The organism is Pseudomonas gregormendelii (assembly GCF_017114825.1).
Classification (GTDB): Bacteria; Pseudomonadota; Gammaproteobacteria; order Pseudomonadales; family Pseudomonadaceae; genus Aquipseudomonas; species Aquipseudomonas gregormendelii.
In genome coordinates this window covers 1-56,289 of sequence record NZ_JADEVO010000007.1, presented here as the reverse complement: position 1 = coordinate 56,289, position 56,289 = coordinate 1, and the positions used below count along the sequence as shown (strand labels likewise).

The following is a 56,289-nucleotide window of genomic DNA, read 5'->3' as shown; positions in this document are numbered from 1 at the left end:
CTTGCAGGCCCACCAGTTGAAAGCCCGCCATGTCCAGCGCGTTGAACCAGCTGGACAAGGTGCGCAGGTACCAGGGCATGGGTTGCCAGTGCCCGGTAAACCCGGCGAAGGTCTCTGATCGCCAGCCATCCTGATAGTCGCCTGCCGCCGCAGTCCAGGGATGCAGCGTCTGGATCACCAGCGCGCCGCCGGGGGCGAGCAGGGCGTTCATGGCGCTGAGCAGCGGGATGATGTCCTGGTGCAGCAGGGCAAAGTTGGCGCAGATCAGGTCGTAGTCGCGGCCGATGTCGACCTTCGCATCGACCAGGGTTTCATAGCTCGCCAGGTAGACCTGTGGGCTGCCTGCCGTCCGCGCGGCCTCGACCAGTGTCGTATCGCCGTCCACTCCAACTGCAGTGATCCCGCGTTCAGCCAGCACCCGCAGTAACCAGCCTTCGCCACAGCCCAGGTCCAGCACTCGCTCAGGCTGGCGGCCCATGATTGCCAATAAAATGGCCTGGTCGGTGACCTGGCGGCGGCTTTCGATCGAGCCACTGCGGACAGCGTCGATCCAGGCGCGGGCGTTGTGATGCCAGCTTTGCAGCAGGGCGGACTCAGGGGTGGTCATGACGCTACTCGCAGTGATCAATTGAGTGGAAGGATAGGCCATGACCCCGCGCTGCTAGACTCAATCGGCTAATCCTTTGTTGGAGAACCTTCTTCCAAATTCTGCAACTCCCACAGTAATCCCTGCCAGCCACAATGGATTCCAGTTGCCAGTCTCCCTGCGCATGACACAGATCCGCCGCGTCAACCATCCACACCACCGCGCAGCAGCTGTAGACTATGCCCGCTCAAGGCGTACCCCAGCCGATCACTTTATGAAAGAGACCCCCATGGCCAACCAAGACATCACCTTCGTCCCTGATCCCGACGCCGATTCCATCTCCTCCGACGTGGTCGGGTTCGGCGGTCTGCTGGTTTCCACGCAGATCCCGACCCACGCCGATGGCAGCCTGGAGCTGGGCGATATCACCCTGCAAAGCGAATGCACCCTGCAGGCACTCAAGGTTGCGCTGGAGCGCGCCGGCAGTTCCATGGATCGCGTCCTGCATCTGACCATCTACCTCACCGACATGGCCGATCGCGCCGCCTTCAACGAAGTCTACAAGCGCTTTTTCGCCAAGCCATGGCCCGTTCGCGCCGCTGTCGGCGTGGCCTCGCTGGCGGTGGAAGGGATGCGCGTGGAAGTCACGGCAATGGCGGCCAAGGGCTGAATTCGATCTGTCCGGCGCCCTGGTCAAATGAGCCAAGTCGCCGGTGCAGCACTGCGAATACGATAAGCAGCTGTTTTAAAACAAAATTATTTCCACTTTTTGCTTCCAACATGGCGCAGAAGTTGGTAAATTTGCGCCCATTCCTGCACAGGGCCTCTCCGGACTGGCAGCGAACGTAGCAACGCCCGCCGTTGCTCACCCGCTTCACCATCAAAAAAGACAGTGCACAGCACTCGTCGCGATCGATACAGGGGCGTCGCCAAGCGGTAAGGCAGCAGGTTTTGATCCTGCCATGCGTTGGTTCGAATCCAGCCGCCCCTGCCATTTTTCTGATTCATGTTTCCACTGCGCAGACGCACCCATCGACTGTAAGAGCTAGCTTGCTCGCGATGGGCGTTAACGCTGACGCTGCTTACCTGAATTTCCACATCGCTCTTGCTCACATCGCGAGCAGGCTCGCTTCTATATTGGGGTGTCGATCCTCTGCAACGCCTGAGCCAAATCCGCACGCAGATCCTCCACATCCTCAACCCCCACCGACAAGCGCACCAGTCCATCGCCGATGCCCAGTTGTGCCCGGGTTTCGGGCGGGATGGTGGCGTGGGTCATGATGGCCGGGTGTTCGATCAGGCTTTCTACACCGCCCAGGCTCTCGGCCAGGGCGAAGATGTGAACGTTCTCCAGGAAGCGCCTGGCGCCGGCCAGGTCGGTGTTGAGGTCGATGGAGATCATGCCGCCGAAGCCGCGCATTTGGCGTTTGGCCAGCTCGTGCTGGGGATGTGAAGGCAGGCCGGGGTAGTAGACGCGGGCGACTTGCGGTTGGCGTTCCAGCCACTGCGCCAGGTCCAGTGCGTTGCTGCAGTGGCGCTCCATGCGCAGGGCCAGGGTTTTTATGCCGCGCAGGGTGAGGAACGCGTCGAATGGGCCGGCAATGGCGCCGACGGCGTTTTGCAGGAAGCCCAGGCGCTCGGCAAGTTCAGGGTTCTGGCCGACCACGGCGATACCGCCGATGACGTCCGAGTGGCCGTTGAGGTATTTGGTGGTCGAGTGCAGCACGATGTCGAAGCCCAGCTCCAGCGGTCGCTGGATCCACGGACTGGCGAAAGTGTTGTCGGCCACGCAGATGATGCCTCGCGCGCGGCAGATGCTGGCAATCGCGGCGAGGTCGGTCAGGCTCAGCAGCGGGTTGGTCGGCGTCTCGACCATGACCATCCGCGTGTCTTCCTCCAGGGCTGCTTCGAAGGCGGCCAGGTCGGTCAGGTCGACGAAGCTGAAACGGTGCCCGGCGCTGCGTTTGCGAACTTTGTCGAACAGGCGGAAGGTGCCGCCGTACAGGTCATTGCCGGAGACGATGTGGGCGTTGGCGTCGAGCAATTCGAGCACCGTGGAGATGGTCGCCAGCCCCGAGGCGAAGGCAAATGCCTGGGTCCCGCCTTCGAGGTCTGCGACGCAGCGCTCCAGGGCAAAGCGCGTCGGATTGTGGGAGCGGCCGTAATCCAGGCCCTTGTGCACGCCGGGGCTCTGTTGCAGGTAAGTGGAGTTGGCATAGATCGGCGGCATCAACGCCCCGGTGGATGGGTCCGGCGTCTGCCCCGCGTGAATCACGCGAGTGGCGAAGGCGTGGGCCGGGGCGTTTTCGTCATGCTGGCTCATGCAAGGGATCTCCGTAGGTGGTTGAGCAGGTCGAAGCGGGTGATCAGGCCGTGGAAGCCCGAGGCGTCGGCGATGATCGCCACCAGCCCGCGGTCGAGCTCGGCTTGCAGTTCCGCCAGGCAGGCAGCGGGTGCGAGGATCTGGACTTTGTCGGTCATGGCGCTGGCGACGCTGAGGCGAAAGTGCGAGGGGTCCTCCTGCATGCCGAACAGGATGTCGGATTCGTCGATGACGCCCACCAGTTGCTTGCCGTTCACCAGCACCGGCAGTTGTGAGACATCGGCCAGGCGCATGCGCTGGAAGGCGGTGAGCAAGGTATCGTCCGGGCCCACGCTGATCACCCGGCCGTCTTCGAAACGCCGCGCGATCAGGTCGCGCAGGTCGCCGTAGCGTTTGTACTGAAGCAGGCCCTGATCATTCATCCACTGGTCGTTGTAGACCTTGGACAGGTAGCGGGTGCCGGTGTCGCAGACGAAACTGACCACGCGCTTGGGCTGGGTTTGTTCGCGGCAGTAACGCAGTGCGGTAGCGAGCAGGGTGCCGGTGGACGATCCGCCGAGAATGCCTTCGACCCGCAGCAGTTGGCGCGCGTGATCGAAGCTTTCCTCGTCGCTGATCGAGTAGGCCTTGCGCACGCTGGACAGGTCGCAAATGGACGGGATGAAGTCTTCGCCGATGCCTTCCACGGCCCACGACCCGGGCGTGCCGAGCGTGCCGCTGCGGCTGTATTCGGCCATGACCGAGCCGACTGGGTCGGCCAGGACCATTTCCAGGTCCGGTTGCACCCGTTTGAAGAAGCGGGTCAGGCCGGTCAGGGTGCCGGCAGAACCGACGCCGACGACGATGGCGTCCAGGTCGTGCTGGGTTTGCGCCCAGATTTCCGGCGCGGTGCTGCATTCATGGGCCAGGGGGTTGGCCGGATTGTTGAATTGATCGGCGAAGAACGCGTCGGGAATGTCCTGGGCCAGGCGTGCGGCCACGTCCTGGTAGTACTCCGGATGGCCCTTGCCGACATCGGAACGGGTGATGTGCACCTCGGCGCCCATGGCCTTGAGGTGCAGGACCTTCTCGGTGGACATCTTGTCCGGCACCACCAGTACCACCCGGTAACCCTTGGCGCGACCCACCAGTGCCAGGCCGAGCCCGGTGTTGCCGGCAGTCGCTTCGACGATGGTGCCGCCGGGTCTGAGGCGCCCGTCACGCTCGGCCGCGTCGATCATGGCCAGGCCGATGCGGTCCTTGATCGAGCCGCCGGGGTTCTGGGATTCGAGTTTGAGAAACAGGGTGCAGGGGCCGGTGTCGAATCGGCTGACACGCACCAGGGGCGTGTTACCGATCAGTTCGAGCACGGCAGGGCGGGAGTCGCTTGGCATGTCATCACCTCGCTTGTTTATCGGCAATGGAGGGTCAGTGATTGGATCGCGATAGGTATGGAAAGGACCATAGGTCGGGAGGGCGTGGTTGGCAACCACGGGGCGCACGGACGGGTTGTGGCAATAGCCGCGCTGGCATGCAGGGATACCGGCGGTCAGGCCGGTTGAATCTTGCACGATGCCCGCACTCGATGTTTCACAGGGCTTGGCTCTGCAATGGCGGTGCTATCCGCCCGGGGTTCACTCAATGACATCGGTCGAAGACTTCAGAATACAATCGCACTCGCTCCTGATCGAACTGGACGCCGCAACAATGGGCATGATGCTGCTGGTATCTGCCCGATGCGTTTCCGGGCCTGCGTGGGATGACGCGACCCAAAGGCACCACGATGCGTATGCGCTGTGGAATGCCTTTCTCAATGTTCCGGAGTCGGGTCTCGACGCGGCGAATCAGTGAAAAAGCGGACCGCTGTCGGCGGTCCGCCGTGGCAGTGTCAGTCCTGGCAAAACCGGATGCGGTTGCCAAACGGGTCATGGACTTCAAGGATCTTGCCCCAGCCTTGCTCGACGATATCGGGCCGGCCATAGCCGTAGCGCTTGGCCTGGAGTTCGTCACGGAACATTTCAATATTGTCCATCGGGACAAAGGTTGTCGCGCCCGGGCTCGCATCGCCGTGATGCTCCGAGAGATGCAGTTGCAGGCTACCGCGCTGGATCCCCAGATACAGGGGCAGATCCGCTTCAAAACGATGCTCGAACTCCACGCTGAAGCCGAGGAAGTCGAGGTAGAACTCCCGCGCCTTGGTTTCGTCAAACATTCGCAGGATCGGAATGGCTTTAGTGAAGGTGACCGCCGTTTGCCGGACTTGCGCAGGCAGCAGCGCCGCAGCGGTGTTCCAGTTCTTGTAACCCAACTGGTGGGCGACCAGTTCCAGCGCCATGGAATGAGACGCTTGCTGGTCGTGCGCTTGCAGTGAGGCGCGCAGGCGCTTGGCCATTTGCTTGGCTTGTTCGATAGAAATCATCACCGCTCCTTTGATCAAGGCATGTTGGTGCTCGCGTTGCCAAACCTCGACCGTCAAGAGTTGCGACTGGATTTGGGTATTGAATACATGCTTTCACCCTTCCTTGCGGAAGCGAGCGGCGGGCAGCATCGGCCCGCGCTGATGGTACACAGCCGCTGGCGTGTGGGGAAGAACCTGCCCACTTACGAAAGCTGGACCTCGCGTCTTGAGTCGTGGTTGCCCGCCTTTGCGCTGGACAGGCACTATGAACAGGATCGGGAGTCTTCTGGACGCTTTGAGCAATAGCAACTGCGGCGCCTCAGGGGAGCGGTAGTCTGGCGTAATCAGGAGGACGGTAATGCTGTTTGTGGTGATGCTGGGAGGCAAACATCCCAGGGCGCGGATTGAGGTTCATGATGTTGTGTTTGCCGTTGCGGATGACCTTCAGGGTACCTATGGGCAATTGCGAGAAGGCTGGTTTGGCCATCCAGCCGGCGTGCACATCGACTCGTGGATGCGCGTCGATGGTGTGGAAGGATGGAAAGTCGAGTTGAGTCCGATGGCACCGGCAGCGGATTCACCGCGCCTGTACTTCATCAACCTGGGTGGTTATGAAACATCGGTGTTTGGTGAAGCTCACCATTACCTGTTGGTGGTCGCCCGGAACAGGAAAGAAGCCGCTGCCAAGGGCAAGCGCCAAATGCCGGCACACTGGAGTCAGTCGCATACTGATGCGCTGATGGACGTGGATGATTGCCTGCCGATCGACCTGGTGGGGGGGCGGTATATCCATCTGGTCGAGGGTGAGCACAGCGGGATCATCCAGGGGAACGACTACATCGTTCTCCCACAGGGGCATGCGTAACCTTGTGTGGCGCATAACCCTGTGGGAGCGAGGCTTGCCCGCGATGAGGCCGCCTCGGTCACCTGATTCCAGCGTTGTGAATACTCAGGATTTGCCCTTTGCGCGCTCGGGATAGTTCAGGACGAACTGCACGTGCGCCTTCACCCCGGTCGCGAAGGTGGCTTCATCGACGGTGAAGTACGGGCTGTGGTTGTTGGGCGCTTTGGACATGTCCTGGCCTTCAGGGGTGGCGCCCAGGAATACGAACAGGCCGGGTACCTTCTGGGCGTAGTAGGAAAAGTCTTCGCTGGGCGACAACGACGACTCAAGCCGCTGGACCTTGCCCGGCGCGGCCAGCTCCAGTGCCGGCACCATGGCTTCGGTCAGGGTCGGGTCGTTGATGGTCACCGGGGCATTGTTCACCAGCAGCAACTTGGCTTCGGTTCCATAAGCGCTGGCGATGCCACTGACCAGCGGCGGCATTTTCTGCAGGATGCTGTCGCGTATGTCGGCGTTGTTGGTGCGGATAGTCCCGGTCATTTCCAGGGTTTCGGGAATGATGTTCGCCGCCGAACCGGCATTGATCGTGCCGACACTGATGACCCCCATTCCCTTGGTCAGATCGATGCGTCGGCTGACCAGCGTCTGCATCGCGGCAATGATGCCCTGGCTGGTGACAATTGGATCGTTGCCGCTCCAGGGAGCTGAGCCATGGGTCTGCTGCCCCTTGAGCTGGATGCGGAATGAATCGCTGCTGTTGAGCACCGTACCGGCCTTGTAGAAGAGGTGCCCGCTCGGGTAGCCCGCCATTACGTGCAGGGCAAATATCGCCTCGACTTTGGGCGAGTCCATGGCGCCATCGCGAATCATTGCCTGGGCGCCGATCAAGGTATCGGTCTGGAACTCGTCCACATCGGCCGCACCTTCTTCGGCTGGCTGGAACAGGAAAACGACAGTGCCGCGCAGTTGATCGCGATGCTCGGCCAATACCTTGGCCGCACCCAACAGCATGGCGGTGTGTGTGTCATGGCCACAAGCGTGCATCACCGGCACGGTCTTGCCCAGCCGAACACCGGTTGCCTGGCTGGCGAAGGGCAGGTTGGTCGCCTCCTTGACCGGCAGCGCATCCATGTCGGCGCGCAGGGCCACCACGGGCCCAGGCAGTGCGCCTTTGAGCACGCCGACCACGCCCGTCTTGCCGACCTGGGTGCGCACTTCGATGTTCGAGGCCTTGAGCTGAGCGGCGACCAGGGCAGCCGTCTGGACCTCCTGGTTGCCCAGCTCTGGATGCTGGTGAATGGTGCGGCGCAGATCGATGACTTGCTGGTTGACCGAGCTGACTGCGGAATCCACCCAGTCCAGGTCAGTCGCCTGGCTCGAAGGGGCGCCAAGTGCAGTCAACAATGCCAGGTACAGGGGAGCTAGGATCGGACGCTTCAAGGTGAGGTTCTCGCTGTGTTTTTATTATCCGGCAGACATTGCCGCACCCAAGGGTATGGGCTCGCACGCGCAGCGGCAAAGGCCAATGACCGGTAATCGCACGGCTTTTGCTGTTTTTTCCCGAGGTTCGCTTGGGGTGAGAAAAGTGTGCAGATTGTGGACAGTGCTCAGCATTTTCCGGATAGCGTCGACCGGCTTTTTAACGAGCGGGATGCAAGTATCGACCTGTCAGTGATCAGGCCTCGTGTATCTGGTTGACCCCGGTGATCTGCCCGTTCCAGATCATCTCGTAATGGGCGCTCTGGATGATCGACAACACGGGCCTCGGGGTCATCAGTGCCCAGCAGTGGTTGCCCTGCAAGCGCACCGACCGGTAGCGCAAGCCGGGGCAACCTGCCAGCTTCAAGGCCTTGCCCAGGCGCTGGGATGACGCGTAATCGTCGGGCGCGTAAATCGCATCGTTCATCGCCACGGTGGTGGCATCTTTCATCGCCGCATCGACGAACGAACAGGACAACCCACGGAACACAAAACGTTCATAGTTCAAACCACGGACGTTCGACCAGTACAGGCTCTGGTGATGTTGCACTTCCGCCAGGGCAGTTTCCATCGAGGCTGCCAGGTACAACACGCCAAAGCTGCCATCGCTGAAGCGCGAGCCGCCCGGGTTGACGTGGGTGAAGGGCGCGGTGGCGTAGGAACAGCCGGGAATGCCGAAGGGGATTTCGCTACGCGCAATCATCTCCAGCTGACCGAGTTCGTTCCTGAGCCTGGGGTTGGTCAGTGCCTGGATCTGATAGAGCGCTTCGAACTCCCGGGCGTCGGCCACGTCATCGAACAAGTCGATGGGCGGGAACTTCGAATTGACCAGGCGATAAGCCTGTACCGGCTCCCCAGCGAGGGTCGGCAACTGCTCCAGGGTCACCATTGTGCACCCCGCAGGACGTCGATCCGGCGGAAGGTCTCATAGAGCGAGACCATGTCCCCCTGGGACATGATCTCCAGGGGCGAGCGGCCGTTGAAGAACTCGTTGTGATTGGCCATGGCGGGGAAGCCATAAACATTGTCCGGGTTATCAAACACCAGGCGTAGCGCGGCGTGGATGTTGAGGACAAAACTGATACGTTGCATCTGATCGGCATCCAGCGCCACCGACCAGTCAGGGTCACGTTGTTTGGCGCGGGTGTGGGTGCTGCGGGAAATACGCAGGATCCGGCAGGCCTGCTCGCTGGACGCTGCCCATTTCTCAATGATCCCGACCGCCGCCCGCAGGCCGGCCACGCATTGATCCTTGGAAAATGCCTGTGCAGGAAGGGCGTTGGCCATGAAATATACCTCACTTGATAATCTATGGATCAAGTTATAGGCTTTTTGCGTCTACAGATCAAGGCGCTGCTCGACTGGGCAGTGATCATCGCCAATGGCTGCGGCGTCCCCCGCCAGCCTCGTGGTTAATTGACTCCCGACGCGTCCATAGGGTGTACCATCAAGGTCTGTTCACCAGATATCAGTTTGCCATGACCACGCAAAGCCAAGAGAGCCGCCGGATCGTAGCTTCTCTGGCGCACCGTGTTGGCCCCAACGCCGACTCCGCAAGGATTGCCCAGGCGCTGGCCACCACTTTGCAGGATATGGACGCAGCCCTCGCGCCGATCATCGGCAATCAGGGGGTTGTCGCGCTTTACCGCCGCAGCCTGCATCTTTGCACCGCCCGGCACCCGCAATTCGCCGCCACGTGTGCCAGTGTTCCGGCGTCGATGGATGTGCTTGCCCTCGGGTCGGTGCTCGTCGAGCAGAGCGATGCCGATGCGTTGCTCTTCAGCGAAGTCATGCTGACCATCTTCTACGAGCTGTTGACCACGCTGATCGGGCCCTCGCTCACCGCACGTTTGCTTCGTGACGTGTGGGGACCTTCCCTGAGCGACACCCCTTCGCAGGAAATTTCGCCATGAGCACCAAAGTAACTATCAACCGTCTGGCCACGGGCGTGCCAGGACTGGACGAGGTGCTGGGCGGAGGATTACCGGAATTTTCGTTCAACCTGATCGCCGGCCCTCCGGGCTGCGGCAAGACCACCCTGGCGCATCAGATGATGTTTGCCCTGGCAACCCCTGAACGCCCGGCGCTGTTCTTCACCGTGCTTGGCGAACCACCGCTGAAGATGCTGCGCTATCAACAGCAGTTCGACTTCTTCGACAGTGAAGCCATCAACCACTCGGTGCGCTATATCAACCTGGCCGACGATACCCTGGCCGGTGATCTGGACGAAGTGCTGCGGCGCATCGTCAGCGAGGTGCAAACCCACTCGCCGGCCCTGGTCTTTGTAGACTCGTTCCGCTCGGTGGTACTGGCCAGCCAGACCCAGGACAACCCGAACAACAATCTGCCGCAGTTCGTCCAGCAACTGGGCATGTTGATGACCACCTGGCAGGCGACGACCTTCCTGATTGGTGAGTATTTCACCGAAACCGACACCAACCCCATCTTTACCGTGGCCGACGGCCTGATCTGGCTGCGCCAGAGCGTGCAGCGCAACTCCATGGTGCGCAAGATGGAAATCATGAAGATGCGTGGCCAGCCGACGATGCCTGGACTGCACACCTTCCGCATCGCCACATCGGGAATAAAGGTCTTCGCACCGGTTGCAACCGAACACTTCGAAGTACCTCGGGCACCTGTCGGCGAGCGCCTGAAAATGGGTGTGCCGCAACTTGATGAGATGCTCGGCGGTGGCCTGCCGCGGGGCTATTCGCTGCTGGTGGCCGGGCCTTCGGGTTCGGGCAAGAGCATCCTCGCCGCGACCTTCCTGGCCGAAGGTGCGCGCAATGGCGAAACCGGCGTGATTGCCGTCTTTGAACAGCGTCCCAATCATTCGCAGAACGCCACCCTGGCGAGCCTGATCGAGGCCGGCAAGGTCGGCCTGGTGGATAGCCGCGCGCCCGACCTGTCCATCGATGAGATCGTGCATTTGCTGCTTAGCGAAATCCGTCGCCTGAAGGCGACCCGGGTGGTTATCGATTCATTGTCAGGTTTCGAGCTGGCGCTGGCGCCGACCTTTCGCGAGGATTTCCGCGAGTCGCTGTCGCGGATGGTCACTGCGTTGACCGGTGCCGGGGTGAGCGTGCTGATGACTTCCGAGCTGGAAGACCGCTACACCGACCTGCGATTCAGCCCTTACGGCACGGCATTTCTCACCGACGCGATCATCGTGCAACGCTACATCGAAGTGCAGAGCCGCCTGTTGCGCATCATGGCGGTGGTCAAGGTGCGCTCAAGCGCGCACTCTGACGAGCTGCGCCTGTACCGCATAGACAAAAACGGACTGCAGATTGGCGACCGCTTGCCGGATCAGGAAGGTTTGCTCGGCGGCCGCCCAACCCAGCGCCACACCGACCTCGACAATGGATGAGGAATATCATGGACGAGGCTGATGGCCGGAACGAAAAAGCGCTGGCGACTGCCGCTCGTGAATTGTTCCTGCTGGGGCAGAAAACCGTTGAAGCACGGGCAGTGCTGGTGGCCCTGCAAAAGGAACTGAGCGAGGCCAACGCCCAGCGCCTGGACAATCAGCAGGTCGAGCAATTGATCGAGGCCAATCAACAGCTGGTGCTGGCGATCCTGTCGGCGCAGTCCGATGCCGACAAAAACCGGCGTACCGATAGCGAGCAGCAGCTGTTCCTGGAAATGCGCGAAGCCAACGAGCAGTTGGTCATTGCAGCCCTCAGTGCGCAACAACTGCAAGCCTCGGCCGAACACACGCTTTTGTTGCAACGCAACACCCTGGCGGTGGTGGCCCACGAGTTGCGCAATCCGCTGACGCCGATCAGCATGATCGCCGGTCGCCTGGTACGCGTGCCCAGCGCAGAGCTGCCGCGCATGCAGCTACTGATTGAGGGGCAGGTCAGGCATATGTCGCGTCTGGTGGAGGACTTGCTCGATGTGTCCCGTGTCAGTACCGGCAAGTTGCGACTGGATTGCTGCCTGGTCGATATGGTCTCGATCATCGACGACGCCGTCGAAGTGTGCCGGCCGGTGATGCGCGCTCACCGGCTGCAGTTCACGGCCGATGTGCCGCAGCAACCCCTCAGCGTCAATGGCGATGCCGTGCGCCTGACGCAAATTCTCGGCAACCTGCTGGGCAACGCCGTCAAATACACCCCGGCGGGCGGCGTCGTCACGTTAAGGGTCACAGTCCAGGGCCGCGAGCTGCGGATGTGTGTTGGTGATAACGGCATCGGTATTTCCGCCCAGGCGCTGCCCCATATTTTCGAGCCGTTCGTGCAGGACATTACTGCCGTCGGCTTCAACGGCGCCGGGCTGGGCATCGGCCTGACCGTGGTGCGTGAGCTGGTCGAAGCGCACGGTGGCCGCGTGACCGGGCACAGCACAGGCGATGGCCAGGGCAGCGAGTTCGTGGTGACCTTGCCACTGGTTTAAGACCTCACTGATGAAAAACTCGCTTGTTTTGCGGTATCGTCCTGCTTCCAGGGATCTGATTGCTGACAAGGAGTTCGCCATGGTACTGACACCCGATCGTCTGATGGAAATCGCCCGGACCAACCCGGCCAACGTCGAGATCCTCGACCGTCTGCCGGCCCTTGGCCTGAAGCAGTGCATGCTCACTGCCGGCTGCCTGTTCCAGGCCGTATGGAACCATCACGACGCAAAACCCGCCGCGTGGGGCATCAAGGATTACGACGTTTTCTACTTTGACCAGGACTTGTCCTGGGAGGCGGAGAACGACGTCATCCTGGCGGCCAAGGCGCTGTTTCAAGACCTCGACCTCAACATTGAAATCAAGAACCAGGCCCGCGTCCACCTGTGGTACGGCGAGCGCTTCGGCGGGGCGTACCCACAGCTCAATTCGGCGAAGGAGGGCATTGATCGCTACCTGATCGAGGGCACCTGCACTGGCGTGGATGTGCTGAGCGGCGAGGTGTATGCGCCTTATGGCCTGGATGATATCGAGAAGGGACTGTTGCGGATCAATCCGGTGAACCACCAATTTGATCTGTTCGAAAAGAAAGCGCTCAGCTATCAGGCGCGCTGGCCTTGGCTGGAAATTGTCTATCCGGGTGTTTGAGGCCCTCATAGGCTGCGCCGGCGGCGTTTCTCCTTGGGCAATACCTTGACCTTGCGATCGTTGCTGGCTCAACCGGGGAGCCAAACGCTCGTTTGCAAATAGCCTTCAATTAGCGCTTCACGCAGTCGATAACCTGATCAGAACAGCCATCTGCAGCATGGCTGCACCCAACTGATCGGGGATGCACAGAGTGTCGATAAAAATACGTTTGATACTGCTGATTGGTACCGGTTTGCTGACGGCATTGATCATGAGCCTGGTCAGTTATGTGGGAAACACGCAGATGGCGGAGGCGGTGAGCGATAGCGAAGTCAGCATGGCCGCGCTGCGCAATCACCTCGAAGCCGACATGATGCATGACGCCCTGCGCGCCGACGTGTTGTCGGCGATGCTGGTTGGCCTGGGAAAGAGCAACAGCAGCCAGGCCGAGGTGCGCAACTCCATCGATGAGCACGCGGGCCATTTCCGTGAAGTGCTGGGCAACAACCTCAAGCTGCCGGTCAACCCCACCATCCAGGCTGGCCTCAATCAGATCAAGCCGAGCCTCGATACCTACATCAGCGCCGCGGAGCGGATTGTCGGGCTGGCGCTGGAAAATCCTTTGGCTGCGCAACAGGAACTCGGCACTTTTAATGCCGCGTTCAGCCAGCTCGAAGACCAGATGGCTGCGCTCAGCGAACTGATCGAAACCGATACCCAGCAAACCAGCGTCGGTACGCAACAGGCCATCAGCAACGCCAATATTGCCCTCGGTGGTGTGCTGATCGCCAGCCTGTTGTTGCTGCTGTTGCAGGGGCGCTGGGTGCTGCGCAGTATCATGGGCCCGCTGCAAACCGCCAGTCGCATCGCCGACAGCATCGCCCACGGCCACCTGAGCGAGGCAATTGCCGAACCTGCCGGCAAAGATGAAGCCAGCGCCCTGATTCGCAGCCTGGCGACCATGCAGCGCGACTTGCGCGGCATGATCGAGGTCGTGCGCAGCAACGCCCACGGCGTGAGCGGCATGAGCGAACGGTTAAGCAATGGCTGCCATGAGGTAGCTGACAGCAGTCAACAGCAAAGCAGTGCCGCCAGCACCATGGCCGCAGCCGCGAGCCAAATGACCGCCAGCATCGAAGAGATCACCCGGCATGCCGAGCGTGCGCTGAACATGGCGAACCAGGCGGAAAACCTGGCCAAGGAAGGCGGCCGGGTGATCCATCAAGTGGTCAGCGACATGGATGGCATCGCTCGCTCGGCGCAGCAGTCGGCGCAGGTCATCCGCACCCTGGACAAAGAGTCCGAAGGGATTTTCAGCATCATCCAGGTCATCAAGGGCATTGCCGACCAGACCAACCTGCTGGCACTGAACGCCGCGATTGAAGCCGCCCGCGCCGGAGAGCAGGGCCGTGGTTTTGCGGTGGTAGCTGACGAAGTGCGCAGCCTGGCGGGGCGTACCAGTGCGTCGACCCAGGAAATCGCCGGCATGGTTGCGCGCATCCAGCAAAGCACCCGGGAAGCGGTCAGCAGCATGGAAGCGGGGGTGGCTCAGGTCGACAAGGGGATGGCGGTGACCGCCGAGGTCGAGCGGGCGATCCGGGAAATTCTCGATGCCACGCTCGATACCACCCAACTGGTCAACGACATCACTCGCACCATTGGCGAGCAAAGCCTGGCCAGCAACGAAATCGCCCATCAGGTGCAAATGATTGCCGGGATGTCAGAGGGCAACAGCCGTGTGATTGGCGAGACGGCCAACACTACTGATGAGCTGGCGAGCCTGGCAGGGCAGTTGTCGCAGTCGGTTAACAGGTTCCGGCTTTGAAGCCGTGGCCGGCGCTGGCACAGCCTGCGATCCTTTGATACTGCTGTGTCCTCTGCCCAAAAATGCATCGGAGGTTTTTTCACGCCTGCAACGAACTCGCTGGAGGCGCAAAACCCTTGTCCGCTGCGACTTCCTGTGGGAGCGAGCCTGCTCGCGATTGCGATCATGCAACCAGTCGGGAATCGGCTCAGAGATATTTATCCGTCACAGCGCCTTCCGAGGCGCTCGACACGGTCTTCGCATATTTGGCCAACACCCCGCGTTTGTAGTTGGCCTCCGGGCGCACCCAAGTCGTCTTGCGCCTGGCCAATTCAGCCGCCGCAACTTCCACGGTGATCTGCCGGGTTTCGGCATCGATAACGATTCGGTCGCCATCCTCGATCAACGCAATCGGCCCGCCCTCGAATGCCTCCGGGGTGATATGGCCCACCACGAATCCATGGGAGCCGCCAGAGAAGCGGCCATCGGTGATCAGCGCTACTTCCTTGCCCAGCCCCTTGCCCATGACCGCCGAAGTCGGCGAGAGCATTTCGCGCATGCCGGGTCCGCCCTTGGGTCCTTCGTAGCGAATCACGATCACATCGCCTGCCTGCACCTCGCCGTTGAGAATGCCCGCCAGCGCGCCTTCTTCACCGTGATAGACCCGGGCAGTGCCTTCAAATCGCAGGCCCTCCTTGCCGGTGATTTTGGCCACCGCGCCATCGGGGGCCAGGTTGCCGCGCAGCACGACCAGGTGGGAGTCCTTCTTGATCGGCTGGTCGAAGGGCAGGATCACGTCCTGGCCGGCCACGTAATCGGCAACATCGCGCAGGTTCTCGGCCAGTGTCTTGCCGGTCACGGTCATGACATCGCCATGCAGCATGCCGGCGTCCAGCATACGTTTCATCAGCGGCTGGATGCCGCCGATGGCTACCAGTTCGCTCATCATGTACTGGCCGCTGGGCCGCAGGTCGGCCACCACCGGCGACACTTTGCCCAGCTCGACGAAATCATCCAGCGTCAGCTCGACGTCCACGGCGTGGGCCATGGCCAGCAGGTGCAACACGGCGTTGGTCGAGCCGGCGAGGGCGATCACCACGCGAATCGCGTTTTCAAAGGCCTTGCGGGTCATGATGTCCCGCGGCTTGAGGTCGAGCTTGAGCAACTCCATGACCTGTTTCCCGGCGCGGAAGCTGTCTGACGTCTTGTCGGTACCCACCGCATCCTGAGAGCTGGAACCGGGAAGGCTCATGCCCAGGGCCTCAATGGCCGCAGCCATGGTGTTGGCCGTGTACATCCCGCCGCAGGAGCCAGGGCCAGGAATGGCCACTGCCTCGATCTGCTTGACCTGGATCTCGTTGATATCGCCACGCGCATGCTGGCCCACGGCTTCGAACACGGAAATGATGTCGGTATGGCCCGCACCCGGGCGAATGGTGCCGCCATACACAAAGATCGAGGGGCGGTTCAGGCGTGCCATGCCGATCAGGCAGCCGGGCATGTTTTTGTCACAGCCACCCACCGTGACCAGTCCGTCGAAGCCTTCGCAACCGGCCACCGTTTCGATCGAGTCAGCGATGACCTCCCGCGACACCAGTGAGTACTTCATGCCTTCGGTGCCGTTGGCGATGCCGTCGGAGATGGTGATGGTGTTGAAGATCACCCCTTTGGCACCCGCCGCATTCGCTCCGCGTTCGGCCTCCCGCGCGAGCTTGTCGATGTGCATGTTGCAAGGCGTGACCATGGCCCAGGTCGAGGCAATGCCGATCTGCGGCTTGGCGAAATCCTCGTCGGTAAAACCCACGGCCCGCAGCATGGCGCGCCCCGGCGAGCGCTCCACGCCGTCGACTACCTGAGAGGAGTATTTGCGCAAATCGGGTTTGTCGCTCATTTAGATGCCTCGCCGGCTTGGGTGAAAAAACACCTTGAGTATAGTGGCCCGGACGTCTGCAGCCGGACCAGCGAGTCGGGAACAGACGCGCGGGTTTGTCCTGACGTGATATTCTTTGCAGTAACTTGGTTCGATCCATTCAGTTTGCGTGTCCATGCGACGCGCCAACGGAATCACTGTCGCTCAAGCAGCTGAAGCCAATAAAGATAAAAAGTCAGTTCAGTAGGGACATATAAATTGAGGTCGATGCACTCAATCGGCCTTGTGTGCCCACCCTCCAATCCAGCGGCGCGAGCACCCACGACATCCTGCCTGAATGTCGTGAAATACGGGGCCCGAGACTGCGGATGGCAGGGCGGATGGCGTTTTATCATAGGTGCTACAGATGTTTAAGAAAATGAACACGGCCCTGCTTGGGCTGGCTTTGTCGATGGGGATCACGTCCGCTCAAGCGGAAGAGGCAAAGAAAGTCGATGTGCTGCTGATCGGCGGCGGCATCATGAGCGCGACCCTGGGTGTCTGGCTCAACGAGCTGGAACCCGGCACCTCGATGGAAATGATCGAGCGTCTGGACGGCGTGGCCCTGGAAAGCTCCAACGGCTGGAACAACGCCGGTACCGGTCACTCCGCCCTGGCCGAGTTGAACTACACCCCGGAAGACGACAAGGGCAATGTGTCGATTCCCAAGGCCGTTGAAATCAACGAGGCGTTTCAGATCTCCCGTCAGTTCTGGGCCTGGCAGGTTCAGCAAGGCGTGCTGAAGAACCCGCGTTCGTTCATCAATTCCACGCCACACATGAGCTTTGTGTGGGGCGACGACAACATCAGTTTCCTCAAAAAGCGTTACGAAGCCCTGCAGGCGAGCCCGCTGTTTGCCGGCATGCAGTATTCCGAAGACCCGGCTGTGATCAGCAAGTGGGTGCCGCTGATGATGGAAGGGCGTGACCCGAAACAGAAAGTTGCCGCCACCTGGTCGCCAATCGGTACCGACGTCAACTTCGGCGAAATCACTCGCCAGTTCGTCGCGCACCTGCAGACCACCCCGAAGTTCGACTTGAAACTGTCCAGCGAAGTGCAGGACATCACCAGGAACGAAGACGGTACTTGGCGCGTCAGCTACAAAAACCTGAAAGACGGCAGCAAGTTCGAGACCGACGCCAAGTTCGTCTTCATCGGCGCTGGCGGCGGTGCCCTGCACCTGCTGCAGAAGTCCGGTATTCCTGAAGCCAAGGAGTATGCAGGCTTCCCGGTTGGCGGCTCGTTCCTGGTGACCGAGAACCCGACCATCGCCGAGCAACACCTGGCCAAGGCCTACGGCAAAGCCTCCGTTGGCGCACCACCGATGTCGGTTCCGCACCTGGACACCCGTGTCCTGGACGGCAAGCGTGTCATCCTGTTTGGCCCATTCGCGACCTTCAGCACCAAGTTCCTGAAAGAAGGTTCGTACCTGGACCTGCTGACCACCACGACCACGCATAACGTGTGGCCAATGACCAAGGTCGGCATCAAGGAATACCCGCTGGTCGAGTACCTCGCCGGCCAGCTGATGCTGTCGGACGAAGACCGCCTCAACGCCCTGAAGGAATACTTCCCGAACGCCAAGGCTGAAGACTGGCGCCTGTGGCAAGCCGGCCAGCGCGTGCAAATCATCAAGCGTGACGAAGCCGCCGGTGGCGTGCTGAAGCTGGGCACCGAGATCGTGGCTTCGCAAGACGGCTCCATCGCCGGCCTGCTGGGCGCCTCCCCAGGTGCATCGACCGCCGCGCCGATCATGCTGACTGTGCTGCAGAAGGTGTTCAAGGACAAGGTCGCTTCCCCGGCCTGGCAGGAAAAACTGCACCAGATCGTGCCGAGCTACGGCACCCAGTTGAACGGCAACCCTGAGAAAGTGGCTGAAGAGTGGGCCTATACCGCCAAGGTACTGCAACTGACTCCGCCGCCGGCGATGGGTCAGGTAGCGGCTCCGGTGGCTGCTCCGGCTGATGCCGAGAAGGCTGCTCCGAAGGCTAACGCTGCAAGTGACATGGCTTTGTAAGTAGAAGCGCTGTTGAAGAGCCCGCTGAACCGGTGACGGTCAGCGGGCTTTTTTGTGGGTGTTGTTATGGGAGGATCGCCAGCATGGAGGGATGAAGCGCGGGTTCAGGCTGTGCTCTGATCCGTATTTTTCATCGCCATCTGCATCTGTAATGCAAACAGACTGCGGCTCACAATAACTGCATATTGAACAGGCAGGAGCACCCTCATGGGCAAGATGGCGATTTTCCTCGGTGGTTTTCTCGTACTGACGGTGCTGATCGGCGCTCTGGCCACGATCTCGCCGGTGTAGCCTTCGCGCCTCAAAGCAAAACGCCTCCAGCGGGAGGCGTTTGCGTTTCAGGGCTCAGGCTTATTTCACATCGAACCGATCCAGATTCATCACCTTGGTCCACGCCGCAACGAAGTCCTTGACGAATTTTTCCTGGCTGTCGCTGCTCGCATAGACTTCGGCAAGCGCCCGCAACTGCGCATTCGATCCAAACACCAGGTCCACACGTGTCCCGGTCCATTTTACCTGGCCCGTCTTGCGGTCACGTCCCTCAAACTCCTGCGCGTCGTCCGAGGTGGGTTTCCATTCCACGCCCATGTCCAGCAGGTTGGTGAAGAAGTCGTTGGTCAAGGCTTCCGGCCGTTGGGTGAACACGCCGTGCCGGGTCTGGCCGGCGTTGGTGTTCAGCACCCGCAGGCCGCCAATCAGCGCGGTCATTTCCGGGGCCGTGAGGGTCAGCAGTTGGGCCTTGTCGATCAGCAGTGCTTCGGCCGGTACGGTGTAGCGGGTCTTGAGGAAGTTGCGAAAGCCATCGGCGACAGGTTCGAGGAAGGCGAAGGACTCAACGTCTGTCTGTTCCTGGGTTGCATCGGTCCTGCCCGGAGTGAAGGGCACGGTGAGGGTGACCCCGGCATTTTTGCCCGCCTGTTCGACGCCGGCGTTTCCTGCCAAGACGATCAGGTCCGCCAGCGAGACTTTCTTGCCCCCATTGCTGAACTCGTTCCGGATGCTTTCAAGTTTGGCCAGCACGCTGCCCAGTTGCTCCGGCTGGTTGGCCTGCCAGGATTTCTGCGGCTCCAGGCGCAGGCGTGCGCCGTTGGCACCGCCGCGTTTATCGGAGCCGCGGAAAGTCGAAGCCGCCGCCCACGCGGTTGAAACCAGTTGCGAGACGGACAGGCCGCTGGCCAGGAGCTTGCCCTTGAGTGCGGTGACATCGCTGTCATTGATCAGCTCGTGGTCGACTTCGGGGATCGGGTCCTGCCACAGCAGTTCTTCGCTGGGCATCTCCGGCCCGAGGTAGCGCGATAGCGGGCCCATGTCGCGATGGATCAACTTGAACCAGGCGCGAGCGAAGGCGTCGGCGAGTTGGTCGGGGTTCTCCAGGAACCGCCGGGAGATGGGTTCGTAGATCGGATCGAAACGCAGCGCCAGGTCCGAGGTGAGCATGGTTGGGTTACGGCGTTTGTTCGGGTCGTGGGCATCAGGAATGATGCCGGCGCCGGCGCCGTTTTTTGGCGTCCATTGGTGCGCGCCGGCCGGGCTTTTGGTCAGTTCCCAGTCGAAGCCGAAGAGGTTTTCCAGGTAGTTGTTGCTCCATTGGGTGGGCGTGGTGGTCCAGGTCACTTCCAGGCCGCTGGTGATGGTGTCCGGGCCTTTGCCGGTACCGAAGCTGTTTTTCCAGCCGAAACCTTGTTCCTCAAGGCCCGCCGCTTCCGGCTCCGCGCCAACATTGTCCGCAGGGCCGGCGCCGTGGGTTTTGCCGAAGGCGTGGCCACCGGCGATCAGCGCGACGGTCTCTTCGTCGTTCATGGCCATGCGGCCGAAGGTTTCGCGAATATCCAGGGCCGACTTGACCGGGTCTGGCTCGCCTTCCGGGCCTTCGGGGTTGACGTAGATGAGGCCCATTTGTACGGCGGCCAGGGGTGTTTCCAGGTGCCGACCGGGTTCGACCCGGCTGTCTTCATTTTCTCCGGGCTCGGCAACCAGTGGGCCTTCGCCGGGCTTTTGCATGGGTTCCTTGTGACCTTGATCGTAGCGACTGTCACCCGCCAGCCACTTGTTCTCCGAGCCCCAGTAGACGTCTTCATCCGGCTCCCAGACATCCGGACGGCCGCCGGAGAAACCAAAGGTCTTGAAGCCCATGGATTCCAGCGCAACGTTGCCGGTGAGGACGATCAGGTCAGCCCAGGAAATGTTGCGCCCGTACTTTTGCTTGATCGGCCACAGCAGGCGGCGGGCCTTGTCCAGGCTGACGTTGTCCGGCCAGCTGTTGAGCGGGGCAAAACGTTGCTGCCCGGAGCCCGCTCCGCCACGACCATCAGCGGTGCGATAGGTGCCCGCGCTGTGCCAGGCCATGCGGATGAACAGCGGCCCGTAGTGCCCGAAGTCCGCCGGCCACCAGTCTTGCGAGTCGGTCATTAACGCGCGCAGGTCTTGCTTGAGCGCCTGGAAGTCCAGGCTCTTGAATGCCTGGGCATAGTCAAAGCCTTCGTCCAGCGGATCGGACAGGGACGAATGCTGGTGCAGGATCTTCAGGTTCAGTTGGTTAGGCCACCAGTCGCGGTTCGTCGTGCCACCGCCAGCGGCGTGATTGAACGGGCATTTCGATTCATTTGCCATGTGTGAGCTACCTTTGGGTGATCATCCGGGCTATTCGCGCCTTGTGGGAACGGCCAGCTTGTGGCGCCAGAGCAGCCCTAAGGGTAGACCCGAGTTGGGCACTCAGCTAATAGGTGGAGTGTTAGGGGACGATAGGGAAAGTCTCTTACACAGGGTGTCGGGCGGTTGCGAGGATGCACGCGCCGCAGAGGGGCATGCCCGGCGTGGTGCGCCGGGCGCGGGCAGAGGTCAGTTAACGACGAAACCTGCACCGACCGGATCGTTACGCTCGATGACCCAGCGCGAGGTCCCCAGGATACTCGCGGTGCCCTTGACGGTCGGGCGCACCGCACGGGTACCGTTGAGGTCGACTTCACCCAACAGGCAGCCTTCAAACGTGCCGCTGCCCAGCAAGCCTTCAGACAGGATCGGCTGGTTCAGCCCGAGTTTGCCCCGGGCTTCGAACATCGCCATCATCGCGCTGGTGCCCGTGCCGCCTGGGGAGCGGTCGAGCTGGCCAGCGCTGAACACGTGGACGTTCTTGTAGAACGCTCCGTCGATGGTTGCCGGATGCCAGAACGTGATGAAGTTGAGGTCGTTGATGTGCGCCTCGGTGGGGTGCTGGATCTTCAATTGTTTCTGGATCTGATCCCGCGCCAGCAGACCGAGGCGCGACAGTTCGCTGCCGTTCTCCGGGCTGATGCGCAGGTCACAATTGGTCAGGTCGACGATGCCGAAGTAATTGCCGCCCCAGACCAGGTCTGCCTTGAGGTCGCCATAGCCTGGCAGGTGCACCGGAATGTCCTGGGCCGCCACGTAGGCCGGGACGTTTTCGAAACGGGTCCAGAGGACTTTGTCGCCTTCAGATGCGACTTCCGCGACCACCAGCCCTGCGGTGGTTTCAAAGCGAATTTTGGTGATGCCATCAGCACCACGCGGGACCAGGCCCAGGGCAACCATGGCCATGCTGACGGCGATCGTGCCGTGGCCGCACATGTGCGAATACACACTGCCATCCATGTAGATCAGGCCTGCGTCGAATTCACTGCTCGAAGGCGGGGTGAGGAAGACGCCAAACATGTCTTTGTGGCCGCGAGGTTCCTGCATCAGCGCCTTGCGCAGCCAGTCGTAGTTCTGCTCAAGAAACGCACGCTTGGCCAGAATGGTCGAACCTGCGGGGTAGGGGATGCCGCTGTGCACGATGCACAGTGGTTCACCTTCGGTATGGGTATAGATGACATCGAACGTGTCTTGCATACGCATGACTGAACTCCTGGCTTGCGGGATGTAGGGGTGGGGTTTATTTGCGTTCTGACAAAAGATCGAGACCGATACACAGGTCCAGAATGATGACGGCGATGACGACCACGACGATGGTTGCCCCTGAGGCAGCAGCAATGGTTGGGTCGACGGTGTACTGCACATAGTTGAAGAGCTTCACCGGTATGGTGTTCAGGTCCGGGGTGGTGTTGAAGATCGACAGCTCAACGTTGATCCACGACGAGATGAAGGCAAAGATAGAACCGGTGACGATCCCGGGCCGGATCTGTGGCAGCACCACCAGAAAGAAGGTTGCCCAGGGGGTACCGCCCAGGTCACTGGACGCTTCCTCCAGCGCACGTTGCTCTGGCGTCAGCATCGACAGCACCGAGCGCAACACGAAGGGCGAGATGATGATGGTGTGGCCGATCAGCAGCGCGAGGAAGCTGCGGGTCAAGCCGAAGTAGCCACCAAACTGCAGCAGCGCTGCGCCGAGCACGATATGCGGGAACACCAGCGGGGACGTCAGGGCAGCCAGGATCGCCTGTTTTCCGGCGAACTCGTAACGCGCAATCGCCAGGGCCGCCGGCACGCTGAGCAGCACTGCAACACAGGTCGCGACCAACGCCAGGACCGTGCTGGTGGCAAACGAGGCCACATAGCTTGGGTCGCTGAGCATCTTGGCGTACCAGTCCAGCGTCCAGCCTTGAGGCGGGAATGCGAGGAAAGACGAGGCGGTGAAGGAGGCGCCCATGATCACCACCAGGGGCAACAGCATGTAGCCGAGCACTGCCCAGGCCACCAGGCGAACCAGCATTCGAGTGATCATTGATTGCTCCCTCTGACACTGCCAACCCGACCGGCAAGGCCGACCATGACCAGGGTGAAGATCAGCAGCACCACGCTCAGGGCGCCGCCGTAGTTGAAGTCGAATACCGAGCTGTATTGCTGGAAAATCAACATCGACAGCACCGAGATCCTGCCGCCCGACAGCAGTGCCGGGGTGACATAGGCACTGGCTGCCAGGGTGAACACCATGATCGAGCCGGAGATGATGCCAGGCATAGTCAGTGGTAGCACCACGTGGAAAAACGTGGCCCGGGGACTGGCGCCGAGATCTTCGGAGGCTTGCTCGTAGGCCGGGTCGACCTGCGCCAGGGCATTGCCTGCCGCGAGCACGATGAATGGCAGGAGGATGTAGACCATGCCGATCAGGATGCCCAGCTCGGTGCCGAGAAACCGCACTGGAGTGTCGATCAGGCCAGTGTCCATCAGGCTCTGATTCACCAGGCCCTTGCGCCCCAGCAGCACCATCCAGCCGAACGAGCGGACGATGTTGCTGGTGAACATCGGCACCACCAGCAGGATCACACAGGCGCGCCGCCAGGCCCGCCACTTCACGACACGCACCAGGTACCAGGCCAGCGGGTAGCCCAACAGCAAAGACACCAGGGTGGTCAGCGCGGCGATGCGGAAGGTCACCAGGATGACGTCCCAATGGTACTGATCGCCCAACACCCGAATATAGTGATCGACGGTAAAGGCCTGGTCCGCGCCCTGGGTGAAGCTGGCGAAGATCACCACGGCAAACGGCGCAAGAAAGAACGCCGCGAAAAATGCCAGGGCTGCAAAGAGCATCAGCAGCGGGGCGAGCGTCTTGCGTTTCATACCGACTCCCCGATCAGGTGCAGATGAGCGGGGTTGAAGCCCAGGCGCACCGTGCTGCCGGCAACCATGTCCGGCCCTGGAAAGCCCATGGTGCGCGCGATGATCATTTGCCCGTCAATCAGGGCATGGATCAGCGTATGGCTGCCGACGGTAACGACGTCGCTGACGGTACCGTGGATTTCGTGGCAGCCGGGCGTCTCGGCAGCAGCGGGTTCCAGCACCTGCAAATGTTCGGGGCGCAGCACGGCCACGCCTTGTGACGGGATGGCACTTGTGTTGCGCACCAGCGGTTGGTTGCGGATACCCAGGCGTATTTCATCGTTGCCGGTGACCTGGTAGTCGATGAGATTGGCTTCGCCGATAAAGTCAGCGACGAAACGCGAAGCCGGTGCGCTGTAGATGGCGCTGCTGGTACCGGTTTGTTCGATGCGGCCGGCATTCATCACCACGATACGATCGGCGATGGTCATCGCCTCTTCCTGGTCATGGGTGACGAAAATAAACGCAATCCCCAGCTTCGCTTGCAGATGCTTGAGCTCCAGCTGCATGCGTTTGCGCAGTTTCATGTCGAGCGCCGAGAGCGGTTCGTCGAGCAACAGCAATTTCGGTTTATTGACGATGGCCCGGGCCAATGCAACCCGCTGCTGCTGGCCGCCGGACATGCCGCTTGGGTAACGCTCGCCCAGCGCTTCGAGGCCCACCAGCGCCAGCGCTTCACGAGCCCGTTCGCGGGCTTCGCCACGGTTGACGCCCTGGCGTCGTGGGCCGTAGGCGACGTTTTCCAGCACCGTCATGTGCGGAAACAGCGCGTAGTTCTGAAAGACCGTGTTCAGTGGCCGACGGTAGGGTGGCAGGCGACTGACGTCCTGGCCGTCGATCGCAATGCTCCCGGAATCAGGCTGCATGAAACCGGCGATCGAGCGCAGCAGGGTGGTCTTGCCACAGCCGCTGGGACCCAGCAGGACGATGAACTCGCCCTGCTCGATGTCCAGGTTGATATTGTCCAATGCCTGGTAAGGCCCAAAGTTCTTGCAGACGCTGTCGATGCTCAATAAAACTGACATTGCAGACCTCTTGAGCTATTTGGCGGTGACTTTGCGGTTCCAGTCGTTGGTGACACTGGCGCGCTGGGCGTTGATCTGCGCCCAGTCGAACAGGCGCAGGTCCTTGATCGATCCGCCTGCGCCCCATGGCAACTTGCGGGCGACCTCCTGCGAGACTTCCACGCCTTTCACCGCCGGGCCCAGGTACAGCTTGCCGGCCAGGCAGGACGCCGCTTCCTGGGTCAGTGCGGTATTGATGAATTGCTCAGCGGCCTTGGTGTTGCGCGCGCCCTTGATCAGGTGCAGGCGCGCGTCGGTCGCCCATGCGCCTTCCTTGGGAATGGTGAAGCCGATGGGGGCTCCCTTGTCGATCAAGTCCCAGGCACCGACGTTGAAGTGCGCGCCGATGATCGCTTCGCCACTCTGGAAAGCGTTGGTAGCGGCGCCCGAACTGTCGGAGAACAGCGCGGTGTCCAGTGCTCCCAGCTTGCTGTAAAGAGGTGCCAGATCGGCGCGATCGATACCCCAGACATCGGCCATGAAGAACACGAAGGGCACCCCGGAAGAATTGGCGGGCGAGGGCAACGCTATCGCAGCAGCGTACTCGGGCTTCCACAGGTCCTTCCAGCTGGTCGGTGCCTCTTTGATTTCCCGGGTGTTGTAGGTCAGGCCCAAAGAGTAGAAGCCGCTGCTGACAGCGAAGGTATGGCCCGCTTCGGCGTACAGCCCTTTTTCCTCGACGTTTTTCAGGTTGGGAATGGCTGCCGGGTCGAGGTCGGCGATCACGCCTGCCGCGTAAGCGAGTTCGCTGATGCCGCCATCCATCCACGCGACGTCGATGGCGGGGCTGGATTTTTGCTGTTGAAGCTTGGCGAGTGTCGTGGTCGAGGTGCCGACTTCCGCTGCCACGGCAATGCCGGTGGCTTTGGTGAAAGGTTCTGCAACACAATTGAGGAACGCGTCTCCCCAGTTGCCGCCGTACAACGCGACGGTCAGTTTTGGCTGATCCGCCATGGCGCCTTGCGAGGAGATGCAGCCCGCCAGCGATAGCGCGACTGTGATTTTAGTGCGGGTTGTTGTTCTCATCTCATGTCCTCTGGGGCGTAGTCGAGCTGTTCCCCTTGTCTGCATCTTGCTCGTAACGTCGATACGAGCGCTTGCACACCGGGGTCTTAAAGTTGAATAGTTGGGTCATGCCCAAAATGACTCAGAATCTCCACGATTGCCATGTATCGAGCGGCACCGACGCGCAGGCGAACACTCGCCCGCAGTTGTCGGTGGGACTGGTGTTGCTCGACCAGTTCACCCTGGCGGCGTTTTCCGGATTTGTGGATGTGCTGCGGTTGTCTGCAGATATCGGCGGCGCCAGTCGGCAGATCCATACTGCCTGGCGTGTGATGAGCGTTGACGGGTTGCCCCGAACCTCCAGCGCCGGGATCACGCTGGAGGTTACAGGCGCATTGGAGCAGGACCTTGACCAGTTCGACTACATCGCCATCTGCGGTGGCAACGATTACCCCAATACCCATTTGCCGGGGTATTTGCGGGACTGGTAGCAGCGCGCAGCAAACAGCCGCACCCGATTACTGGGCATCTGCACCGGCACCTTCGCACTCGCCCAGGCAGGTGTGGTAGGAAACCGCTCGGTCTGTGTGCACTGGAACGTGCTGGACGCGTTTCGCGCGCGGTTTCCGAAAACGCCAGCAGCGGTGGACCATCTATTCATCGACGAGGGAGATTTGATTACCTGTGCCGGTTCAACGGCGGCAATCGACCTGGGCTTGTACCTGGTGGCGCGCCACTGCGGGCGCGAAAAAGCCCAGCAGGCCGTGCGGCATATGATGTTGCAGGGGATTCGCCAGGGGCGTCAGCCCCAGGCGCATTTCTATGCGAACCTGGCGGACATCAAGGATGAGCGGGTGCGCCAGGCCGCGCACTACATCGAGCAGCGCATGGACAGCCTGCCCACGCTGGACGCCATTGCGCGCTATGTCGGCCTTGGGCGTCGGCAACTGACTCGCGCGTTCCAACAGTCGCTGGGCATTTCGCCCATGGAATTCCAGCGCTCGTTGCGGGTGGAATACGGCAGCTGGTTACTGCTCAACAGTCACAGCAGCATCACGCAAATTGCCATGGACTGCGGGTTCGCCGATGGCGCGCATTTTTCACGGGAGTTTCGCACGCGCTTTGGTTTGTCACCGCGTCAGTTCCAGCGTCAGGGACAAGCCGGTTGATGCACTACAATATTGAACGTTGAACCTGTAGGAGCGAGCTAGCTGCCGAAGAACTCCAGCGCGCCGTGGGGTATCAAGTTCTCCGCGTTATCGTTGACGATCCCCGCGAGCAAGCTAGCTCCCGTAACGAATTTTCGTCGCAAATGAGTGTTATTCAATAGCGGGCACTAGTGGCGGGGTGCCACAATCGCGTTTTTACCGGCAGCATGATCAGGCGGATCACATGGATCGAATTGGGCCTCGGTACGACCAGCAAACGCAGATCGCCGATCAGGTGCGCTCGGACCGGTTGCACCAGTTGTTTCACCAATCGGTTTCTGCGGTATTTGGCAGTTACCTGGCCGCTCTCATGCTGTGCTGGCTATGCTGGGACAACCTGGATCACAACGTGGTGTTTTCCTGGATCGCCTTGTTGTCGGTGTCGTCGTTATTGCGTCTGGGAATGTTTATTGCCTATTTCCGCAGCCCCGACCTGGAGCGTACCCCGCAACGCTGGGAGCTCATATACTGGCTGACGCTGGTCCTGTCGGCAGGCATCTGGGGGGGCGGGGCACTGGCGGTGATGCCCACGAACGACCTGTTATCCCAGGCGCTGGTCATGTTGTTCGCGGTGGGGATGTCGGTCAGCGCCGTGTCCTGCTATTCGTCCTATAGCCACATGACCCTGGCGTCGATAGCCCTGGTGTTGCTGCCCTGTACTGTCTGGCTGTTGTTCCAGTCGTCAACGATTCAGGTGGGCATGGCCCTGGCGGTGCTGGTGTTCGCTTCTTTTGTGGCCGGCGCGACCCGCAAGTTGTCCCAGGCGCTGGAAACTGCCTTTCGCCTGACCCGGGAAATGGAACAGGCGCACAGCATTTCCACCCGCGCCGCGCAGACCGACGAGCTCACCGGATTGAACAATCGGCGTGCGTTCTTCGAGCAAGCGCAGCAGTTGTACAGCCACTGCATGAATCACCGATTGCCACTGTGCGTGGTAATGCTGGACATGGATCATTTCAAGCACATCAATGACACCTACGGCCATCAGGTCGGGGACCAGGTGTTGCGGCAGATGGGGGTGGTGATCAGCAAGTCGTTCCGGCCTACGGATGTGTATGGACGCTTAGGTGGCGAGGAGTTCGCGGTGTTGTTGCCCGACACTTGCATCGAGGTGGCGCTGGATATTGCAGAGCAGGTCACGCGCTCCATCGCAGGGTCGATGACCGGGCCGGTGCACTGCATCACGGCCAGCCTGGGGGTCGCGTCGATGGGGAGCGAGGATCATGATTTGCACAGCCTGATGAACAACGCGGACAAGGCGTTGTACCGTGCCAAGGCGCGAGGGCGTAACCAGGTGGCGGTGTCGGAATAACGCAAGGCTGCTCAGACCGCGCACCCGTTACTCAGCTCGACTCCGCCGTATCATCATCAAGGGTTTCGCCAACCGGTTCTTCCTGCCCCGGCAATTCGGTAATCACGCTGAAGTCACTGACCTCGACGGCGCCTGTGCCGTATCCCAGCAAGTGGAAAGAAAAAGCCTTGCGCGACTCGGGATTGTCGAAGCTGAAGTCCATCTCCAGCGGCTGGTCGGCGGTGACCAGCATTTCAGCCGGCAACCCTACTTGAACGTCCCGTTCGAATTCCTTGGTCTTGAGCAGGATGTAGGCATTGTCCTGGCTGTCGACCGAGCGCACGGTCAGGCGCACCCGGGTGTGCGAGCCCTTGGGCATTTCCAGGTATTGCGCGCCGATGAGGTTGTCGGCCCAGTCATCCTTGATTTGCGCCTGCAGCGGAATGCTTGCCGGGCTGCCGAACTGATAACGCTGGTTCAGGGGCGTCTGCATCAGGGTTTGATCCAGGGCCGTGGCGCGCGCCGCAATCTGCCGGGCACGCTGGCCGCCGTATTGGCCGAGCAGCTTCGCCCGCTCTGCGATGAAGCCTTCACTGGCGTAGTACCGGCAGCGTTGCTGGAAATCGCACTCGGTGAAGGTGCCCTGGCCATCGTGATAGCGCAGATTGCCGTTGGTGTAGGACATGATCTCGCGCCCGGTGGCGTAGTCGCGAAACAGTGAGCGGCCGCTCAGGGTGGCCGGCACGGGCAGGGCGAAGTAGTCGAGGATCGACGTACTCAAGTCCACGTGGCCGTACACCCCGGGTTTAATGTGTGGCAACTGCGCCTGATCCGGTGCGAGGGTCAGGTTGAACCCCCATGATGAAGCGAGGCGCACGCCATCGATGCCATGGGACTCGTCGGAGGTGATCACCACCAGGGTGTCCTTGAGCACGCCCTGGCGCTCCAGGTCGCTGAGGAACTGGTCGAGGGCATCATCCAGGTAACCGACCGCTGCCTGCTTGGGGGTGTCGTAGCGTTGCAGGTAGTCTTCGGGGGCGGAATAGGGCTGGTGGGTGCCGACGGTGAGCAGGGTCAGCATCCACGGTTGTTTTTGTTTCTTGAGCTGGCCGACATAGTCCAGCGCACCTTCGAAGAAGGCCTTGTCGTCCTTGCCCCACGGGAAGTCCAGATACGATGCGTTGGTGAACCATTCAAGGCCCAGGGTCGTGTCGAAGCCGATGTGCGGCATGATCTTGTCTTTGGCCATGAAGCGCAGGCCGGCACCCTGGAGGTAATGCGTGGCAAAGCCGTTCTTGCGCAGCTGTGCCGGCAGGCAGTCCTGGTTGCGCGCGCTTTGGGTGAGCATCTCCACGCCTTTGGGAGTGCCGTTGTCGAGTTTGTCGTAGTCACCGCAGAGCATGGCGTACAGGCCGCGGATGGTCTGGTGGCTGTGCAGCACGTAGTCAGGGGTGTTCATGCCGCGTTGCGCCCAGCGACTGAGTCGCGGCATCAGGTCCTCCTGATAGCTGCTGTGCAACGCTTCGCGGTTGGCCCCGATGTAGGCACCGGGAATGCCTTCCAGGGCGATGACCAGCACATTACGCGCCTGTCCGCGACCGGCCAGCAGCCGCTGGCCGTCCAGGTCGAGTTGGACCAGGCCAGCCATCTGCGGCGGCACGTCGACGACGTCGCCCTCCAGCCATTCCTCCACCGCCATCTGCACGTTGCCCGTGCCAGCGGCCATCAATTGATGGGGCAGGTTGTAGACCCGCCACTGATCGGCATCAGTAGGCTGCAAGTGCTGCGCTCCCCAGTGGGCAATGAGCAGCAGCAGCGGAGCGCTCCAGGCATGACGGGGCAGGGACGGCGAGGGGGTCGAGGGCGCCAGCCAATGGCTGAGCAACCATACGCCCAGTGCGACCAGCAACGAGGCTGCCAGCCAGGGCTGGGCGAAGCCGCCACCGGTGGAGTTTTCCAGGAACTGCGGGTCGATCAGGTAATGCACATCCGACACGTTGGGCAACCGGCCAACGGCACTGACCAGCTCGGCGCTGGCCACCGTCAGGAAGGCCCATGCCAGCAACACCGGCAGTGCCAGCCACCAGGGGCGACGATGCAACAGCACCAGCAGCAGGCTGCCGATGGCCAGGTCCGACAAATATCCGTGAGGATTTGACCAGCCCAGTGCTGCGCGCAGGCACAGGGGCACGACCAGTACCAGGCCGAGCAGGGCAATAAGACGCGCGTAGGGTTGCTGCAACCCGAGACGGAGTTTGTTCACAAAATACATTCCAGCCACTAAATCGTCACACAAGTGTGCTGGATGGTATCAAGTGCCGGCAAAACTGGCCCGGATATATAAGGTCACATTTGTCCGCCAGCACTTGTCAGGCCGTTACTTGCGCACGTTCTGGTAGAGCATCAGCCTCGAAGTTTCGTGCATGCCACGGGTCAATTGCACGAGGCGCTTGAACTCCTCGGGGTTCTGCCGGGCCACGTCATCCGTCGGGGTCATCGACGCCAGGTCGTGCAAGGTCGGCGAGCTGCCGTCGTGTTCCATCTGCACCATGAAATGCTGGGTCACGCCGGCAATCAGCGGGAAGGTGCCCTCACGCAAGACCAGCGGCACCACGCGTTCGCCTTCGGGGGCGGGTTGCTGGATATCCCGGCCCATGCCGCTGTTGCGAAACTCCAGGCCCGCCATGCCGGCCACGGTGGGCAGCAAATCCACCAGGCCCACTGCTTCCTCGACGGTGCGCGAGCCCAGCAGCGCAGGGGCATGGATGATCATCGGGACGGCATTGCTTTCCAGGCCCAGCTGTTCGTAGGCCGGGGCCAGAAACGGGATCTGCGCGATGCGGGTGTTGTGATCGCCAAACAGCACGAAAATGGTGTTCTCGTACCAGCCGCCTGCCTTGGCGATTTCCATCAGGCGACCGATGTTGAAGTCCAGCAGGCGCACGGCGTTGTACTGCTCGACACTGCGCGAGCCGGCAGCCTGAACTTCGGCCAGGGTCGGGTGCTTGACCTCGAAGCCGTCATTGAGCGCGGGGATGGTAAAAGGGCGATGATTGCCGGCGGTTTGCACATAGGCAAAGAACGGTTTGTCCTTGGGCAGCGCCTGCAGGATCGTGTCGGTTTCCTTGAACAGGTCCAGGTCGGAAATCCCCCAGACATCGACGACCGGCGCTTTCCAGTCGCGCTCCTCGTACAACCGCACGCCATCGATGCTCTGGCGAATCAGCGCGTTCATGTTGGCCCAGCCGGAGTTGCCGCCGATGGTGTAGATCTTCTCGTAGCCGGTGAAGGCGTTGATCAGGGTGTTCTGCTGGGTGATCAGCGGGTTGCGCGTCGCGGTTTCCTGGCGGGTGACATCGGGCACCCCGGAAATGCTCGCCCACACGGTTTTTGCGGTGCCGGTGACTGGCACGTAGAAATGCTCGAAGAACCAGCTCTGCTTGGCGAGCCGGTCAATGTTCGGCGTCGGATCGATCGGGTTGCCGTAGGCCCCGACAGCGCTGGTACCCAGGGATTCGAGCATCACGAACATCACGTTCGGTGGGCGCGAGCCGGGAATCTTGTAGGGTTGCGGCGCCTGGTGCCTAACAAAATTGAGGGTTTGCGCGTCCGGCTGGTCGACGCCCAGGTAGCGGGACATGACTGCGTAGTGCTCGCGCACCTGCTGTTCGTCGTACCGGGACTGGCCAACCTTGACCGTGTCGTAGAGGAAAATCACCGGGTTCAGGCCCAATGCCGCGATCTGGTTGTTGCTGGAGAAAAACGCATCGCTCCAGCGCAGGGGAACCGGATTTTCCAGGTTCATGTTTTCTACTCGGCCGAGGATGCCCAGCAGCACCAGCACCACCATCAACGCACTGCCCCAGGTGGCGGAGAGTGGGTGAATGACCTTGCGCGGGCGATCCAGCGTGACCCGTTCCAGGCGCACCAAGGCAAGGGTCACCAGCGCTACCGTGGCCAGCCAGCCGAGGCTGATCCAGATCACCGGGTACGTCTGCCAGACCATGTCGCGGGAGATCTGCGCGTCCTCGATGAAGCGCAGCACGGTGGCATTGATGCGCACACCAAGGTAGGCGTAGTGACCAAAATCGATGATGTAGATCAGCAGCAGAACACTCAGGGCCGCCACCAGATAGACCCTGGCGACAAGGCGCAGCACGCGGCTGGTGGTTAGGTTCCAGCGCGGAATCCACGCCAGCAACGCCAGGGGCAACACGGTGAGGATGGCCAGGCGCAAGTCGAAACGAAAGCCGATGCCCAGGGTTTCCACAATGGCGGGTTGGGCGCTCAGGGCGCTAGAGTCAAACCCTGAAAAGCCGAAGAAGAACACCACTCGCAATACCGCGAACAGCGCAAACACGATCGCGGTCGCGCCCAACCAGTAATGCAAGCGTCTCGATTGCAACCAACCCATCCCTGTTCCCCTGTTTAAAGTCGTTAAATCTAAATGGACCTGTGGCTAGCCGATCCACGCCGGCTGAGGAACCAGCGATAGGCCTGGCGGGTGCCGAGCACCAGCAGCGCAACGCAGCAATACAGCGCCAGCAGTGGATCCACCAGGTAATCCCAATAGTTGTGCGAAGGTTTGAGCCCCACCATAAAGGCCAGGGTCGCGCCCGCCAGCATGGCCACTGCCAGGCCGTTGCGCAGGTAGTACAGGCCGAGCGTGAGCAAGGCAATCAAGGTCAGCAGCACGCGCGGGCTGAAACCCAGCCGGTATGGATCGACGTACGTCCAGCCCAGCGTCGCCGGATACAACAGCACGGCCATGGCGGCGAAGATCACCAGCACGCCGACATATCCACGTGGCGCAGGCGCGAGGATTTCCAGGCGGCGCAGGCACGCCCACGCCATCAGGATCATCGTGGTAATCGCCAGGTCATCGATGTGACTGCGCAGATAAGCCGCCACCGTCAAACCGTCCAGAGGAATGAAACTGGCGGCGAGCAAGGCCAGCAGCAGCCCCCCGCGCCAGAGCCGGCCGAGGCCAAAGCCGGGCAGCAGGAGGAATATGATCATTGCGAAACTGAGATGGGCTTGCCACAGGTTGATCATTTCAGGCGCTCGGACAGCCAGGCTTCGTTGAAGGTGACGTGCTTGATGAAGGTGTTGTTCCAGGAATAAACCAGGTGATACATGCCGTCTGGGCTGCGGATGAAGTAGGGGTACTCGTACTCGAACTCACACCCGCGACTGGTGCAGACCCGGGTGTCCAGGTTGCTCAGGAACTGCGCTTCCAGTGGCTGGCGCAGCGCTCCGCTGGAGTCGCGAAATTTCTGGCCGATGATGTCCTTGTAGGCTTGCGGGGAAAACGGCTCGCCTTCCGGGTCAGGTGATTTATCCAGGTCGCGTAGGGCGCGCCAGTCGTCCATTTTAGCATCGGTGCCGTACAGGCTCAGCTTGAAACGGCCTTCGCGCAGGTCATTGAGTGCCACCAGCAAGCCATGTTTCGGCGTGGCGACCGCTGCCAGCGAAGAGTTTGGGTTGGACGGTTCCAGCGGATAGGGTTCGCTCCAGGTTTGCCCGGCGTCTTCGGTGCGCGTTGCCAGCACTCGGTGGTGGGTCTCGCCGGCATAGCGCAGCAGGGCGACGCCGCGCTGGCCATCCAGCGGAACCACCGTCGGCTGCAAAGAATTGGTGCCACGACTGATACGGAATTTGTCGATGACATCGCCGTCCGGGCTCAGGTACAGGTACTCGGCAAACTTACCGAGAAACTCGTGATACACAGGAAGGCCGATCGAACCATCGGCATGAAACACGGGTGCCGAACGCACCAGGGTACTGATATTCAGAAAGGGCGAGGTGATCAACTGGCGCGGCGCAGACCAGTTATCGCCTAAGTCATCGGAGACCATCACATTGACTGCACTGCCGGCCCAACCACCCATCGACACCGAGACATAGAAGAGCCACAGGCGATTGTCCGGCGCCAGCGCCACGACCGGGTTGCCAAGCTTGCGAATGTATTTTCGAGTGCCTTGCTGGGTCGACTGCCGAGTCGCCAACACCTGCTCCGCGCCCCATTCACCGGTTTTCGCGTTGAACCGGGCGGAACGCACCTGCACGTCTGCAGCGCCTTCGCGGGTGCCGGCGAACCAGACCGACATCAGGCTGCCGTCAGGCAGTGCGGTAACCGCCGAGGAATGCACAAAGTCCACCAGGCCAGAGGACGCGAAGCGACTGGTGTAGACGGGCTTGGCCACTTTGTCGGCTACCGCCATCACCGGGCTCATCAGGGCGAAGGAGGAATGGACAGCGGCAGGGTGGGTAAACCAGGCGCCCGCGAACAGGCACACCAACACAACGTAAACGGCAAGGCGGGGAGGATTGATGCGCATCATACGGCTCGGCATCTCAAGGGGCCTGATCGAGCGGCGTAACCTATCACTAGTAGTTCTATATTCGGAGTTAAGCCAGGAGTGTATTTGTAAGGGGATGTTTGTATCTGCTGGGACTTTCGGCGAGCGCATGTACTCAGTAGGGCTGAAAGTCCCGTCTCAGAGACGTCGATGCGTGAATGGAAAAACTCCTGAACTGGAAGTTCGCGCTATTAGCTTTAGATGTTTGGTACGAAACCCATCAACCGCAAGGATGACCAACGTCGGCCTCGGTAGATGTGCGTCGCCGGGCCTGCTCGTGATGCGGCCAGCACAGCCCCAGCAAACGTACCTTGAAACGCCAGCACTGTCGTAAAAACGACCTCTTGACACTGAACGCGAATCTGCAGGAATTATCTGTTGAACGACTGTTCAGCTTCGATTATGTTGAGACCCACTTCCCCGGCTGGTAGCGCGGGCTTGCGTTTCTTCTTATTGAACGAGGCACTTGCATGCGGTTTTCACCCTTTGTTCAGCGGATAACTGGTGACGGCGTTGCCGCCTGGGATATTCACTACGCAGCGTATGAAGCCCAGCGCCGGGGCGAGGATGTGATTATCCTCAGCGTCGGCGATCCGGACTTCCCCACCCCTGACTTCATCACTGACGCCGCCATTGATGCCCTGCGTGAGGGCGATACCCACTACACCGAAATCGCCGGTCGCCTGAAATTGCGCGAAGCGATTGCCGCTCGCCATAGCCCCCTGTTCCACCGTGAGCTTCACGCGTCCAACGTGATTTTGACGGCAGGGGCGCAGAATGCCCTGTTCGCCGCATCAATGTGCCTGCTGACAGCTGGCGACGAAGTGATCGCCCTGGACCCGATGTACGTCACCTACGAGGCTACCCTGAAGGCGTCCGGCGCGACGCTGGTGCGCGTACCGTGCGCTGCCGATGGCGGTTTTCGCCTGGATGCCGCAGTGCTGGCCAAGGCCATTACCCCGCGCACCAAAGCCCTGTTCCTGTCCAACCCGAACAACCCTACCGGCGTCGTGCTCAATCGCGAAGAATTGCAGGCGATCGCCGAGCTGGCCGTTGTTCATGACTTGTGGGTGGTAGTGGATGAAGTCTATGAAAGCCTGACGTTCGAGCGTGAGCACCTGTGCCTGGCAGCGATGCCGGGCATGGCCGAACGTTGCGTGGTGATCGGTAGCCTGTCGAAATCCCACGCCATGACCGGCTGGCGCATCGGCTGGATCATCGCCAACGAAACCCTGGTGGCCCACGTCGAAAACCTGGTGCTGAGCATGCTCTATGGCCTGCCGGGTTTTGTCATGGAGGCGGCACTCAAGGCCGTGCAGTCCCATGCGGACGTCACCCACGGCATGCGTGACATTTACCGCCGTCGCCGCGACCTGGTGGTGAAGAGCCTGGCGGATTGTCGCGGGATATCGGTACTCAACCCGGACGCGGGGATGTTTGTGCTGCTGGACGTGCGCAGCACCGGCCTGACGTCGCTGGAATTTGCCTGGCGGCTGCTGCGCGAGGCGCATGTTTCGGTATTGGATGCGGCTGCATTCGGTGAGCCGGCCCAGGGTTTTGTGCGGCTCTCGTTTACCCAAGGCGAAGAGCGATTGGCCCAGGCCTGCCAGCGCATTCGCAAATTTGTCCTGGTTTTGAGCGGTGAAGCGCCGCGCCCGGTGATCAATCGGGTGAGCAGCGAGGCGACGATCGAGGCGGTGGCCCGCAAGACCATGATCGAAGTCGATCGCCTGCACAAACGCTTTGGCAATATCGAGGTGCTCAAGGGTGTTTCGCTGACCGCCCGTGAAGGTGAAGTGATCTCCCTGATTGGCGCCAGCGGCTCGGGTAAAAGTACCTTGCTGCGTTGCATCAATATGCTCGAAATACCCGACCAGGGCCGCATCCTGGTGGATGGCGAAAGCATCCATCTGAACCAGAATCGGCCGGGGGCGCCATTGGTGTCCGACGCCAAACAACTGGTGCGGATCCGTTCGAGCCTGGGCATGGTGTTCCAGAACTTCAACCTCTGGCCCCATCGCACCGTGCTGGAAAACCTTATCGAAGCACCGACCCAGGTCCTGCGAGAAAGCCGCGCGGAGGCCACCGAACGGGCCGAAGCCTTGCTCGAACGCGTGGGACTGGCGGCCAAGCGCAACGAGTACCCGGCGTTTCTCTCCGGTGGCCAGCAGCAACGGGTCGCCATCGCCCGGGCCTTGGCCATGCGGCCCAAAGTCATGCTGTTCGATGAACCCACCTCCGCACTCGACCCGGAACTGGTCGGCGAAGTGCTGCGGGTGATCCGCTCTCTCGCCGAAGAAGGCCGGACCATGATCCTGGTGACCCATGAAATGGCCTTCGCACGCGATGTCTCCTCCAAGGTCGCCTTCCTGCACCAGGGGCTGATCGAAGAAACCGGTTCGCCGGACGATGTGTTCGTACACCCACGCAGCGAGCGTTGCCGACAATTCGTCAACGCTCATCAGACTCGCTGATCAATAAAAAGACGGGGAACAATCATGGGAAATCGACGTTTGGCAAACTGGATGACGGGCGTGGCATGCGTGCTGCTGGCCGGGATGAGCGCAGCCCAGGCTGCACCGATCAGGTTTGCAGTGGCGGCAGAACCTTATCCGCCGTACACCGAGAAGCAGGCGAACGGTGAGTGGAAAGGTTTCGAGGTTGATCTGATCCATAAGCTGTGCAGCGAGATGAAGGCCGAGTGCGAGATCAAGGAAGTGGCATGGGACGGCATCATTCCCTCCTTGCTGGCGAAGAAGATCGACGTGATTTTTTCCTCGATGTCGGTGACTGCCGAGCGCGAGAAACAGATCGCCTTCAGCAAGGCTTACTACGATTCGGCAATCGCGGTGGTCGGGCCCAAGGGCACCGCCGTGAGCAAGTTCCCGGATGATCTCAAAGGCAAGATCATCGGCGTGCAGAACTCGACCGTCAGCGCCAGCTATCTGAAGGCCAACTACGAAAAGATCGCCGAGGTGAAGTACTACGACACCCAGGACTCGGCCAACGCCGACCTGATTTCCGGCCGTATCGACCTGATGATGGCGGACGGCACGGCCATGGCCTCTTTCGTCAAGACGGCCGATGCCAGCAACCTGGCCTACCTCGCCACCGTGCCTTACGACCCGATTTTCGGTAAAGGCGTCGGCGCTGGTTTGCGCAAGGATGACACTGAGCTCAAGGCCAAACTGGACCAGGCAATCTCTAGCCTGCTGGCAAGCAAAGACTATGACGAACTGTCCCAGAGCTACTTCGGTACGAGCGTGAAACCTGCGTTCTGACGCCGGGCTGCAAGATGACCTGTGGGAGCAGAGCTTTTGGTCCCGCAGGGGCTCCTCCCACACGAGGGAGTGGTGATGTCTGGTTCGCCGACTGGAGACCGAAATGCCAGCAATGTTCGATTTGATCAATTTCAGCGAAACAGGCTGGGGCAGCGCGTTGCTCAAGGGCCTGTTGATGACCCTGCAGATTTCTGCGGGCGCTTTCGTGGTCGGTTTGTTTATCGGCCTGGTGGTGGCCTGTCTCAAGTTGGGCGCGCCTAAACCCATCGCGGCGCTGATGCGCGGCTACACCACGTTGTTTCGGGCCATTCCGGAGTTGTTGCTGATCCTGCTGCTGTACTACGTCGGCTCCATGCTGCTCAATTCGCTGATGGCCAGGGTGGGTTATGACGCGGTCAACGTCAGCGGCCCGCTGGCGGCAATTCTGGTGCTGGGACTGGTCCAGGGCGCCTATGCCTCGGAGATTTTTCGCGCGGCGATCCAGGCGATCCCCTATGGCCAGATCGAGGCGGCGAGGGCGTTCGGGCTCAGCGGGTTCGGCCTGTTCCGGCGAGTTACGCTGCCGATCATGGCGCCCTATGCCATGGCGGGGATGGCCAACCTGTGGATCAACCTGATCAAGGACAGTGCCCTGATCAGCGTGGTCGGCACCAATGAGCTGCTGTACACCGCCAAGCAAGGGGCGGGTTCGACGCGGCACTATCTGTTGTTCTACCTCACGGCTGCGGCGATGTATTACGCCGTGACGTTGGTGTCCAACTACCTCTCGGGACGGCTGGAGCGACGCATCCGTCGCTGGATGCCTTTGGCTGAGTGAATGAAATGATTCCAGCGTGGATAGTTGAATATGCGGCACTCCTGGGCCGTGGATTGCAAACGACCATCAGCATTCTGTTGATCTCGATGGTGTTCGGTTTCGCCCTGGCGGTGCTGGTGGCGTTGGCGCGGATCTCGAAAAACAAGTTCATCGCCAAGGCCAGCCTGTTCTACACCAGCGTGCTGCGGGGCACGCCGCTGCTGATCCAGATCTACATTTTCTACTACGGTCTGGGCAGCCTGTTTGCGCAGTTCCCGCTGATCCGTGGCAGCTTTTTCTGGCCTTATCTGCGTGACGGCTATTGGTATATCGTGTTCGCGCTGGTGCTGTCGGTGGGTGCCTACGTCGGCGAGGTGATTCGTGGTGGGCTGCTGGCGGTGCCCAAGGGTGAAATGGAAGCGGCCTCGGCGTTCGGCATGACTGCGCGCCAGTCCTTGTTGCGGGTGCGCCTGCCGCGGGCCATGCGCCTGCTGTTGCCGACCCTGGCCGGGGAGACGGTGATGCTGCTCAAGTCCACGGCCTTGGCCTCGACCATTGCGATCATCGACCTGCTGGGCGCGGCCAATGTGGTGCGCGCACAAACCCTGCAGGTGTATGAACCGTTGCTGCTGGTGGCCGGGGTGTATGTGTGCCTCACCTTCCTGATCGAGGCCCTGTTCTCGTTCTTCGAGCGGCGCGGGACACCTGTACGCAGGTCGTTGTGATGAGTGCGCCACGGATGGTTGATCGGTCATTGCAGGGCATCGGCCTGTGCACCCTGGGGTACGCGTTCCTGGCCTTGCAGGACGCGGTGATCAAGGCATTGGTGGCCGATTATTCGGTGGTCACCATCCTGTTCTGGCGCAGCTTGCTGGTAGTGGTGGTCTGCGTGGCTGCGGGGCGCTTGCGCCTGGTGCAGAAAGCCTGGCGTTCACCAAGCCGGCGCTTGCTGGTGCTGCGCGGTTTGCTTTCGATCATCGCCTGGGTGCTGTATTACACCGCTGCCCGAGACCTGTCGCTGGCGGAGATGACCACGCTGTATTTCTCCGCGCCGATCATGGTGACGGTACTGGCGGCGGTGATCCTCAAGGAACGCGCGAACGGGTGGCAATGGTTCACCCTGGTCGTCGGCTTCATCGGCGTGATCATCGCCTGCCGACCAACACGGTTGACCGACCCGTTGCCGGTGGTGCTGACCCTGCTGGCCGCCATGTGCTGGGCGTTCACCTACATCCAGTTGCGGCAGGTGGATGACCAGACATCGGTGCTGGAGCAAATGTTGATCACCAACGTGGTGTTTGTTATTTGCATGACCCTGGCCTTGCCGTGGACTCATACGCCAGCACCGATGCCGGACTGGCTCGGTATGCTCGCAGCTGGCCTGGTGGGTGGTATCGGCCAGTTCCTGCTGTTCGCCAGTTTCCGTCGGGCGACGGCGACCTTGCTGGCGCCATTCGAGTACACCGGGTTGATTTGGGCGTTCCTGCTGTCGAGTCTGATCTGGGGTACCCGGATGGACGTTTCGCTGATGATCGGCGCGGGGCTGATTGCTATCAGTGGCACCCTGGCGATGATCTTCGGGCGTCATGCCTCACAGGACGTCGTCGGCGCTGAATGCTCCGTTTCGCAACCCCTTTACCCAGCAGCGACAGATATGCAGGCCGTTGGCGGGGCTGAAGGTTTCGGGGTTGAGGCACCACTCGATCCAGAGTCCGTCGAGCGTCGCGGATAGGCCGATGGCGGCCAGGTGAGTGTCGTGGATCACAAACCCTTCGCTGGCCGCCAGGTCGTCGAGCAAATGGCGCAGCAAGTCGAGATAGGCGCGATAGCTTTTTTCGTGAGCCTGGCTGACGTGAACGGAGTGGCGGATCAGGCTCCAGAACACCACCCAGGCGCCGAGTAATTGCGGGTCCATGACCCGGGGGGCAAATGAGCCGGTGAGGAAGGCGTCCATCTTTGCGGCGGGGGTGTCGGCCTGTTCTATTTCCTGCATCAGGGCGCTCGTCAGTTCGTTGGCGAGCTTCTGGTAAGTGTCGGCGATCAGCGCATCGATGCTGCCGAAGTGATGATTGAGCAGGCCCACCGACACCCCGGCCTCCGTTGCGATGCGGCGCACCGACAGCCCGGCGTGGCCGTCGCGCACCAGGCAACGCAGGGCAGCAGCCACGAGCATTTCGCGGCGCGCGTCGGGTTCGGTGCGGCGGTTTTTCGCTGGGGCACGGGTCACGGGTTAGTCCTTGGAGTCGGTTATACGTTGCCGAGCTTAGTTGAACGTCTGTTCAATCACCAGCGGCAATGCCTTGGTTTTCGAGTGGTCATGACGGGAGGACAAACGGATGGTGCAGGATATTTCGTTGGATGTTCGCAGCAACAACGGCGACCCGTTGCAAGTGGGGGCCTGGCGTTACCAGGGTGATGGCAGCGGCCCCAAGGTGCACCTGCAAGCCGGGGTGCACGCTGACGAAATTGCCGGGATGCTGGTACTGCACCTGTTGATGCAACGCCTGCAGGTTGCCCAAGCCCAGGGGCGGCTCAGGAGTCAGGTGACGGTTGTGCCCCAGGCCAATCCCCTGGGTATTGGCCAGTTCCGCCAGGGCCGCCTGCTGGGGCGTTTTCATGACGCCACAGGGCACAATTTCAATCGTGGTTTTGACCAGTCGGCGGCGCAGCAACACCCGTCCACCAATGTCCAGGAATGGCAGAAAGCCCTGGTGCAACTGGCCGCCGATGCCGATGTGATGCTCGATCTGCACACCGATGACGAGGCACTGCCGTACCTCTATGTGCACCGCAGCTTTGCCGCCCAAGGCCGCGAACTGGCGGCAGCGATGAAGATGGACGTGGCGATCATCTGGGACGATGGCGGCGATGGTTCTTTTGAGGAAACCATTATTGCGCCCTGGCTGCGCAAAGGGCTCAGTGACCGCAATATGGCGGCAACCCTGGAGTTGCGCGGGCAGGGCGATGTCGGCGACCAACTGGCCGAACAGGATGCCCAGGGACTTTACACCTGGCTGTGCCGCTGCGGAGCCATTGATGAGGCGCTAAGCCCGGAGGATTGGCCGGTGCAAACCTTGGAAATGGGCCAGATGGAGACCATCCTTGCACCGACGCCCGGGGTCTTGATCTTCGAAAAACAGCTGGGAGACCCTGTTGAGGAGGGCCAGCGTTTTGCCCGGATCCTGCGCCGGCCCGGTGATCCCTCCAGCGAAGTGGTGTTGTTCGCCGAGCAGGCGGGGCGGATGGTCACCCGTTACCGCGATCGACTGATTGGCCAGGGCATGGTGGTGGCGAAATTCACGGGTACGCGTGTCTCCCGCCACTGGCACGGGGGCCTGCTCGACCCTAACTGACCGCTGGCCGGGCACTGGATAAAAGCGCCGCTCGACGAAGGACAATTCGCTGATACTGGCGCGAGAGTGCCGACCGGGGCTGACGTGTCACTGGTTTGTATCCCTGCGTATCAGGTGTGCCTGCAGCCACTTGCGCATACATATCCAGGGTGGCTTGGACACTTGGCTGATACATGGCGGCGTTTGAATGGGGCACACCGCATCTGCGGTACTACCACTGGAGAATCGCGATGTCCCTGTTCAATGTTCGTAAAACCGCTGGCGCACTCGGCCTGGCCATTGCCGCGACCACATTGGCCGCTGTCACGGGCCTGGCCCAGGCCCAGGAGGTCAAGTCGTCCACTCAGGATGCGCCGGCGACCAAGAGCTGGCAGACCGGCCTGCACCGCACCGATCTGCTGCACCGGGACATGGACGTTGCGGGACAGGAAGTGCTGCAGGTGCGCGTGGATTTCGAACCGGGCGTGGTCTCGCCCAAACATTCCCACCCGGGGGTTGAGGTGGCCTATGTACTGGAGGGCACGTTTGAGTATCAGCTTGAAGGGCAGCCTGCAGTGACACTCAAGGCGGGGGATTCGCTCTATATCCCGGCAGGGGTGGCGCATGTTGCGAAGAATACAAGTGCGACTACCAGCTCGGAACTGGCGACCTACATCGTCAAGAAGGGGGCGCCGTTGGTGAAGATTGTTGCTCAATAGGTGATGCGCTCAAGAAGGCGAGCATGCTGGAATTATTCAGCATGCTCGCCTCAGGAGCGCAACACTCAACCTCACAAAGCCTCCCGCAGCAGCCTCAGGTAATCCGCACTGGCGGAAATGGAATTATGCCCCACCCCCGGTATCACCCTGAGCACGGCCACCCCCGGAGCGAAATGCTCGAACAGCCGCTGGGTGCTCGAGCGCGGGATCACCTCGTCTTGCTCTGCCGCCATCAGCAGGGTCGGCACGCTGATCTCCCGGGCATATCGCCAGGACTCAAAACGATCCTGTAACAGCCACCGCACCGGGAAGATCGGAAACTGCCGCGCAGCGAGTTCTTCCAGGCTGTTATAGGGCGTGATCAGCACCAGGTGCGATGCCGGGCGCTGGCTGGCCAGGCGCACCGCGACACCGGAGCCCAGGCTTCGGCCCACCAGCGTCACCTGCGGGTGCCGGGCGTACACCTCGTCGAACAACCCCAGGGCGTCGCGCTGAATCGCTTCCTCGGTCGGCGAGCCAGAGCTGCCGCCAAACCCTCGGTAGTGCAGAAAATACAGCGCGTGATCGGCAAAGGCTGCTGAAAACGAGGGCAGGTTGCGCGACACGTCCTCGGCGTTGCCTCCGAAATAGATCAACGCCTTTGGGCCCTCGTGCTCGCGCACCGAGACCAGCACCTGCGCGTCGGAACGGGGCAGGGTCAAGAGCGCACTGGCCACGGATCGAGGCTGCGGGTAATAGATGAGGGCGCGCTGGAATATCCACAGCGCCATACAGAGCACCAGGTACAGCGCGATGACGATGTCTGCGATGATCATCAGGATGCGCGACATTCGACTAACGTTAGGGAGCGGCATTGACGACTCAAGGGTGGAAAACGGCGATCACTTGATCGCTGTCGCAGTGTAGTCGATCGGCCCCGTAGCGCGCCGGTCCGGGAGGGAAGCGATGCCCATCGCGCTGAAATCGCTGAATATTCTGCCCGCGGAAAGAACCGCGCTGATGCTGGGTTTTGCCTTCCATTTTTGTGTGCTCGCCAGCTATTACCTGGTCCGCCCCCTGCGCGATGCCCTGGGCCTGGAGGGCGGTGCGGACCAATTGCAGTGGCTGTTCAGCGCCACCTTCGTGGTGATGTTGCTGATGGTACCGCTCTACGGTGCGCTGGTGTCCCGGCTGCCGGCAACGCGTTTCGTGCCCTTGATCTATCGGCTGATTGCGCTGTCGATGCTGGTGTTCGGGCTGTTGATCGCCAATCACGTTGCGCCGGTGACCGTCGGGCAGGTGTTTTTTGTCTGGATCAGCATTTACAACCTGTTCATCGTCACGATCTTCTGGAGCGTGCTGGTCGACCGGTTTTCCAATGATCAGGGGCGGCGGTTATTCGGTTTTATTGCCGCCGGTGGCACCTTGGGCACCTTTATCGGGCCGCTGCTGGCCGCGACCATGGCCGTGCGCCTGGGCCCGATGGCCCTGACGCTGGCGGCGGCGGTGCTGCTCGAGATCGCGGTGCGTTGTTACCGGGCCTTGCTCAGGTGCACAGTGTCGCGTAGCGACAACCGCTCGCCGGATGACCAAAGATTGGGCGGCAGCATGCTGGCCGGCATCACGCTGATCCTGCGCTCGCGCTATTTGCTTGGGCTGGTGGCGTTCATGCTGCTGCACACCAGCGCCGCGACCCTTTTGTACTTTGAACAAGGCCGGATCGTCGCAGGCAGCTACGCTGATGTGGCAAGCCGCACTCAATTTTTTGCTCTGGTTGATTTGCTGGTGTCGGTGCTGACCCTGTTATTCCAGCTGCTGTTGACCGCGCCGTTGATCCGCTGGGTCGGCGTGGGCGGGGCGCTGGTGATGTTGCCCTTGGCGAGCGTCGTGGCCTTCTCGGCGATGGCCATGGCGCCGGTACCTGCCGCCGTTGCCCTGGCGCAAGGGCTGCGTCGGGCGGTGGAATTTGCCTTCGTTCGGCCAGCGCGAGAGGTGCTGTGGACAGTGGTCAGCCGCGAAGAGAAGTACAAGGCCAAGAACGTGATCGAAACCCTGGTCTATCGCGGCGGCGATGCCGCCAGTGGCTGGCTGTCTGCGGGGCTGACGGCAGTAGGCGCAGGGTTTGGCCTGGTGGCCCTGGCGATTCTTCCGGTTGCGGGCGTATGGGCAGGGTTGTGTTTCTGGCTGGCCAGGCGGCAGGAACAACGGGCGGCCAGCACCCGAATGGAGGAGCAACATCATGAGCCACACTGATGGAATCACCCGTCGCCGACTACTCACGCTGGCTGCCGGTGTCTCGGCGGTCTTAACGTTCGACCCAGCCGGGGCGCAAGCGCCGCCGATCGCCACAGGAGGCAAGAGCATGCAGACCCGAGGCATTCCTTCCAGCGCCGAGCCGCTGCCCGTCGTAGGGTTGGGCACTTATCGCGGCTTCGATGTCGCCCCCGCGGACCCGGCCTACAAGCAACTGCCGGCCGTGCTGGATGCACTGTTCGAGAAAGGCGGGACGCTGGTCGACAGCTCGCCGATGTACGGGCGCGCCGAGCAGACCACCGGTGAGCTGCTGTCGATCCACGAGCCGCGCTCGCCGGCTTTCCTGGCGACCAAGGTATGGACCCGTGGTCGCGAAGAAGGCATTGCGCAGATGGAGCAATCATTCAAGCTGCTGCAAACCGACCGGATCGACCTGATGCAGATCCACAACCTGCTGGACTGGAAAACCCATCTGCCGACGTTGCGCGAATGGAAAGAGCAAGGGCGCATCCGCTACATCGGGATCACCCATTACACCGCGTCGGCCTATGACGAGGTGGAGGCGGTGCTCAAGGCTGAACAACTGGACTTCCTGCAAATCAATTACGCCCTGGATGATCGCGCAGTCGAAAAGCGCATTCTGCCGCTATGCCGCGAACGTGGTGTGGCAGTGATCTGCAACCGGCCGTTTGGCGGCGGTGGCCTGATTGCGCGCCTGAAGGGCAAGCCCCTGCCGGGCTGGGCTTCGCAGGTACAGGTCAATAGCTGGCCGCAATTGGCGCTGAAATTTCTGCTGTCGCATTCGGCGGTGACCTGTGTGATCCCAGGCACCGGCAATCCGCGTTACATGGCCGACAATGCGGCGGCCGGATTCGGCCCGATGCTGACCGGGGCGCAGCGTGAACAGCTGATTGACCTGGTGAACTGATGAGCTCCAATTCGGCTCACCCGTTAACGTTTACCATCCTGTAGGAGCGAGCTCGCTCGCGAAAAACCTGAGTACGCCGCGGGCTGTCAGGCACCCCGCATTATCGTTAACGCCCATTGCCAGCAAGCTGGCCCCTACAGGTGATTTCGGCAGCCGTCAGAAATTGACAGAAGCACTCAAGCGCGCCGTCAGCGGCGCGCCCTGGAATACGTAGTCATCGCCCATGTATTCTCCGGCATCGCGCCAGTAGCGCTTGTCGAACAGGTTGTCGACGCTCAGGCGAAAGACCGTCTCGTAACCATCAATACGCGTGCTGAATCGGCTGCCGACATTGAAGATCGCGTAGGCGCCGGTTTCCACTTCGCCCACCTGGCTCGCGTATTTGCTGGCGCTGTACTGCACGCCACCGAGCAATGCCAGGCCGTCTATCCAGGGCAATGCATAGTCGCCGGAAAGGCTGGCGCGCAAGGTCGGCACATTGATCGTCTGGTGGCCCTCATAAGCCGCCGTTCCCGTGCCGCTGACCCGCGAACGAATCGCCGCGACACTGGCACTGATCTGCAGGCGTTGGGTCGCCCAGCCATTGGCGGACAGCTCCAGGCCGGTGTTCTTCTGTTCTCCCTGTTGCGCGAAAGTGAAGGTGCCGTCGTCGTTGGGGCGCGAGTACTGATACGCCTGGCGAATCTGAAACAGCGCCGCGCCCAGGCTGATGCGCTGCCAGTCATACTTGACCCCGGCCTCGATCTGCCGGGACACGGTTGGCGCGAGGATTTCGAAGGCGTTGGTGGTAAACCACGCCGCCTCGCCGCCCAGGGACAGGCCTTTGCTATAGCGGGTGTACAGCGACAGGTTCTGCACCGGCTTGTAGATCAGCGCAGCCTGGGGCAGGAACTCGTACCGGCGGGTATGGCGAGTGGTTTCGCCCTGGCTGTCGAAGGTTTCTTCGTCCAGACGCACCGCGCGCCCGCCCAATACGGTTTGCCAGTGCTCGTTGAAGCTGATCCGGTCATTGAAAAACAGCCCGTACTGGCGGCTGTCCAGACGTCGCTGGGAGTCATTGAGCGGGCCGTCATAACGCGCGAAGTCTGCAGGCTCGCTGTTAATATTGGCGCTGCCGATCATCACGTTGATCGGGTCGCGCTTGTCCACCACCCGGCGGAACGCACTGGTGCCCAAGGTCAGTTCGTGGCCCAGGCCCGCCGTGTCGAAACGCCCGCTGAGGGTCGCCTGCAGTTCGTCGTTGCGGCGGGTATCGTCGGGGCTGCGGAAGTCGTAGATATCGTAGTCGCCCTCCGGGCTGAAGTCATTCGGCACTGCGGCGTCGGCGCAGCTGGCGGCACCGTAGCAACCCCAGGCGAACGAGCTGTAGTCGTCGATCACCACCCGGCTGCGCGAAGCGCTGATGTCGGTTTTCCATGCATCACTGAAGCGGTACTCGAACTTGCCGTTGAGGTTCAGCGCATCGGTGCTGACCGGGTTGGAGCCGCTCTGGTGGGCCAGCAGTTTTTTCGGCGAGGCATGGTGCGGCAGTCGGGTGCCACCCAGCAGTTGGTAGCCAGGCGCCGAGCGCTGTTCCCGGCTCTGGTACTCGGCGTCCAGTTGCAGCAGCGCATCGGGGCTGATGTTCCAGTCAAAGGCCAGGGAGGCAAAATCCCGCTGACCGTTGGCATGTTCAACGTAGGAATGGATATCTTCATGGGCCAGGTTGGCGCGCAGGCCGAACTGTTGTTCGCTGCCGAAGAACCCGCCGATATCGGTCGCCAGATAGCCGCTGCCGCGGTCATCGGTCGAGACCGTGACCTGGCGCACATCGGTCGGCCGCTTGGTCACGTAGTTGACCAGCCCACCGGGCTCCGACACGCCGCTTTCCAGGCCCGACAGGCCCTTGAGCAGTTCCACCTGCTGCTTGTTTTCCAGCCCGACGTTCTGTTCGCCAGTGATGGTGCGACCATTGATCCTGTAACTGCTGGCGGAGTTGAGCGAGTAGCCGCGCACCACGAAGTTCTCGTAATAGCCGACCGGGGCATAGGCTTGACCCACCGAGGCGTCATTGCGCAGGACTTCGCTGAGCAGGCGCGCCTGTTGATCCTTGATCAGCGCATCGGTGATGACCGTCACCGCCGCCGGGGTGTCGAGTAGCGTGGTCGAGTCGAAGCCGGCGACCGATGCGCTGTCGGCCTGATAGCCTGAGTTGTCTTCGCCGGTGACGGTGAGCGCCGGCAACTCGGTGTCAGCCGCCAGCGCGCTGTTGGCCGATAACAGGCACAAGGTCAGTAAATTGAGGGCGGACAAGCCCTGGTGTCCTGTCCGGTAAAGCCTGTCCATGCATACTCCTCGAAGTCTGACCCGCACTCAAAGCGCGCCATCATACAGAGGACGTATCCTGGCCGGCGATTGTAAATGCCAGCGCCAAGCGTTTACACCAGATAGCGCTGGAACCAGCCCAGGGTCCTGTCCCACGCCAGGCTTGCCGCAGCCTCGTCATAGCGGGGCGTGGAGTCATTGTGAAAACCGTGATTGGCGCCGGGATAGATGTGGGCCTCGTAGGTCTTGCTGGCGGACTTTAGCGCCTGCTCGTACGCCGGCCAACCTTCATTGATGCGCGTGTCCAGTTCGCCGTAGTGCAGCATCACCGGGGCCTTGATTCGCGGCACGTCTTTGGCCTCCGGCTGGCGCCCGTAAAAGGACACGGCGGCCCCCAGTTCCGGATAGGCCACGGCCGCGGCATTGGCGACACCGCCGCCGTAACAGAAGCCGGTGATGCCGACCTTGCCCGTGGCGGCGTCAAGCTTCATCAGCCACTCGATAGCTGCGAAGAAGTCGTTCATGAGCTTTTCCGGGTTGACGGTCGCCTGCAACTCGCGGCCCTTGTCATCGTTTCCCGGATAGCCACCCACGGAGGTCAGACCGTCGGGGGCGAGGGCGATGAACCCCGCCTTGGCAAGGCGTCGGGCGACGTCTTCGATATAGGGATTGAGACCGCGATTCTCATGTACCACCACCACTCCCGGCACCTTGCCCGGGGCTTTGGCCGGGCGCACCAGGTAGGCGCGCACCTGCCCGTTGCCCTGGGGTGAAGGATAGGTGATGTACTCGGCAATAATGTCCGGGTCGGTGAAGGCGACTTGCTCGGCCAGGGCATAGTTGGGGCTCAGGCTCGCAAGCAGGGCGCCAGCGGTCAGTCCGCCGAAGGTGAATAGCGCCGCGCGGTCAAGAAACTCGCGTCGGTTGATCTTGCCGTGGGCGTAGTAGTCGTAGAGTTCGAGCAGTTGCGGGGCGAAGTCCTTGGCGGTCAGGCGGGGCATCGGCAGGTTTCCTCTTCGTCGACTGATTCACCATTGGGGCTTGGCTTGATCAGGCGTTCGGGTTGCCCAGGCACTGCGCCCCCGCCTTGGCCACCTGTGCATCCTGTTCGGCCTTGACGCCTGATACCCCCACCGCGCCAATCACCTGGCCCTCGATGATGATCGGTACGCCACCCTCCAGGGACGTCAGCAAGGGCGCCGAGAGAAACGCATGCCGACCGCCATTGACCATGTCCTCGTAACCTTTGGACTCGCGCCGACCCAGCGCCGCAGTGCGGGCCTTTTCCGTGGCGATGTAGGCGCTGATCGCGGCAGCGCCGTCAAGGCGTTCCAGGGCCAGGGGATGGCCGCCGTCATCGACCACCGCGATGGTCACCGCCCATTGATTACCCAGGGCTTCATTGCGCGCAGCGGCGAGGATCTGACTGACCTCGACCTGGCTTAAAACGAATTTGCGGTTCATGGGGATACTCCAGCAGGTGGGGAGGGCAGTGCCGCTTCGACCAGTTCGATCCAGTGCCTGACCGAGGTGCGACCGGCGCCGTCGAGGTGCGTTTGGCAGCCGATATTGGCGGTAGCAATCACGTCGGGGCGCCCGCTTTCCAGGGCATTGAGTTTGTTGTCTCGCAATTGGCGGGCCAGTACTGGCTGGGTCACCGAATAAGTGCCTGCCGAGCCGCAGCACAGGTGACTGTCCGGCACGATGGTGAGGTTGAAACCCAGACGTACCAGCACCGCCTCGACCGCCCCCCCGAGCTTCTGCGCGTGCTGCAAGGTGCAAGGGCAGTGGAACGCCAGGCGTTGCTCGGCCTGCACGCCTAGTGTTTCCAGGGGTTCGTCACGCAACACTTCAACCAGGTCCCTGGCCAGCGCACTGACTTTTTGTGCCTTGGCGGCATAGGCCGGATCGGTGCCCAGCAGGTGCCCGTAGTCCTTGATGAACGCGCCGCAGCCGCTGGCGGTCTGCACAATGGCCTCGGCGCCACTCTCGATGCCTGGCCACCACGCATCGATGTTGCGCCGGGCGCGATCGAGGCCGGCGGCCTGAGCATCGAGATGATAATCCACGGCGCCGCAGCACCCGGCTTCGCGGCTCGGGGTCACGCTGATGCCCAGGCGGTCCAGTACCCGCGCGGCGGCGGCATTGGTATTAGGCGACAGGCCAGGCTGCACGCAGCCTTCGAGCATCAGTACCTGCCGGGCATGGCGCGCGGCCGGTCGGGCTTTTGCCGGCCAGGCACTGCGTGGCAATTTGGCGCGCAGCGTGTCCGGCAGCAGCGCCCGGAACACTTGACCGCTGCTGACCAGGCTCTTGAACAGCCCAGGGTTGGGCACGACGTTGCGCAGTCCCTCGCGCAACAGGCGCTGTGCCAGGGAGCGCGGGACCGCTGCATCGACCACCGCCCGGCCGATATCCAGCAGGTTGTGGTAATCCACGCCGGAGGGGCAGGTGGTTTCGCAGTTGCGGCAGGACAGGCAGCGGTCCAGGTGCAGTTGAGTCTTGCGCGTGACCTCGTGGCCTTCCAGTACTTGCTTGATCAGGTAGATTCGTCCGCGTGGCCCGTCCAGCTCGTCGCCGAGCAGTTGATAGGTGGGGCAGGTGGCATTGCAGAAGCCGCAGTGCACACAGCTGCGCAGGATGCTTTCGGCTTCTTCGGCTCGGGGCAACTGGCGGGCCTGTTCGCTCAACGTGGTTTGCATGGCTCAGAGCTCCGCGTACAGGCGACCGGGGTTGAAAATACCCTGGGGGTCGAGTTGCTGCTTGAGGTTGCGGTGGTAGCGCATGAGGGCGGCAGGCAATGGCTGGAAAGGGCTGTCGATCAATCCATGGCTGTAACAGGTCACGTGTCCGCCGACCTCGCTGACCACCTGGCGAATGAACGCGGCTTCAGCATCGGTCTTGAGCCAGCGCTGGGCACCGCCCCAATCGATCAGTTGTCGCCCCGGCAGTGACAGGCGAGGGGTGTTGTGCGGTACGGACAGCCGCCACAGCGGCTGATCCTCATCGAAAAAACTCAGCCTGTGTTCGTTGAGATCGGCCCAGTACCCGGCGTCCAGCAGCTCGCCGCCCAAGCGCTCGTGGGCCGCGGCCACCGAGCCTTCGCCGCCTTCCAGGCGCAGGTGCAGGCGTGTGCCATCGTGGCAGGCCGCGCTGATCGGCAACGGCTGCTGGCCCCATTCGCTGAGGCGATCAAGGGCGCGTTCGACGTCGAGCTCCAGGCTGATGCTCAGGCATTGCCGAGGCCTGGGCAGCACCTTGAGTGATACCTCGGTCACTACCCCGAGGGCGCCGTAGCTGCCAGCCATCAGACGCGACAGGTCGTAGCCGGCGACGTTCTTCATCACTTCGCCGCCGAAGCGCAGATGCTTGCCGTGGCCGGTGATTACCCGGGTGCCGAGGACGAAATCGCGAACCGAACCCGACCAGGGCCGTCGCGGTCCCGACAACCCGCAGGCGATCATGCCGCCGACCGTCGCGCCCTCGCCGAAGGACGGCGGTTCGCAGGGCAGCATCTGCTGCGAGGCAGCCAGCACTTCAGCCAGTTCCACCAACGGCGTGCCGCATCGTGCGGTGATCACCAGCTCAGTCGGATCGTAGCTGACGATGCCCCGATGGGCGCGGGTATCGAGCACTTCACCGGCAGTGATGCGCCCCAGGAAAGCCTTGCTGTTTGAGCCCTGGATACGCAGTGGGGTAATGCCCTGCAACGCCTGGTTAACTTGCTCCAGAAGTGCGGCGCTGTCATCGAAGTCATCTTCGTGGCGCATCAGAAACGCTCCAGCTCAGGGAAGGGCAATTGCCCCATGTGCACATGCAGCGCGCCGAATTCTGCGCAGCGGTGCAAGGTGGGGATGTTCTTGCCGGGGTTGAGCAGGCCAGCGGGATCGAACGCTGCCTTGACGGCATGGAACAGCGTCAGTTCATCACTGTTGAACTGGGCGCACATCTGGTTGATCTTCTCGCGGCCGACGCCATGTTCACCGGTGATGCTGCCGCCGACTTTCACGCACAGCTCGAGAATCCTGCCCCCCAGTGCCTCTGCCCGATCGAGCTCCCCCGGTTGGTTGGCATCGAACAAAATCAAGGGGTGCATGTTGCCATCGCCGGCATGGAACACGTTGGCTACGCGCAGGCCGTATTCGGCAGACAAGGCGGCGATGGCCTGCAGCACGCCGGGTAATTCCCGACGCGGTATGGTGCCGTCCATGCAGTAGTAGTCCGGCGACAGTCGCCCGACCGCCGGAAAGGCGTTCTTGCGTCCGGCCCAGAAACGCACGCGTTCGGCTTCGTCCCTGGCCTGGCGCACTTCGGTGGCGCCTGCCTGTTCGAGCACCTGGCGGACCCTGTCGCAGTCATCGTGGACATCGGCTTCGACGCCATCGAGTTCACACAGCAGGATGGCTTCGGCGTCCACCGGATAGCCGGCATGGATGAAGTCTTCGGCGGCGCGGATGGCCAGGTTGTCCATCATTTCCAGGCCCCCGGGGATGATGCCGGCACCAATGATGTCGCCTACCGCACGGCCGGCTTTTTCGACCGAATCAAAAGCGGCCAGCAGCACCTTGGCGGTCTGGGGTTTGGGCAGCAGCTTGACCGTCACTTCGGTGATGACGCCGAGCATGCCTTCAGACCCGGTGAACAGGGCAAGCAGGTCGAAGCCCGGTGAGTCCAGGGCATTCGACCCCAGGCTCAGGTGCTCGCCATCCACCGTGAGGATGTCGACCTTGACCACATTGTGCACGGTCAGGCCGTACTTGAGGCAGTGCACACCTCCGGCGTTTTCCGCGACATTACCGCCGATGGAGCAGGCGATCTGTGACGAAGGGTCCGGGGCGTAGTACAGGCCAAATGGCGCCGCGGCCTGGGAGATCGCCAGGTTGCGCACACCCGGCTGGACCCGTGCAGTGCGAGCCGCAGGGTCGATGTGCAGGATGTTGTTGAAGCGCGCCATCACCAGCAGCACGCCTTGCTCCAGCGGCAGTGCCCCACCCGATAGCCCGGTGCCCGCACCCCGGGCGACTACCGGAACCTGCATCTCGTGACACAGCTTGAGCACCCCTTGCACTTCGTCCAGGTGACGCGGCAGCACCACCAGCAATGGGGTGGTGCGGTACGCCGAGAGGCCGTCGCATTCGTAGGGTTTGAGCTCTTCCTGCTGATGCAGCACTTCCAGGTCCGGCAGGCGCGCATGCAGGGCCTGTAGCAGGGCAGCCCGGTCGACCTGCGGCAGCACGCCGTCGACGCGTTCATCGTAGAGAATGTTCATAGTCGCTTTACCCTACTCCGTTCATGAACGCCCGGGCAGCAGCCCGGGCAGGTAGGTCAGAAGCGCAACAACCGGCTGATCCCGTTTAATGCCCACCCACGACCATATCGCTGAATGGCGCCACATACGCCTGCAACGTCACCAACCCGCCGACCAGAATCGCCAGGACGATCGAGTGGAAGAACACATACCGCAGGATTTCTCCTTCATGGCCATACCAGCGAGTGGCAGTGGAGGCCACCACGATCGACTGCGCATCGACCATCTTGCCCATGACCCCGCCGGAGCTATTGGCAGCTGCCATCAGCACCGGGCTGAGCCCCAGTTGTTCGGCAGTGACCCGCTGCAGGCCGCCGAACAACACGTTCGACGCCGTGTCGGAGCCTGTCAGCGCGACGCCAAGCCAGCCCAGCAGGGTGCCGAACATGGGGTAGAAAATCCCCGTGGCAGCAAACGCCAGGCCCATCGTTGCGTCCAGGCCTGAATAGCGCGTGAGGAAGCCCAGGGCGAGCATCGCGACGATGGTGATCAGCGAGTAGCGCACCACCCAGATGGTGCGCACGTACTGCTTGATCAGCTGCGGAATCGAATAGCCCATCAACAGCCCGCCCAGGATCGCCGCCAGCAGGATGCCGCTGCCGGTGCTGGTCAGCCAGGTGAACTTGTAGACCGCTTCTTCGGTTTTTGGCGCAGGCACTACTGGTGGGACTTTTTCAATTTGCTGGTGGATCGTGCCAAAGGTGATCACCGGGGCAAAGACCGGATTCGCCTCGCGCAACGGTTTGCCTTGAGGATCGAGCTTGGCCGACTGGGTCACAGGATCAATGGCAGGGCGGGTGTCGAACATGTTCTTGAAACCCTGGGTACCCCAGGCGAACACGAACACGGTGAGGATGATCCACGGCATCCACGCACGCATCACGGCGGGTTTGGCATCCGCACCAAACGCGGCGCTGGCGACGGGTTTTTGATCGTGCTCGGCATCAATTTTCGAATTGTCGACGCGACCTGAAAGGGCTGCGGAGGTGTGTACGGTGGCCGGTTTCCACACCCTAAGGAAGCCGGTCAAACAGGCCATGGAGATCAGCGCAGCGATCACGTCCACCAGCATCGGGCCATGGTAGTTGGACACCAGGAACTGCGGCACGGCGAAGCTGACCCCGGCGACCAGGATCGCCGGCCAGATTTCCAGCATCTTGCGCCACCCGGCAAACGCCCAGATCAGCCAGAACGGCACGATCACCGAGAAGAACGGCAGTTGCCGACCGACCATCATCGACAGCTCCATTTCATCCAGGCCCGTGACCTTGGCGAGCGTGATGATCGGCGTGCCCAGTGCGCCAAACGCCACGGGCGCGGTGTTGGCAATCAGCGCCAGGCCGGACGCGGCCAGTGGCGAGAACCCCAGACCGATCAGAATCGCCCCGGTCACTGCCACCGGTGTGCCGAAACCTGCGGCGCCTTCAAAAAAGGCGCCAAAACAGAAGGCGATCAACAGCAGTTGCAGGCGACGATCGTCAGTGATCCGCGCCAGTGAGTCTTGCAGCACCTTGAACGAGCCATTTTCGGTGGTCAGGCGGTGCAGGAAAATGATGTTGAGTACGATCCAGCCAATCGGCAACAAACCGTTGGCGGCGCCATACAGGGCCGCGGAGCCTGCCATGTCGGCCGGCATGCCAAACGCGAAGATCGCGATGATCAGGGCTGAGCCCAGGGCTAGCAGGGCCGCCAGGTGCGCCTTGATATGGAAGAACGCCAGGGCCGCCAGCATCACCACCACTGGCACGGCTGCCATGAGGGTGGAAATGACCGGGTTGTTGAACGGATCGTAGATTTGCTGCCAGACCATGTTCCACCTCTGCTTTTTATTGTTGGACGTGCAGACCCCGAAGGGGCGGTGGTTTCCAGTATAGGTGGCAATGCGCCGCTGTCAGGCCGGGGTTTTCGGGCATTTTGACGAATCATTTTGGTGCGCTGGCGTGAGCTAAGATGAGTACTGACCCGAACCCAACGACCGGAGGATTACCGTGATGACTGAGCGCCATTTGGAACACAAGGGAACGCTGTCGAATGGATGCTCGATTGTGGTGAAGGCGGAAATTTTGCGCGACGGTTCGTTAAAGATGTTTATCGTCCGGACGGGGTACCGGTTTCCGAGGACCACGATCCACGACCGCATTTACTGGACATGGAAGCGGCGCTGGATTGGGGGGTAGATGTTGCGAAGGGGATCGGGAATGGGCAGAGAACACTGGGGCCTTGAGGGCGCCATCGCTGGCAAGCCAGCTCCCACAGGATTTGTGGTTGACCACAGGGTTGGGTAAGTCCCAACCCTTGTGGGAGCTGGCTTGCCAGCGATGCTTTTTTAGTGCTTGAACATCACATGCCGCACCACGGTGTAGTCCTCCAGCCCATACATCGACATGTCTTTGCCATAGCCGGACAATTTCTGACCGCCATGGGGCATTTCGCTGACGAGCATGAAGTGCGTATTGACCCAGGTGCAGCCGTATTGCAGGCGCGCCGACAACCGATGCGCGCGGCCGACGTCGGCGGTCCACACTGACGACGCCAGGCCGT

Annotated in this window: 49 protein-coding genes, 1 tRNA gene and 4 pseudogenes (1 of these 54 only partly in view); 26 read left to right on the top strand and 28 right to left on the bottom strand. The window is 61.5% G+C overall.

Translation table 11 applies throughout. The features are described from left to right. Window positions 1-607: the 5' portion of a class I SAM-dependent methyltransferase gene (locus IMW75_RS07275; protein WP_205892207.1), read on the bottom strand. 74 nt of this gene lie to the left of the window's left edge; the window shows 607 of its 681 coding nt (coding positions 1-607); it begins with the start codon at window positions 605-607; its stop codon lies beyond the left edge, outside the window. A 268-nt stretch (window positions 608-875) separates the two neighbouring features. Here IMW75_RS07275 and IMW75_RS07270 point away from each other — a divergent pair, with 268 nt between their 5' ends. Then, a complete protein-coding gene (locus IMW75_RS07270) occupies window positions 876-1,256 on the top strand; it encodes a RidA family protein (RefSeq protein WP_205892206.1) in 381 nt (126 codons plus the stop codon). 249 nt (window positions 1,257-1,505) lie between these two features. Next, window positions 1,506-1,580: transfer RNA gene (locus tag IMW75_RS07265), tRNA-Gln, on the top strand. Window positions 1,581-1,718: 138 nt separating this feature from the next. On the opposite strand, the gene IMW75_RS07260 is transcribed toward IMW75_RS07265, so the two are convergent. Beyond that, window positions 1,719-2,909, bottom strand: a complete 1,191-nt coding sequence (locus IMW75_RS07260) for a trans-sulfuration enzyme family protein (protein WP_205892205.1) — start codon at window positions 2,907-2,909, stop codon at window positions 1,719-1,721. After that, complete coding sequence (locus IMW75_RS07255) at window positions 2,906-4,282, bottom strand: pyridoxal-phosphate dependent enzyme (protein ID WP_205892204.1); 1,377 nt, start codon at window positions 4,280-4,282, stop codon at window positions 2,906-2,908. Before IMW75_RS07255 ends, IMW75_RS07260 begins: the two co-directional genes overlap by 4 nt. Window positions 4,283-4,529: 247 nt before the next feature. Here IMW75_RS07255 and IMW75_RS07250 point away from each other — a divergent pair, with 247 nt between their 5' ends. Next, the gene (locus IMW75_RS07250; RefSeq protein WP_205892203.1) at window positions 4,530-4,739 is read left to right on the top strand and encodes a hypothetical protein; all 210 of its coding nucleotides are present in this window, start codon (window positions 4,530-4,532) and stop codon (window positions 4,737-4,739) included. 37 nt (window positions 4,740-4,776) lie between these two features. Here the strand turns inward: IMW75_RS07250 and IMW75_RS07245 are convergent, their stop codons facing one another. Beyond that, window positions 4,777-5,307, bottom strand: a complete 531-nt coding sequence (locus IMW75_RS07245) for a glyoxalase superfamily protein (protein ID WP_205892202.1) — start codon at window positions 5,305-5,307, stop codon at window positions 4,777-4,779. Window positions 5,308-5,328: 21 nt separating this feature from the next. On the opposite strand from IMW75_RS07245, the gene IMW75_RS27320 reads away from it, so the two are divergent. Both IMW75_RS27320 and IMW75_RS07235 read left to right on the top strand, forming a co-directional pair. Next, the gene (locus IMW75_RS27320) at window positions 5,329-5,592 is read left to right on the top strand and encodes a hypothetical protein (RefSeq protein WP_414704640.1); all 264 of its coding nucleotides are present in this window, start codon (window positions 5,329-5,331) and stop codon (window positions 5,590-5,592) included. A 52-nt stretch (window positions 5,593-5,644) separates the two neighbouring features. After that, entirely contained in the window at window positions 5,645-6,151 is a 507-nt protein-coding gene (locus IMW75_RS07235; RefSeq protein WP_045057385.1) for a DUF1543 domain-containing protein, read from the top strand. 84 nt (window positions 6,152-6,235) lie between these two features. Here the strand turns inward: IMW75_RS07235 and IMW75_RS07230 are convergent, their stop codons facing one another. The 3 genes from IMW75_RS07230 to IMW75_RS07220 form a co-directional block, all read right to left on the bottom strand. Next, window positions 6,236-7,570, bottom strand: coding sequence for an amidohydrolase (locus tag IMW75_RS07230; protein WP_205892201.1), 1,335 nt, complete (start codon window positions 7,568-7,570; stop codon window positions 6,236-6,238). 235 nt (window positions 7,571-7,805) lie between these two features. Continuing rightward, the gene (locus tag IMW75_RS07225; RefSeq protein ID WP_205892200.1) at window positions 7,806-8,498 is read right to left on the bottom strand and encodes an RES family NAD+ phosphorylase; all 693 of its coding nucleotides are present in this window, start codon (window positions 8,496-8,498) and stop codon (window positions 7,806-7,808) included. Continuing rightward, window positions 8,492-8,896 carry a hypothetical protein gene (locus IMW75_RS07220; RefSeq protein WP_045057382.1) on the bottom strand — a complete coding sequence of 135 codons (405 nt, stop codon included), beginning with the start codon at window positions 8,894-8,896 and terminating at the stop codon, window positions 8,492-8,494. Before IMW75_RS07220 ends, IMW75_RS07225 begins: the two co-directional genes overlap by 7 nt. 191 nt (window positions 8,897-9,087) lie before the next feature. On the opposite strand from IMW75_RS07220, the gene IMW75_RS07215 reads away from it, so the two are divergent. From IMW75_RS07215 to IMW75_RS27310, 6 genes and pseudogenes are all read left to right on the top strand, one after another. Further along, window positions 9,088-9,522 carry a hypothetical protein gene (locus IMW75_RS07215; RefSeq protein ID WP_045057381.1) on the top strand — a complete coding sequence of 145 codons (435 nt, stop codon included), beginning with the start codon at window positions 9,088-9,090 and terminating at the stop codon, window positions 9,520-9,522. Then, a complete protein-coding gene (locus IMW75_RS07210; RefSeq protein ID WP_045057380.1) occupies window positions 9,519-10,979 on the top strand; it encodes an ATPase domain-containing protein in 1,461 nt (486 codons plus the stop codon). The genes IMW75_RS07215 and IMW75_RS07210 overlap by 4 nt, the downstream gene beginning before the upstream one ends. Window positions 10,980-10,987: 8 nt before the next feature. Next, window positions 10,988-12,007 (top strand): sensor histidine kinase, encoded by a 1,020-nt coding sequence (locus tag IMW75_RS07205; protein WP_045057379.1) that lies wholly within the window; start codon window positions 10,988-10,990, stop codon window positions 12,005-12,007. 79 nt (window positions 12,008-12,086) lie between these two features. Beyond that, complete coding sequence (locus IMW75_RS07200; RefSeq protein ID WP_205892199.1) at window positions 12,087-12,653, top strand: nucleotidyltransferase family protein; 567 nt, start codon at window positions 12,087-12,089, stop codon at window positions 12,651-12,653. 181 nt (window positions 12,654-12,834) lie between these two features. Continuing rightward, window positions 12,835-13,599, top strand: a pseudogene (locus IMW75_RS27315) (MCP four helix bundle domain-containing protein); the annotation flags it as partial. Continuing rightward, window positions 13,594-14,457 (top strand): methyl-accepting chemotaxis protein, encoded by an 864-nt coding sequence (locus tag IMW75_RS27310; RefSeq protein ID WP_414704642.1) that lies wholly within the window; start codon window positions 13,594-13,596, stop codon window positions 14,455-14,457. The pseudogene IMW75_RS27315 and the gene IMW75_RS27310, both read left to right, overlap by 6 nt. Window positions 14,458-14,644: 187 nt before the next feature. On the opposite strand, the gene ilvD is transcribed toward IMW75_RS27310, so the two are convergent. After that, window positions 14,645-16,327, bottom strand: a complete 1,683-nt coding sequence (ilvD, locus tag IMW75_RS07190) for a dihydroxy-acid dehydratase (RefSeq protein ID WP_205892197.1) — start codon at window positions 16,325-16,327, stop codon at window positions 14,645-14,647. 385 nt (window positions 16,328-16,712) lie between these two features. Here ilvD and mqo point away from each other — a divergent pair, with 385 nt between their 5' ends. Next, the gene (gene mqo / locus IMW75_RS07185; protein WP_205892196.1) at window positions 16,713-18,362 is read left to right on the top strand and encodes a malate dehydrogenase (quinone); all 1,650 of its coding nucleotides are present in this window, start codon (window positions 16,713-16,715) and stop codon (window positions 18,360-18,362) included. A gap of 351 nt (window positions 18,363-18,713) precedes the next feature. Here mqo and katG read toward each other — a convergent pair whose 3' ends face one another. From katG to IMW75_RS07155, 6 genes are all read right to left on the bottom strand, one after another. Beyond that, complete coding sequence (gene katG, locus IMW75_RS07180) at window positions 18,714-20,972, bottom strand: catalase/peroxidase HPI (RefSeq protein ID WP_205892195.1); 2,259 nt, start codon at window positions 20,970-20,972, stop codon at window positions 18,714-18,716. A 228-nt stretch (window positions 20,973-21,200) separates the two neighbouring features. Next, window positions 21,201-22,214: a proline racemase family protein gene (locus IMW75_RS07175; RefSeq protein WP_205892194.1), complete on the bottom strand. Its 1,014-nt coding sequence runs from the start codon at window positions 22,212-22,214 to the stop codon at window positions 21,201-21,203. A 37-nt stretch (window positions 22,215-22,251) separates the two neighbouring features. Then, a complete protein-coding gene (locus tag IMW75_RS07170; protein ID WP_205892193.1) occupies window positions 22,252-23,040 on the bottom strand; it encodes an ABC transporter permease in 789 nt (262 codons plus the stop codon). After that, on the bottom strand, window positions 23,037-23,879 hold the full coding sequence (locus tag IMW75_RS07165; RefSeq protein ID WP_045057370.1) for an ABC transporter permease: 843 nt from the start codon (window positions 23,877-23,879) through the stop codon (window positions 23,037-23,039). Before IMW75_RS07165 ends, IMW75_RS07170 begins: the two co-directional genes overlap by 4 nt. Beyond that, window positions 23,876-24,943, bottom strand: a complete 1,068-nt coding sequence (locus tag IMW75_RS07160) for an ABC transporter ATP-binding protein (RefSeq protein WP_205892192.1) — start codon at window positions 24,941-24,943, stop codon at window positions 23,876-23,878. The genes IMW75_RS07165 and IMW75_RS07160 overlap by 4 nt, the downstream gene beginning before the upstream one ends. Before the next feature lie 15 nt (window positions 24,944-24,958). Beyond that, entirely contained in the window at window positions 24,959-26,008 is a 1,050-nt protein-coding gene (locus IMW75_RS07155; RefSeq protein WP_205892191.1) for an ABC transporter substrate-binding protein, read from the bottom strand. Between the two features lie 116 nt (window positions 26,009-26,124). On the opposite strand from IMW75_RS07155, the gene IMW75_RS07150 reads away from it, so the two are divergent. From IMW75_RS07150 to IMW75_RS07140, 4 genes and pseudogenes are all read left to right on the top strand, one after another. Beyond that, entirely contained in the window at window positions 26,125-26,478 is a 354-nt protein-coding gene (locus tag IMW75_RS07150) for a type 1 glutamine amidotransferase family protein (protein WP_205892190.1), read from the top strand. 18 nt (window positions 26,479-26,496) lie between these two features. After that, window positions 26,497-26,706: pseudogene (locus tag IMW75_RS27175) on the top strand (DJ-1/PfpI family protein); the annotation flags it as partial. A gap of 54 nt (window positions 26,707-26,760) precedes the next feature. Continuing rightward, window positions 26,761-27,156, top strand: a complete 396-nt coding sequence (locus IMW75_RS27170; protein WP_336512414.1) for a helix-turn-helix domain-containing protein — start codon at window positions 26,761-26,763, stop codon at window positions 27,154-27,156. 223 nt (window positions 27,157-27,379) lie between these two features. Next, window positions 27,380-28,507: a GGDEF domain-containing protein gene (locus tag IMW75_RS07140; protein ID WP_045057367.1), complete on the top strand. Its 1,128-nt coding sequence runs from the start codon at window positions 27,380-27,382 to the stop codon at window positions 28,505-28,507. A 31-nt stretch (window positions 28,508-28,538) separates the two neighbouring features. On the opposite strand, the gene IMW75_RS07135 is transcribed toward IMW75_RS07140, so the two are convergent. The 4 genes from IMW75_RS07135 to IMW75_RS07120 all read right to left on the bottom strand — a co-directional run bounded on the left by IMW75_RS07135 (window position 28,539) and on the right by IMW75_RS07120 (window position 34,830). Beyond that, a complete protein-coding gene (locus IMW75_RS07135; protein ID WP_205892188.1) occupies window positions 28,539-30,758 on the bottom strand; it encodes an LTA synthase family protein in 2,220 nt (739 codons plus the stop codon). 105 nt (window positions 30,759-30,863) lie between these two features. Beyond that, on the bottom strand, window positions 30,864-32,900 hold the full coding sequence (locus tag IMW75_RS07130; protein WP_205892187.1) for an LTA synthase family protein: 2,037 nt from the start codon (window positions 32,898-32,900) through the stop codon (window positions 30,864-30,866). Between the two features lie 29 nt (window positions 32,901-32,929). Then, window positions 32,930-33,541, bottom strand: a complete 612-nt coding sequence (locus IMW75_RS07125; RefSeq protein ID WP_205892186.1) for a hypothetical protein — start codon at window positions 33,539-33,541, stop codon at window positions 32,930-32,932. Beyond that, complete coding sequence (locus tag IMW75_RS07120; protein ID WP_414704641.1) at window positions 33,538-34,830, bottom strand: sialidase family protein; 1,293 nt, start codon at window positions 34,828-34,830, stop codon at window positions 33,538-33,540. The genes IMW75_RS07125 and IMW75_RS07120 overlap by 4 nt, the downstream gene beginning before the upstream one ends. Window positions 34,831-35,318: 488 nt before the next feature. Between IMW75_RS07120 and IMW75_RS27165 the strand changes: the two genes are divergently transcribed. The 5 genes from IMW75_RS27165 (at window position 35,319) to IMW75_RS26845 (ending at window position 40,657) form a co-directional block, all read left to right on the top strand. After that, on the top strand, window positions 35,319-37,322 hold the full coding sequence (locus IMW75_RS27165; protein WP_205892185.1) for an aminotransferase class I/II-fold pyridoxal phosphate-dependent enzyme: 2,004 nt from the start codon (window positions 35,319-35,321) through the stop codon (window positions 37,320-37,322). A gap of 24 nt (window positions 37,323-37,346) precedes the next feature. Beyond that, window positions 37,347-38,129 (top strand): transporter substrate-binding domain-containing protein, encoded by a 783-nt coding sequence (locus IMW75_RS07110; RefSeq protein WP_205892184.1) that lies wholly within the window; start codon window positions 37,347-37,349, stop codon window positions 38,127-38,129. Window positions 38,130-38,232: 103 nt separating this feature from the next. Then, window positions 38,233-38,946, top strand: a complete 714-nt coding sequence (locus tag IMW75_RS07105) for an ABC transporter permease (protein ID WP_205892183.1) — start codon at window positions 38,233-38,235, stop codon at window positions 38,944-38,946. A 5-nt stretch (window positions 38,947-38,951) separates the two neighbouring features. Further along, entirely contained in the window at window positions 38,952-39,650 is a 699-nt protein-coding gene (locus IMW75_RS07100) for an ABC transporter permease (protein WP_205892182.1), read from the top strand. After that, window positions 39,650-40,657 carry a DMT family transporter gene (locus tag IMW75_RS26845; protein WP_045057361.1) on the top strand — a complete coding sequence of 336 codons (1,008 nt, stop codon included), beginning with the start codon at window positions 39,650-39,652 and terminating at the stop codon, window positions 40,655-40,657. The genes IMW75_RS07100 and IMW75_RS26845 overlap by 1 nt, the downstream gene beginning before the upstream one ends. Here the strand turns inward: IMW75_RS26845 and IMW75_RS07095 are convergent. Next, window positions 40,613-41,098: pseudogene (locus tag IMW75_RS07095) on the bottom strand (TetR/AcrR family transcriptional regulator); the annotation flags it as partial. The gene IMW75_RS26845 and the pseudogene IMW75_RS07095 sit on opposite strands and share 45 nt — an antisense overlap. A gap of 163 nt (window positions 41,099-41,261) precedes the next feature. Here IMW75_RS07095 and IMW75_RS07090 point away from each other — a divergent pair. Beyond that, window positions 41,262-42,278 carry a M14 family metallopeptidase gene (locus tag IMW75_RS07090; protein ID WP_205892181.1) on the top strand — a complete coding sequence of 339 codons (1,017 nt, stop codon included), beginning with the start codon at window positions 41,262-41,264 and terminating at the stop codon, window positions 42,276-42,278. A 230-nt stretch (window positions 42,279-42,508) separates the two neighbouring features. Then, complete coding sequence (locus IMW75_RS07085; protein WP_045057359.1) at window positions 42,509-42,976, top strand: cupin domain-containing protein; 468 nt, start codon at window positions 42,509-42,511, stop codon at window positions 42,974-42,976. Window positions 42,977-43,047: 71 nt separating this feature from the next. Here IMW75_RS07085 and IMW75_RS07080 read toward each other — a convergent pair whose 3' ends face one another. Beyond that, a complete protein-coding gene (locus IMW75_RS07080; protein WP_205892180.1) occupies window positions 43,048-43,830 on the bottom strand; it encodes an alpha/beta hydrolase in 783 nt (260 codons plus the stop codon). 91 nt (window positions 43,831-43,921) lie between these two features. Between IMW75_RS07080 and IMW75_RS07075 the strand changes: the two genes are divergently transcribed. Next, a complete protein-coding gene (locus IMW75_RS07075) occupies window positions 43,922-45,208 on the top strand; it encodes an NTP/NDP exchange transporter (RefSeq protein WP_045057357.1) in 1,287 nt (428 codons plus the stop codon). Further along, window positions 45,195-46,136, top strand: a complete 942-nt coding sequence (locus IMW75_RS07070) for an aldo/keto reductase (protein WP_082069086.1) — start codon at window positions 45,195-45,197, stop codon at window positions 46,134-46,136. The genes IMW75_RS07075 and IMW75_RS07070 overlap by 14 nt, the downstream gene beginning before the upstream one ends. Window positions 46,137-46,292: 156 nt before the next feature. On the opposite strand, the gene IMW75_RS07065 is transcribed toward IMW75_RS07070, so the two are convergent. The 7 genes from IMW75_RS07065 to IMW75_RS07035 all read right to left on the bottom strand — a co-directional run bounded on the left by IMW75_RS07065 (window position 46,293) and on the right by IMW75_RS07035 (window position 55,558). Beyond that, window positions 46,293-48,461, bottom strand: a complete 2,169-nt coding sequence (locus tag IMW75_RS07065; RefSeq protein WP_045057355.1) for a TonB-dependent siderophore receptor — start codon at window positions 48,459-48,461, stop codon at window positions 46,293-46,295. Window positions 48,462-48,553: 92 nt separating this feature from the next. Beyond that, window positions 48,554-49,441 carry a YghX family hydrolase gene (gene yghX, locus IMW75_RS07060; RefSeq protein WP_205892179.1) on the bottom strand — a complete coding sequence of 296 codons (888 nt, stop codon included), beginning with the start codon at window positions 49,439-49,441 and terminating at the stop codon, window positions 48,554-48,556. Window positions 49,442-49,490: 49 nt separating this feature from the next. Then, the gene (locus IMW75_RS07055) at window positions 49,491-49,904 is read right to left on the bottom strand and encodes a heme-binding protein (RefSeq protein WP_045057353.1); all 414 of its coding nucleotides are present in this window, start codon (window positions 49,902-49,904) and stop codon (window positions 49,491-49,493) included. Next, window positions 49,901-51,142, bottom strand: coding sequence for a glycolate oxidase subunit GlcF (gene glcF, locus IMW75_RS07050; protein ID WP_045057352.1), 1,242 nt, complete (start codon window positions 51,140-51,142; stop codon window positions 49,901-49,903). Before glcF ends, IMW75_RS07055 begins: the two co-directional genes overlap by 4 nt. A gap of 3 nt (window positions 51,143-51,145) precedes the next feature. After that, window positions 51,146-52,210: a glycolate oxidase subunit GlcE gene (gene glcE / locus IMW75_RS07045; RefSeq protein ID WP_045057351.1), complete on the bottom strand. Its 1,065-nt coding sequence runs from the start codon at window positions 52,208-52,210 to the stop codon at window positions 51,146-51,148. Further along, window positions 52,210-53,709 carry a glycolate oxidase subunit GlcD gene (gene glcD, locus IMW75_RS07040; protein ID WP_205892178.1) on the bottom strand — a complete coding sequence of 500 codons (1,500 nt, stop codon included), beginning with the start codon at window positions 53,707-53,709 and terminating at the stop codon, window positions 52,210-52,212. The genes glcE and glcD overlap by 1 nt, the downstream gene beginning before the upstream one ends. An 85-nt stretch (window positions 53,710-53,794) precedes the next feature. Then, window positions 53,795-55,558: an L-lactate permease gene (locus tag IMW75_RS07035; protein WP_045057349.1), complete on the bottom strand. Its 1,764-nt coding sequence runs from the start codon at window positions 55,556-55,558 to the stop codon at window positions 53,795-53,797. A gap of 181 nt (window positions 55,559-55,739) precedes the next feature. Here IMW75_RS07035 and IMW75_RS26840 point away from each other — a divergent pair. After that, a pseudogene (locus tag IMW75_RS26840) lies at window positions 55,740-55,972 on the top strand (hypothetical protein). 102 nt (window positions 55,973-56,074) lie between these two features. Here the strand turns inward: IMW75_RS26840 and IMW75_RS07030 are convergent. After that, on the bottom strand, window positions 56,075-56,289 hold a 215-nt coding region (locus tag IMW75_RS07030; protein WP_205892177.1), incomplete at its 5' end, for an aldehyde dehydrogenase family protein.

Coding starts and splice junctions, on each gene's coding strand:
- IMW75_RS07270 (WP_205892206.1), top strand. CDS start 876: ATGGCCAACCAAGACATCACCTTCGTCCCTGATCCCGACGCCGATTCC.
- IMW75_RS07260 (WP_205892205.1), bottom strand. CDS start 2,909: ATGAGCCAGCATGACGAAAACGCCCCGGCCCACGCCTTCGCCACTCGC.
- IMW75_RS07255 (WP_205892204.1), bottom strand. CDS start 4,282: ATGCCAAGCGACTCCCGCCCTGCCGTGCTCGAACTGATCGGTAACACG.
- IMW75_RS07250 (WP_205892203.1), top strand. CDS start 4,530: ATGACATCGGTCGAAGACTTCAGAATACAATCGCACTCGCTCCTGATC.
- IMW75_RS07245 (WP_205892202.1), bottom strand. CDS start 5,307: ATGATTTCTATCGAACAAGCCAAGCAAATGGCCAAGCGCCTGCGCGCC.
- IMW75_RS27320 (WP_414704640.1), top strand. CDS start 5,329: ATGTTGGTGCTCGCGTTGCCAAACCTCGACCGTCAAGAGTTGCGACTG.
- IMW75_RS07235 (WP_045057385.1), top strand. CDS start 5,645: ATGCTGTTTGTGGTGATGCTGGGAGGCAAACATCCCAGGGCGCGGATT.
- IMW75_RS07225 (WP_205892200.1), bottom strand. CDS start 8,498: ATGGTGACCCTGGAGCAGTTGCCGACCCTCGCTGGGGAGCCGGTACAG.
- IMW75_RS07220 (WP_045057382.1), bottom strand. CDS start 8,896: ATGGCCAACGCCCTTCCTGCACAGGCATTTTCCAAGGATCAATGCGTG.
- IMW75_RS07215 (WP_045057381.1), top strand. CDS start 9,088: ATGACCACGCAAAGCCAAGAGAGCCGCCGGATCGTAGCTTCTCTGGCG.
- IMW75_RS07210 (WP_045057380.1), top strand. CDS start 9,519: ATGAGCACCAAAGTAACTATCAACCGTCTGGCCACGGGCGTGCCAGGA.
- IMW75_RS07205 (WP_045057379.1), top strand. CDS start 10,988: ATGGACGAGGCTGATGGCCGGAACGAAAAAGCGCTGGCGACTGCCGCT.
- IMW75_RS07200 (WP_205892199.1), top strand. CDS start 12,087: ATGGTACTGACACCCGATCGTCTGATGGAAATCGCCCGGACCAACCCG.
- IMW75_RS27310 (WP_414704642.1), top strand. CDS start 13,594: ATGCAGCGCGACTTGCGCGGCATGATCGAGGTCGTGCGCAGCAACGCC.
- ilvD (WP_205892197.1), bottom strand. CDS start 16,327: ATGAGCGACAAACCCGATTTGCGCAAATACTCCTCTCAGGTAGTCGAC.
- mqo (WP_205892196.1), top strand. CDS start 16,713: ATGTTTAAGAAAATGAACACGGCCCTGCTTGGGCTGGCTTTGTCGATG.
- katG (WP_205892195.1), bottom strand. CDS start 20,972: ATGGCAAATGAATCGAAATGCCCGTTCAATCACGCCGCTGGCGGTGGC.
- IMW75_RS07175 (WP_205892194.1), bottom strand. CDS start 22,214: ATGCGTATGCAAGACACGTTCGATGTCATCTATACCCATACCGAAGGT.
- IMW75_RS07170 (WP_205892193.1), bottom strand. CDS start 23,040: ATGATCACTCGAATGCTGGTTCGCCTGGTGGCCTGGGCAGTGCTCGGC.
- IMW75_RS07165 (WP_045057370.1), bottom strand. CDS start 23,879: ATGAAACGCAAGACGCTCGCCCCGCTGCTGATGCTCTTTGCAGCCCTG.
- IMW75_RS07160 (WP_205892192.1), bottom strand. CDS start 24,943: ATGTCAGTTTTATTGAGCATCGACAGCGTCTGCAAGAACTTTGGGCCT.
- IMW75_RS07155 (WP_205892191.1), bottom strand. CDS start 26,008: ATGAGAACAACAACCCGCACTAAAATCACAGTCGCGCTATCGCTGGCG.
- IMW75_RS07150 (WP_205892190.1), top strand. CDS start 26,125: ATGACTCAGAATCTCCACGATTGCCATGTATCGAGCGGCACCGACGCG.
- IMW75_RS27170 (WP_336512414.1), top strand. CDS start 26,761: ATGATGTTGCAGGGGATTCGCCAGGGGCGTCAGCCCCAGGCGCATTTC.
- IMW75_RS07140 (WP_045057367.1), top strand. CDS start 27,380: ATGGATCGAATTGGGCCTCGGTACGACCAGCAAACGCAGATCGCCGAT.
- IMW75_RS07135 (WP_205892188.1), bottom strand. CDS start 30,758: ATGTATTTTGTGAACAAACTCCGTCTCGGGTTGCAGCAACCCTACGCG.
- IMW75_RS07130 (WP_205892187.1), bottom strand. CDS start 32,900: ATGGGTTGGTTGCAATCGAGACGCTTGCATTACTGGTTGGGCGCGACC.
- IMW75_RS07125 (WP_205892186.1), bottom strand. CDS start 33,541: ATGATCAACCTGTGGCAAGCCCATCTCAGTTTCGCAATGATCATATTC.
- IMW75_RS07120 (WP_414704641.1), bottom strand. CDS start 34,830: ATGATGCGCATCAATCCTCCCCGCCTTGCCGTTTACGTTGTGTTGGTG.
- IMW75_RS27165 (WP_205892185.1), top strand. CDS start 35,319: ATGCGGTTTTCACCCTTTGTTCAGCGGATAACTGGTGACGGCGTTGCC.
- IMW75_RS07110 (WP_205892184.1), top strand. CDS start 37,347: ATGGGAAATCGACGTTTGGCAAACTGGATGACGGGCGTGGCATGCGTG.
- IMW75_RS07105 (WP_205892183.1), top strand. CDS start 38,233: ATGCCAGCAATGTTCGATTTGATCAATTTCAGCGAAACAGGCTGGGGC.
- IMW75_RS07100 (WP_205892182.1), top strand. CDS start 38,952: ATGATTCCAGCGTGGATAGTTGAATATGCGGCACTCCTGGGCCGTGGA.
- IMW75_RS26845 (WP_045057361.1), top strand. CDS start 39,650: ATGAGTGCGCCACGGATGGTTGATCGGTCATTGCAGGGCATCGGCCTG.
- IMW75_RS07090 (WP_205892181.1), top strand. CDS start 41,262: ATGGTGCAGGATATTTCGTTGGATGTTCGCAGCAACAACGGCGACCCG.
- IMW75_RS07085 (WP_045057359.1), top strand. CDS start 42,509: ATGTCCCTGTTCAATGTTCGTAAAACCGCTGGCGCACTCGGCCTGGCC.
- IMW75_RS07080 (WP_205892180.1), bottom strand. CDS start 43,830: ATGCCGCTCCCTAACGTTAGTCGAATGTCGCGCATCCTGATGATCATC.
- IMW75_RS07075 (WP_045057357.1), top strand. CDS start 43,922: ATGCCCATCGCGCTGAAATCGCTGAATATTCTGCCCGCGGAAAGAACC.
- IMW75_RS07070 (WP_082069086.1), top strand. CDS start 45,195: ATGAGCCACACTGATGGAATCACCCGTCGCCGACTACTCACGCTGGCT.
- IMW75_RS07065 (WP_045057355.1), bottom strand. CDS start 48,461: ATGGACAGGCTTTACCGGACAGGACACCAGGGCTTGTCCGCCCTCAAT.
- yghX (WP_205892179.1), bottom strand. CDS start 49,441: ATGCCCCGCCTGACCGCCAAGGACTTCGCCCCGCAACTGCTCGAACTC.
- IMW75_RS07055 (WP_045057353.1), bottom strand. CDS start 49,904: ATGAACCGCAAATTCGTTTTAAGCCAGGTCGAGGTCAGTCAGATCCTC.
- glcF (WP_045057352.1), bottom strand. CDS start 51,142: ATGCAAACCACGTTGAGCGAACAGGCCCGCCAGTTGCCCCGAGCCGAA.
- glcE (WP_045057351.1), bottom strand. CDS start 52,210: ATGCGCCACGAAGATGACTTCGATGACAGCGCCGCACTTCTGGAGCAA.
- glcD (WP_205892178.1), bottom strand. CDS start 53,709: ATGAACATTCTCTACGATGAACGCGTCGACGGCGTGCTGCCGCAGGTC.
- IMW75_RS07035 (WP_045057349.1), bottom strand. CDS start 55,558: ATGGTCTGGCAGCAAATCTACGATCCGTTCAACAACCCGGTCATTTCC.